The organism is Pseudomonas sp. ICMP22404, from assembly GCF_006227205.1.
In the GTDB taxonomy this organism is placed as follows: domain Bacteria; phylum Pseudomonadota; class Gammaproteobacteria; order Pseudomonadales; family Pseudomonadaceae; genus Aquipseudomonas.
In genome coordinates, this window is sequence record NZ_VCNG01000005.1 from 287741 (window position 1) to 345411 (window position 57671).

Consider the following 57671-nt stretch of genomic DNA (forward strand, 5'->3'; position numbering starts at 1 on the left):
CGGCCGCGTTGCAGAGCGTCGGTCGTGAACTGCGGGCCCGGCACTGGCAATTGCAGAAAGACGCCGGGATCGACCTGCTGCCGGTGGGGGACTTCGCCTGGTACGACCAGGTGCTTGGCCACACCCTGACCCTGGGCGCGGTTCCGGCGCGATTCCGCAACACGTTGAACCCGCAGGGCCGGCCGACCCTCGACACCCTGTTCGCCATGGCTCGTGGCGCCACGCCGGCCTGCTGCGATGCCAACCACGGCCAGACACAACATGCCCAGGAACTGACCAAGTGGTTCGACACCAACTACCACTACCTGGTCCCGGAGTTTTCCGTCGACCAGACTTTTGCCCTGAGCTGGGAGCAACTGTTCGATGAAGTGGACGAGGCCCATGCCTTGGGGCATCGGGTCAAACCGGTGATCATCGGCCCGCTGACTTATCTGTGGCTGGGCAAGGCCAAAGGGCAGGATTTCGACAAGCTCGACCTGTTGGAACGCCTGCTGCCGGTCTACGGTGAAATCCTCAATCGCCTGAAGGCCCAGGGCGTGGAGTGGGTGCAGATCGACGAGCCGATCCTCACCCTTGACCTGCCCCTGGCCTGGCGGAGCGCCTTCGAGCGGGCCTACCACATCCTCCAGTATTCGCCGCTGAAGAAACTGGTGGCGACTTATTTCAGTGGCCTGGAAGACAACCTCGGCCTGGCCGTGAGCCTGCCGGTGGACGGTTTGCACATCGACGCGGTACGCGCGCCGGAGCAACTGGGCCAGGTGTTGGACCGCTTGCCGACCTACAAGATTCTCTCGGTGGGCCTGGTCAATGGCCGTAACGTCTGGCGTTGCGAGCTGGAACAGGCTCTGGCGCAGTTGCAACCGGCCCAGGAGCGCTTTGGCGACAACCTCTGGGTCAGCACGTCGTGCTCGTTGCTGCACAGCCCGGTGGACCTGGAGCGTGAAGACCGGCTCGACCCCGAGCTCAAGCACTGGCTGGCCTTCGCGGTGCAGAAGTGCGGTGAAGTGGCGGTGCTGCGTGACGCATTGAACGATCCGCAAGCCCCCGGTGTGCAACAGGCGCTGGCCGCCAGCCGCGAGGTGCAGGCGAGCCGCGCGGCCTCGACGCGTATTCACAAGCCCGATGTCCAGGCCCGTCTGGCGGCCATCAAGCCCCAGGACAGCCAGCGGCGTTCGCCGTTTGCCCTGCGCATCGAACAGCAGCGGGCCCGTCTGAAGTTGCCGGCCTTTCCCACGACCACCATCGGCTCTTTCCCGCAGACCCCGGCGATTCGCCTGGCGCGTCAGGCCTACAAGCAGGGCAAGCTGTCGGCCAACGACTATCAGGACGCCATGCACACCGAAATTCGCCACGCCGTGCAGATTCAGGAGCGCCTGGGGCTGGATGTACTGGTCCATGGCGAAGCCGAGCGCAACGACATGGTGGAATACTTCGCCGAGCAACTGGACGGCTATGCCTTCAGCCGTTTCGGCTGGGTGCAGAGCTACGGTTCGCGATGCGTGAAACCGGCAATCATCTACGGCGACATCAGCCGGCCGAAGCCCATGACCGTCGACTGGATCCGCTACGCGCAAAACCTGACCGACAAGACCATGAAGGGCATGCTCACCGGCCCTGTGACCATGCTGATGTGGTCGTTCCCCCGCGAAGACCTGCCGCGTCGGGTCCAGGCACAGCAACTGGCCCTGGCCCTGCGTGACGAAGTGGTGGATCTGGAAGCGGCCGGGATCAGCATCGTACAGATCGACGAGGCCGCCTTCCGCGAAGGCCTGCCGCTGCGACGCGGGCAATGGCAGGAGTACCTGGACTGGGCGGTGGAAGCCTTCCGCTTGAGTGCGTCGGGTGTGCGTGACGAAACCCAGATCCATACCCACATGTGCTACAGCGAATTCAATGACGTGATCCAGGCCATCGCAGCCATGGATGCCGACGTCATCACCGTTGAAACCTCACGCTCGGACATGGAACTGCTGGAGGCTTTCGAAGCGTTCGACTACCCGAACGACATCGGCCCGGGCGTCTACGACATCCACTCGCCGCGGGTGCCGGACACGGCCGAGATCGTCGGGTTGATGAGCAAGGCCCTGAAGCGGATTCCCGCCGGGCACCTGTGGATCAACCCCGACTGCGGCCTGAAGACCCGGGCATGGCCGGAAACCGAAGCGGCGCTGGTGAACATGGTGGCGGCGGCGCGACAGTTGCGTGGGCAGTGGGCCTGAGTAACTGCGGAGCTTGGCTGTACCTGTGAGTGCTGAGGAAACTTGTGGGAGCAAAGCTTGCTCGCGATGGCGGCGGACCAGCCAATATCATTGTTGGCTGACTTGGCCCCATCGCGAGCAAGCTTTGCTCCCACAGAAAACTCACACCGCAGGAACCACTCGGCAATCTTCATCAAACTGTCACGCAACTGTGGCAGCGCGCTTGAACGAATTTCATCAGACTCGCGCTCTACTGGGGTTCTGCGTTTTGGTGTTTCTTCATGCGTGTGTTCATTTTCCTGGCCGTCCTGTTGTTCGGCCTGCCGTCGATTGCGGCGTCTCGTTGTGATGTCAACGTCCCGACCCAACGGGTCGATCTGGATCAGGTAAGCCTGGCGTACCAGAGCATTGGCCGTGCCTCCGATCCGGCCTTGTTGCTGGTGATGGGGCTGGGCGGGCAATTGATCCATTGGCCGGATGAAGTGGTGGTTGCCCTGTGCGAGCAAGGCTTTCGGGTGATCCGCTACGACAACCGGGACGTGGGCTTATCCACCTGGCGGCAGGCACCGGGTAGCGCCAACCTGACTTTTGAAGCGCTTCGCTACAAACTGGGCTTGACGGTCGACGCGCCCTATACCCTCACTGACATGGCCAATGACGGGCTGGGACTGATGGATGCGTTGCGCGTGCAGCACTTTCACCTGCTGGGGGCGAGCATGGGGGGCATGATTGCCCAGCACATGGCCGCCATGGCGCCGCAGCGGGTCGAAAGCCTGACCCTGATCATGACCAGCTCCAGTGCGGCCGGCTTGCCGGCGCCCAGCGAAACGCTGGTGCGATTGCTGTCACGCCGCAGTGCGCCGAATCGCGAGGTGGCGCTGGAACAGCAGGCTGACCTGCTGGCTGCCCTGGGCAGTCCCCTGGTGATCGATGATCGCCAGGCGCTGCTGCATCAGGCTGCTGTCGCCTATGATCGGGCGTTCAACCCCGAAGGTGTGAAACGCCAGATCATGGCGATCATGGCCGAGCCGAGCCGGGTCGAACTGCTCAATCAATTGCAAGTGCCGACCCTGGTGGTCCATGGCACCGCCGACCCGTTATTGCCAGTGATGCACGGCGTCCATCTGGCGGCGCATATCCGCGGCAGCCAGTTGAAATTGATCCCGGGCCTGGCCCATCGTTTCCAGGAGGCGTTCAAGGAGCCGTTGCTGGGGGCGGTGCTGCCCTATTTGCAACAGCATCGCGAAGACACCTCGCATTGGGCGCAGGTCGAACCGACGCAGGCGCCGAATCTGCTCTGATAGAGGTCGAAGGTTGTAGAGATCCCTGTGGCGAGGGGATTCATCCCCGCTGGGCTGCGAAGCAGCCCTAAAGCCAAGCGACTCGGTGCATCAGATAGATTGAGTCGACTGCCTTGGGGCCGCTTCGCGCCCCAGCGGGGATAAATCCCCTCGCCACAAAGGAGTATCTGCAGGACTTCACCGGGCCCGGGCCTGCTCCACCAACCACCCCATCAACTCCTGCAACGGCCCCGACGCCTGGGTCTTGCGCGGGAACACCAGGTGATAACCCAACCCGGTTCTGACCTTCAGTTCGAACGGCATCACCAGCCGCCCGGCGCTCAGGTCATCGCCGATCAGCGACCAGTCACCTATCGCCACGCCCGTGCCCTGTGAGGCCATGGACATCGCCAGATCCAGGGTTTCGAAATGCTGGCCCTTGCTGACATTGCTCAAGTGCACATCGGCGGCATCCAGCCAGGCCGTCCAATCGCGCTCGTCGCGGGTCGGGTGCAACAGCAGGTGTTGCTGCAGGTCGGCAGGTTCACGCAGCGGCACGGGGCCGTCCAGCACCGGGCGGGAGCAGACGGGCGTCAGTTGCTCATCGAACAGATGCAGGCACGCCAATGAGGTGTCGGGTGGCGGGCCATAGACCACGGCCGCGTCGAAGCCCTCGCGCTGGAAGTCCACACCGTGCCTGACGGTGGTTGTCAGCTCCACCGGCACATCCGGCCGTTCCTTCTGCCATTGCAATAAGCGTGGCAGCAGCCAGCGCATCACACAGGTCGGTGCCTTGAGTTGCAGGGTCTGGCGCTTCTCGCCAATCTGCTCCACCGCATCGCCGATCAAGCGGAACACCTGCTGCACCCGGGGCAACCACGCCGTCCCTTCAGGTGTGAGGGTCAGGCCGCGGGCCTGGCGCTGGAACAGCGCGTAGCCCAGATGATCCTCCAGCCCGGCGATCTGCCGACTCACCGCGCCCTGGGTAATGTGCAACTGTTCGGCGGCCCGGGTGAAGTTGCAGCATTGGGCCGTGATCAGAAACGTGTGCAGCGCTGGAAGCGGAGGGAGTCGTTTCATTTGGATCCAAGCCATGACGTGAGGACATGGCTAGTATGACTTTTTATCCATTGTTGCCGCTATGGCCTGACCGTTCAATGAGCCCATTCCAAGACAAGAAAGAAGGGCAGTGGCAATGGCAACGTGCGGCGAAGTATTGGTCAAGTTACTCGAAGGCTATGGCGTGGAGCAGGTGTTCGGCATTCCCGGCGTGCACACCGTCGAGCTGTATCGCGGGCTGGCCCGGTCAAGCATTCGCCACGTGACGCCGCGCCATGAACAGGGCGCAGGCTTCATGGCCGACGGTTACGCCCGCGTCAGCGGCAAACCCGGCGTGTGTTTCATCATCACCGGCCCTGGCATGACCAATATCACCACTGCCATGGGCCAGGCCTACGCCGATTCGATCCCGATGCTGGTGATCTCCAGCGTCCAGTCGCGCAGCCAGCTGGGTGGCGGGCGCGGCAAGTTGCATGAGTTGCCGAATCAGGCTGCGCTGGTGGGCGGGGTCGCGGCGTTTTCCCACACGCTGATGTCCGCGGCTGAATTGCCCAGCGTATTGGCCCGGGCCTTCGCCGTGTTCCAGGCCGGGCGGCCGCGGCCGGTGCACATCGAAATCCCCTTGGACGTGCTGGTCGAAGACGCCGATGCCTTGCTCGCCAGTATGCCTGTGAGCGTCGATCGCGCCGGCGCCGCGCCGGGCGCGGTGAAACAGATGACGGCGATGCTGGCCTCGGCCAGACGGCCACTGATCCTGGCCGGCGGTGGCGCCATCGACGCCGCCGCCGAATTGACCGAACTGGCCGAACGCCTGGGCGCACCGGTGGCGTTGACCATCAATGCCAAGGGCTTGCTGCCGTCCCGTCATCCCTTGTTGATCGGCTCTACCCAGAGCCTGGTGGCCACCCGCACATTGGTGGCCGAAGCGGATGTGGTGCTGGCCATCGGCACCGAACTGGCCGAAACCGACTACGACATCACTTTTGCCGGGGGCTTCGAGCTCCCTGGTGCGCTGCTGCGCATCGACATCGACCCGGACCAGACCGTGCGCAACTATCCGCCGCGCCTGGCGCTGGTGGCCGATGCCCGCACCGCCGCCCGGGCCTTGCTCGACGAGTTGAACCGGCAACCTTTGGCCGAGCGCAGCAACGATTGGGGCGCTGTTCGTGCTACCCGGTTGCGTGCCGAGCTGGAAGGCAGTTGGGACGCTGCGGTCCGCGCCCAGAGCGCTTTTCTCGACAGCGTTCTGCAAACGCTGCCTGAGGCGGTCTTCGTCGGCGACTCCACCCAACCGGTGTACACCGGCAACCTGACGTTCAACCCGGAGCGTCCGCGGCGCTGGTTCAACTCGTCCACCGGCTACGGCACCCTCGGCTATGCGTTGCCGGCGGCGATTGGCGCCTGGCTTGGCGGCAAGAACCAGGGCCATGGTCGCCCCCCGGTGGTGTGCCTGATCGGTGACGGTGGCCTGCAATTCACCCTGCCGGAGCTGGCCAGCGCCGTGGAAGCGCGGGTGCCGGTGATTGTGCTGCTGTGGAATAACCAAGGCTACGAAGAGATCAAGAAATACATGGTCAACCGCGCCATCGAACCGGTGGGGGTGGACATCTATACCCCGGACTTCATCGGTGTCGCCAAGGCCTTGGGCTGCGCTGCCGAAGCCGTCGATGATGTGGCGCAACTGCATACCGCACTGCTCGCGGCCAGCGACCGACAAGGTCCGACGCTGATCGAAATCGATCAGGCGCGTTGGATGAGCGGGGTGTCGCAATGACTCTTCCCACAGCATTGGAAGGGCTGTACATCAACGGCCAGTGGTTTCGCGGTGAGCAGTATTTACGGGTGATCAACCCGGCGACCGAGGCATTGCTGACCACTGTTCATGGCGGTGATGAACGCGCGGTCGATCAAGCCCTGGACGCCGCGACCCAGGCCTTTGGCCCATGGTCGAAAACCACGGGGGCCGAGCGCGGCGCGATCCTGCGTCGTATCGCCGCTGGCGTGCAGGCCGGTCGCGCGCAGTTGATGCAATTGCAATCGCGCAACAACGGCAAGCCGCTGTTCGAGGCAGCCATCGATGTCGATGATGTGGTGGCGACCTTCGAATATTACGCCGAGCTGGCCGAAGGCTTGGACATCCGGCAGGACAGTTCGCTGGCCTTGCCCAGCGATGATTTCAGCGCGCGCCTGCGTCGCGAACCTTGCGGTGTGGTCGGCTTGATCGTGCCGTGGAATTTCCCGATGGTCACCACCGCCTGGAAACTCGCACCGGCCCTGGCCGCCGGCTGCTGCGTGGTGCTCAAACCCTCTGAGGTCACGCCGTTGCCGGAGCTGGAGCTGGCCTCGATCATCGCTGACTGCGGCTTGCCCGATGGGGTCTTCAACCTGATCTGTGGGACTGGCCTGGCCGTGGGGGCGCCGTTGGCCGCCGATCCGCGGGTGGCGAAGATTTCCTTCACCGGCAGCAACGCGGTGGGTGTGCAGGTGATGCAACGGGCGGCGGAAACGGTGAAGGGCGTGAGCCTGGAGCTGGGCGGCAAATCGTCTCTGCTGGTGTTGGCCGATGCTGATCTGGAACTGGCCGTGGAGTTGGCCTGTGGTGGCGGCTTCTTCAATGCCGGACAGATGTGCTCGGCCACCAGTCGGGTGCTGGTCGCTGATGAGCTGGCCGACGACTTCCTGCAGCGGCTCAGGATCCGCGCCGAGGCGATTCGCGTGGCCTATCCGTTCGATCCCGACGTGGAAATGGGCGCGTTGGTCAATCAGGCGCAATACCAACGGGTGCTGGGGCATATCGACCGGGGCGTGAGCGCGGGTGCGACGCTGGTGTGCGGCGGCCAGCGCCCGACGCATCTGTCGCGAGGCTTTTTTCTTCAGCCGACGATCTTCACCGACGTGCCCCCAGACAGTGCGCTGTGGTGCGAGGAGATTTTTGGACCGGTGCTGTGCGTGCGCCGTTTCAGCGGCGTGGAACAGGCCATTGCGCTTGCCAATGACAGCCGTTTCGGCCTGGTGGCCAGCGTGGTCAGCCGTGATCTCGACGCTGCCGAGCAGGTCGCCAACGCTTTGCAGGCGGGCCTGGTGTGGATCAACGCGCCCCAGGTGATCTTTCCCCAGGCGGCGTGGGGTGGCTACAAGCAGAGCAGTCTGGGCCGCGAGTTGGGACCCTGGGGATTGGCGGCATTCCAGGAAATCAAGCATGTGATCCGGGCGGTCTGACAGCACGTTATCGGGTCGCGCATGCCTCGAAAAAAGGCATGCGCCAGGGACATGGCTTCAATGAGTTTTTTTCGATAGTCAGGGATTTTGTGCAACCCCAGGATGGCCTTCGACGACGACAAAGTCCTTGCGGCACGGGGCTTTGGTCGATCTCGAACGGCTAGGGCGCAATGGTTACAGCCACCTCATACCTAGAAGAACAAAGGGAGTCCTCCATGGGCAAGCATGATCTGAACAGACGTCAATTCATCAAGACCGCCAGCGTAGTGTCGGTCGCGGCCGCCGCCATGAGCGTGCCCTTCATCAGCGCCCGGGCCAGCGATACGCGGTTCGTCGGCAAGACCCTGCGTCTGCTGACCTGGTCCGACGACACCGGGCTGGCGGCGCTGCGTAACATCGCCGCGACCTTCGAGGCCAAGACCGGGGCCAAGGTCATCGCCGACCGCACCGGCAGCACCTCGGAAATGGTCGCCAAGCTCAAGGCCGGTGGCGACCGGCCGCAGTACGACATCATCACCCTGGCCGGCGTCGGCGCCGAGGGACTGGCTGCGGCGGGCCTGTTGGAAAAGCCGGACCTGAACCGCATCCCCAACCTGGTGGACGTGCCGGAGCATTACCGCACCGGTGCCGGTGGTCATGGCATCGGCTATCTGTTGTGGTGCAACAGCCTGGTCTACAGCACCCGCACCTTGCAACAGGCACCGGACAGTTACGCCGCGCTTTGGGACGCGAACCTGGCGCCGAATATCTTCTTGCCGCCGCCGAACTGGACCGAGGCCATGGACCTGATCATCATCGCCGCCAAGCTGGCCGGCGGTGACGAACACAACATCGAACCGGGCTTCAAGAAACTCGCCGAGCTCAAGGAACGGGTGGTGACCCTGGGCGAAAACCCGAACCAGATCGCCGAACTGTTCCGTACCGGTTCCCTGGACATGGGCGGTTTGTATGCGCCGGCGTTTTTCCCCAAGCAGATCCGCGACCCGGCCTATGGTCTGGGAGCAACGTTCGGTATGAAGGAAGGCTTCTACACCGACCTGATGCTCTCGGTCATGCCCAAGAACCGCCCGGGCGACACCGACCTGGCCTACGCCTTCATCGACCACTCCCTCGACCCGCTGGTGCAGGGCAAGATGGCCGAAGACATCTTCAACGGCCCGGTCAACGCCAAGGCCATCATCTCCGCCGAAGCGCGCAAGAGCCCGTACATCCTCACCCCGGAGCAAATCGCCGACAAAGCGATCATGCACGACAACGCCTTCCTGGCGACGGTGCACGACCAGTGGATCCGCCGGTACACGGAAATTTTCTCTTCCTGAACTGGATGCCGGGCCCGCTCGACATCCAAGTGTGGGAGCGAGCCTGCTCGCGATAGCGGTGGGTCAGTTGAGGGAGATGTGGGCTGTGCCGGCGTCATCGCGAGCAGGCTCGCTCCCACAGGGGAATAGGGGTGATGCGGGATTTGTGGGCTACCCGCGATCCAGTGTGGGAGCGAGCCTGCTCGCGATAGCGGTGGGTCAGTTGAGGGAGATGTGGGCTGTGCCGGCGTCATCGCGAGCAGGCTCGCTCCCACAGCGGAATAGGGGGGATGCGGGATCTGTGAGCCACCCGAGAACCAGTGTGGGAGCGAGCCTGCTCGCGATAGCGGTGGGTCAGTTGAGGGAGATGCTGGCTGTGCAAGCATCTTCGCGAGCAGGCCCGCTCCCACCGAAAAGTTGTGTTTGTGCTGTCGTTTGCCACTGACGAGACCTTGCCATGGAACACCAACCGTTAACTCATCCGCAGAGCGTTGCGCCAATGCGTTCCAGCCGGAGTATTTCGCCCACGACGCGGGCGTGGTTTTTCCTGTCGCCGTCGATGCTGTTTCTGGGCGTGTTGATTGCCGCCAGTCTGTTGGTACTGCGCATGAGCGTCGGCACCAAGGGCGCGGAGTGGAGTGGGTTCAGCCTTGCCAGTTATGGGCAATTGCTGGAGCCCTATTACCTCAAGTCCCTGTTGCTGACCTTACGCCTGGCACTGATCAGCGCGGTGATCACCGTGCTGTTGGCGATCCCTGTGGCTTACACCATGTCGCGCCTGACCTCGCCATTGCTGCGGCGGGTGTTCCTGGCGGCGGTGCTGTTGCCGCTGCTGGTCAACCTGCTGCTGCAAAGCTACGGCTGGCTGGTGATCCTCGGCCCGGCCGGCATGCTCAACCAGGCGCTCATGGGCCTGGGCCTGATCAAGCGACCGATCATGTTGCTGTACAACCAGAACGGCGTGCTGATGGGCTTGGTCCAGACCGCATTCCCCCTGGCCGTGTTGCCCATCGCCAGCGCCATGCGCGGGGTGGCCCGCAGCTACGAGGAGGCGGCCGCCACCCTCGGCGCCAGCCGCTTCCAGGTGTTTCGCCAAGTGGTGTTGCCCATGAGCCTGCCCGGCATCATCACCGGCGCGACCCTGGTGTTCGCCTACAACGCCAGCAGCTTCGTCGTACCGCTGTTGTTGGGCGGGAGGCGAGTGCCGATGCTGGCAGTGATGGTCCATGACCAGATTGCCCCGTTGATGAACTGGCCGGCCGCGTCCGCCGCGGGGGTGGTGTTGATCGTCACCACGCTGCTGATCATGACCCTGTCCGAATATTTCACCGGCCGCCGTCGGCGGATGCTGGAGGCTTCTCAATGAGCGCGTTGAGTAAAAAACGCCAGTCGCTGTTGCCCGGTGAGACCGGTCGGATCGCGGGGCTGCTGTCGGGTCTCATTCTGTTGCTGGCGGTATTGCCGATCCTGACCATGATCGTCATGTCCTTCAGCGGCGCGGCGAACCTGGACTTCCCGCCAAGCAGCTACAGCCTGCAATGGTATCGGGCCGCCTGGCAGACCTTCGTCTCCCCGGATACCAGCGATGTACTGAGCCTGGGCCAGGCCATGGGCACCAGCTTGCTGGTGGCGTGCCTGACCATGATCTTCGCCACGCTGATCGCGGTGCCGGCGGCCTATGCACTGACCCGTTGTGAGTTCCGGGGCAAGGCCGTGGCGCTGCAATTGATGTCGCTGCCGTTGGTGTTCCCCATGGTGGTGCTGGGTCTGGCTTTGCTGTTGGTGTTCGACAGCCTGCCGTTTCAGATGACCACCTCAAGGCTGGTCATTGCCCACGTCATCCTTGCCTTGCCGTTCGTGGTGAAGAACTGCACCGCCGCCATGCTCGGCATCGGCAGCGAAGTCGAGGAAGCCGCGCGGATGCTCGGGGCCTCACCGCAGCGGGCCATCGTCGATGTGGTGGTGCCGTTGATGAAGTCGGGCATCCTCGCCGGAATGCTTCTGGCATTCATTGTCTCGTTCAACGAATTCACCGTGACCTATTTTCTCTACACCGTCGACGTCATGACCGTGCCGATCTGGATGTACAGCCGCACCGTGTCGTCGCTTGACCCCACCGTTTTTTCGTTTGCCGTGCTCATCGTGCTGATCGACTTCGTGCTGATCTGGGCGTTGGAGAAGCTGGTGGGCGAGGGCGGCGTTTCCTTTTGATTTCGAGGTGAAGACATGACTGGACTGATACTGGAAAACGTCGAGAAACATTACAGCTCGGCTTGCGCGGTAAAGGATGTGAACCTGCATTTGCCGGAAGGCAAGCTGGTCTGTTTTCTCGGGCCTTCGGGCTGCGGCAAGACCACGCTGCTGCGGATGATCGCCGGCCTGGAAAGCCTTAGCGGCGGTGAGATCCGCCTGGATGGCGATGACATCGGTCATACCCCGGCGCACCTGCGCAACTTCGGCATGGTCTTTCAATCGCTGGCGTTGTTTCCCCACATGACCGTCGGCGAGAACATTGCCTATCCACTGAAACTGCGCGGCGTGGGCAAGGCCGAGCAGCAGGCGCGGGTGGTGGAGCTGCTGGAGCTGATTCAGCTCCAGGCCATGATCGACCGGCCCGTGGCGAAACTGTCTGGTGGCCAGCGTCAGCGCGTGGCAATTGCCCGGGCGATTGCCGCACGGCCAAAAATCCTGCTGTTGGACGAACCGCTGTCGGCCCTCGACGCCAAGCTGCGTGAGTCGATGCAGGTGGAAATCCGCCAGCTGCAACAGCGGCTGAACATCACCACCATCCTGGTGACCCACGACCAGCGCGAGGCCATGACCATGGCCGATATCGTGGTGGTGCTGGGCGAGCACCGGGTGCAGCAGGTGGGGACGCCGATCGAGATCTATCGGCATCCAGCCAATGAGTTCGTCGCCGACTTCATCGGCTCGGGTAATATTTTCCCTGCGACCACGCTGGGCAGCGGGCGTGTCGGCCTGCCGGGCGGGGATGTGCTGGACGTACCGGCCAGCCGTAGCCCGATTGTTGGCGAGAAGATCAAGTTGCTGGTGCGCCCGGAAGACGTGCAACTGTCTACCCCCCAGGCCACGGCGGGTAACCGCTTGCTGGGCAAGGTGACATTCGTGCGTGACATTGGCGCGACCATCGAGACCACGGTGGAGTGTTCCGGGGTTTCATTCACTGCGCTGAGTACGCCTTGCCAGGGAATGGACCTGGGCATCGGGCACGCGGTGTCGGTGACCCTGCCGGCAGATGCGTGTCGGTTGCTGGAGGCTTGATCTGGAAAAGTGGGGGCTTGGTCTGGCCCCATCGCGAGCAGGCTCGCTCCCACATTGGAATGCGTCCCCCCTGTGGGAGCGAGCCTGCTCGCGATGAGGCCGGCACAGCCAACGCAAAAGGCCAATCAAACCGTCAACCGCAACCGCGCCAGATCCCGCAACGGCGGTGCGCCAAACAGCCGGCTGTACTCGCGGCTGAACTGCGAAGGGCTTTCATAACCCACCCGATACCCCGCCGCCGAAGCTTCCAGCCCTTCGGCCAGCATCAGCCGCCGGGCTTCCTGCAAGCGCAATTGTTTCTGATATTGCAGCGGGCTCATGGCGGTCATGGCTTTGAAACGGTGATGCAGGGTCGAGACGCTGAGGTTCACTTCCCGGGCCAGGTCGTCGATGCGCAAGGGCTGTTCGAAATGACAGTTGAGCCATTTGATCGCCTGGCCGATGCGATGGCTCTGGCTGTTGGCGACGGCGATTTCGTATAGCCGGTAGCCCTGGGGACTGCGCAGCAGGCGGTACAGAATCTCCCGTCGCACCAGGGGCGCGAGCATGGCGATGTCCTTGGGGTGGTCCAGCAGGCGCACCAGGCGCAGCACCGCGTCGAGCATCGACGTGTCCAGGCGTTCGACATACAGGCCACGACCGGCGGGGCGTGTCGGCACGCCCAGCGGGCCGGCATCGGCGATCAGCGCGGTGATTTCCGCAGGGTCGATGTCCAGGCGCAGGGCCAGGATCGGGTGTTCGGGCGAAACGTCGGCGATGCACCCGCTCAACGGCATCGACACCGAGACCACCAGGTAATGGAGTGGGTCGTAGTTGAACAGTTCGTCCGCCAGCCGCACCTGTTTGCTGCCCTGGGCCATGATGCACAGCGCCGGTTGCGCCAGCACCGGGGAAAATTTATGGGGCTTGCTGTGGCGAGATAGATTCAATGAGCCGATGGCCGTGACGTAACTGCCGTCTTCGCGGGTATTACGGTCGATGATCGACGCCAGTTCGGCGCGTTGTTGTTCCAGATGTGGGTCCAGGGGGACGTGGGCGTGGTCGAGCGGCGACATGCCAGGATCCTCGGAAATAGGAGCGATGGACAAAGCTTATGTTTGTGCAAGGCACGGTGGTAGTCACATCCTGTTGAAAGCTTGCCTGATCCTGCATGGCTGCCGCGCCAGAACGTTGCAATGCCGTCGAAACTTGCTTGAAATCTTTCGTCTCAAATTAGCCGGTTCCTGCCGGGGCGTCGCAGTGTTGCCACCCTCTTTTACGCAGGATTGTGCAAGGCGTCGGCAGAAATCGACTAACGGACCTGGCGTCGCGGCGCTTAACCTTCAACCCTGTCGCAGCTGTCCCCGGCTGCACAATGGATGACCTGGGAGGGTTGAACATGTCTACACAGATCCCCGTCAGTCACATGGCTTTTGTGCGGGCCCGCGCCGGAAGCTCCAAATCATTGGGCGCGCGCCTGAGTAAACTCATCGCGCCTTCGCGCCAAGCCCCCGGCTGCGTGCACTTCGCGCTGCAGCAATCGCAATGCGATGCCGACTTGTGGTTGATGTCCGGGCTCTGGGTCGATCAGCAGGCGATGGATGCGTACTTCAACTCCCCGGCCATGGGGATTTTCGCTGAGCTGGTGCAGGATCTGGTGGTGAGCAGCCTGGATTTTCATACCTTCAGGGATGTGTCCGCCCCCCAGGCGACTCTGGCAACGGTACACAAACTGGCCGGATGAAGGTTTAATGGCTGCCATTTCTCATTGCCAGGATGCGCAATATGGCACGTAAAGTCTTTGGACCCTTTGAAGCTGTTTCCGCCGTCATGCCCCGGGAAGGTGGCGGTTATCATGCGGCTATCGCCACTAAAGCCATCGGCGGCTCGGGTGCGCCGCGTTTCAACAAGGTACTTGAGAAGCAGCGTTTCGAGACGGCTACCAAGGCGGATGAAGCTGCCGCTGTGCAGCTGACCCATCTCAAGGGCGTCGACGAGGAGGGTGGGTTGCTCTGGTGACCCTCAACCAATAGAGCTTTTCTGTGGCGAGGGGATAAATCCCCTCACCACAGGAGCTTGTGCACATGCTTACTTTGGGCGATGCATCTTGAACAGTGCCTCAGGCCCCAACTGGAAGTAATCCGCCGGTCCGCCACCGCGCAAGATCGGTTCGGCGGCGGCTGTGTCGTAGACCCCGTCCTTCAATAGCCACTTGGCAATATGCACCGCAACCACTTCGCCGAGGATCAGCCAGCTCGGCACCAACCCCTTGTCCGCTCGTTGCAACTGAATGATCTGGGTGACCTTGCATTCGAAGGACACTGGGCTTTCGGCCACCCGTGGTACCTGGATCACCTGTGACGGCGCTGGCGTCAAGCCCGCCAGTTCGAATTCGTTGACCTCGGGCGCGACCATCGCGCAGCTCTGGTTCATCTGTTCGGCCAGCGGGCGTGTGGCCAGGTTCCAGGCAAATTCGCCAGTCTGTTCGATGTTGTTCAGGCTGTCTTTGCGCCCGACACTGGAAAAACCGATGATCGGCGGGATGTAATTGAAAGCATTGAAGAAACTGTAGGGTGCCAGGTTCAGGCGGCCTTCGGCGTCCTGGGAAGAGATCCAGCCGATAGGACGTGGGCCGACAATGGCGTTGAATGGATCGTGAGGCAGGCCATGGCCGTTGGCGGGTTCGTAATAGTAGATATCGTCGGGCATGGAAGTGCTCAAATCCTGAGTTTGGGTGGGACTCGAAGAATAGTGCCGAGCTGTATCGGTTTTGTCAGTACCGCAGGGCTTAGAAGGAGGTCTTTTGCACAGAGATGGCGATTGCCAGGGGGCTTTAATGACTAAGCCCGGCCGAAGCCGGGCTGTGAGGATGCCTTTGGGGATCAGCCGATGAAGGCACCACCGGTACGATCGAAGCCATCTTCAGCAACAGTGGCGCCGTTGGTACGGTCGAAGCCATCTTCAGCGACAGTGGCGCCGTTGGTACGGTCGAAGCCATCTTCAGCGACAGTGGCGCCATTGGTACGGTCGAAGCCATCTTCAGCAACGGTGGCGCCGTTGGTACGGTCGAAGCCATCTTCAGCGACAGTGGCGCCGTTGGTACGGTCGAAGCCATCTTCAGCGACAGTGGCGCCGTTGGTACGGTCGAAGCCATCTGCAGCAACGGTGGCGCCGTTGGTACGGTCGAAGCCATCTTCAGCGACAGTGGCGCCGTTGGTACGGTCGAAGCCATCTGCAGCAACGGTGGCAGCGCCGGTGCGATCGTAACCATCAGCGGCAATAGCTGAACCGGTACGGTCGAAACCGTCGGCGGCGAAGGTGTTGGCAGCCAGTACGGACAGGGTCAAGGCAAGGATCAGTTTGGTTTTCATCGTCGTAGCTCCAAAATCGTTGAGAGGAGGTGTCTTGCATGGGTTTAATTCTACGCATGCAAATTTGATTAAAAAGCGCAAAATAATGCTAAAAATAATCGATTAAATCGATATTAAGGCCTGTGCATTCCACGGCTTTACAAACCTTGGCAGCAGGGCGTGAACGTATCGATTCAAGTGAGATGAGGATGCCCGGCCAACATTAATCGGCGATTAATTCCGTGTCGGACGGGATGTGACAGATTTTTCAGGTATTCCCGACCTGTTTTTCACCGCCGCAACGCCAGTCTTCCCCGGGCCTGTAATCAAGGCCGGTCGCCTCACACTGGAGCTTTCCCTGCGATGAATAAACTGCCTCAAATCACCCTGGCCTTCTGGGTCATGAAAATCTGCGCGACGACCCTGGGCGAAACCGCAGGGGACCTGCTGTCGATGACCCTCAATGTCGGCTATGCCCTCAGCTCGCTGATCCTGATCAGCGTGTTCGTCCTGACGCTGGTGACGCAGTTGATGGCCAAGACCTACAAGCCGCTGCTGTACTGGATCGTGATTCTGTCCACCAGCACCGCGGGCACCACCATGTCCGACTTCATGGATCGCACCCTCGAACTGGGTTACGCCACCGGGTCGATGATCCTGATTGCGATTCTGCTGGCGATCTTCGCGGCCTGGCGCCTGAGCGGCGATTCGCTCAACGTCACCAAGGTGCAGACTTTCCGTGGCGAGATGTTCTATTGGATGGCGATCCTGTTTTCCAACACCCTGGGCACCGCCCTTGGCGACTACCTGGCGGATGATTCGGGCCTGGGGTTTGGTGGCGGTGCGTTGCTGATCGGATCGACCATTGCCCTGGTCGTGCTGCTCAAGTACTTCACCAGGATCTCGACAGTGGTGTTGTTCTGGATTGCATTCGTGCTGACGCGTCCCCTGGGAGCGACCCTGGGTGACCTGATGACCAAGTCCCATGAAAAGGGCGGCCTGGACTTCGGCACCATCGGTTCGTCGGCGGTGCTGGCGGGGATTCTGGTGGTAATGATCGCCGGGGCGGCGTATGCGCAGAATCGTTATGGCAAGCAGGGCGCTGCCGAGTTGGGTTGATACCGAGTTGTCCCTATCGCGAGCAGGCTCGCTCCCACAGGTGCAGCGCAGATCCTGTGGGAGCGGGCTTGCTCGCGAAAGGGCCATGACAGTCACCCAAGCAGTGACGGCCGAACCCCCATCAGTCCGTCACGATCCGCGAGTGTTTGCGGGTGTCTTTCATGGTGATGTACACCAGCAACGAGACCGCGATGCACGCCGTCACGTACCAGTAGTAGCCCGTCTCCATGCCAATGCTCTTGAACCACAGTGCGATGTATTCAGCCGTGCCGCCGAAGATCGACACGGTCAGCGCATACGGCAGGCCGACACCCAAGGCGCGGATTTCGGTGGGAAACAACTCGGCTTTCACCACGGCGTTGATCGAGGTGTAGCCGCTGACGATGATCAGCGCAGCCATGATCAGGAAAAACGCGCCCCACCAGGTCTGGATGGTGTGCAGGGTGGTGAGGATCGGCACGGTGCACAGCGTTCCCAGGATGCCGAAGGCAATCAGGATCGGCCGACGTCCGATCTTGTCCGACAGCCCACCGATCACCGGTTGCAGGCACATGAACAGGAACAGCGTGGCGGCGGAAATCGTGGTGGAGTCGGAAATGCTCATGCCGACGGTGTTCACCAGGTATTTCTGCATGTAGGTGGTGTAGGTATAGAACGCCAGGGTGCCGCCCATGGTCAGGCCAACCACGGTCATCAGTTCCTTCGGGTGACGCAGCAAGGTGCGCATGGCGCTTTCCTTGGCCTTCTCCTTCTTGGTGAACGACTCGGTTTCTTCCATGCCGCGACGCAGGTACAGCGCCACGATCGCACACAAGGCGCCGATGGCGAACGGAATGCGCCAGCCCCAGGCGTACAGCTGGTCGCTGGTGAGGAACTGCTGCAACACGATCAGCACGCCGAGGGCGATGAGCTGGCCGGAGATCAGGGTCACGTACTGGAAGCTGGAGAAGAAGCCGCGACGTTCCTTGGTCGCCATTTCGCTCAGGTAGGTCGCCGACGTGCCGTACTCGCCGCCCACCGACAGGCCCTGGAGCAAGCGGGCGAAGACCAGCAGAATCGGGGCGCCGACGCCGATGGTTTCATAACTGGGGCTCAGGGCGATGATCAGCGAGCCGAAGCACATCAAGTAGACCGAGGCCATCAGCGCCCGCTTGCGACCGGCGCGGTCGGCATAGAGGCCCATCAACCATCCGCCGATCGGACGCATCAGGAAGCCCACGGCGAAAATCGCGGCGGTGTTGAGCAACTGGGCGGTGGTGTCGCCCTTGGGGAAGAAGACTTTGGCGAAGTACAACGAGAAAGCGGCGTAGACGTACCAGTCATACCACTCGACCATGTTGCCGACCGAACCGCTGAAGATCGATTTGATCCGGCTGGCGGTGGTTCTTTCACGAGCGGGCACGGCCGCCGACCCGAGGGGCAGGGTGTTGGAGTTATCCATTGAAGGATCCTTCGTTTAATTGTTTTTGTGGAGCGCGTAGGAACGCAGCCTGACAGGGCTATAGCAGGAGCTGTGCCATATGGCGGAAGGCCGATCCAGAGGGGTTTGGCTCATGGGGTGAGCGGAAATCCGCCTATCCTGGACGCAGGGTGAGCGAGAATCCGCTGATTCGGCAGTGCCTGGACAGGCCTCTTCGCGGGCAAGCCCGGCTCCCACACTGGGTCTTCAGTGGACGCTCAGACGGCTGCGGTCGGCCCCAATCTCTTGTGGGAGCGGGCTTGCTCGCGAAAGCGGTGGGTCAGTTTGAGTGATGGTGAATGCGAAGCCGCCATCGCGAGCAGGCTCGCTCCCACACTGGGTCTTCAGTGGGCGCTCAGGCTGCGGTCGGCCCCAATCCCCTGTGGGAGCGAGCCTGCTCGCGATGGGGCCTGTACTGCCAGCACAGCACTCAGCCGCCCTGCAAAAACATCTCCCGACTCAACCCATGCCGCTGCATCTTTTCGTTGAAGGTGCGGCGTGGCAGTTGCAGTTCTTCGAGCACGGCTTTCACATCGCCTTTGTGCCGCATCAGGGCGGCACGCAGGCATTGGGCTTCGAAGGCTTCCTGCTGGGCGGCGAGGGATTGGCCGGGGTCCGTCTCCAGCGCATGGGAATGATCCAGCCCCAGCAACTGGCGCTCGGCGACGTTCGCCAGTTCGCGCACGTTGCCCGGCCAGTCGTGGCTCAGCAGATGACTCAACTGCGGGCCGCTCAACGGGGCGGCCGGGCGGCCCAGGCGTTCGGCGGCGTTGTGGGTGAAGTGCTCGAACAGCAAGGGGATGTCCTCGCGCCGTTCACGCAACGGCGGCAGGCGCAGTTCGGCGATGTTCAGGCGATACGCCAGGTCTTCGCGAAAGCGCCCGGCCCGGGCTTCGTCGAGCAGGTCGGGTTTGGTGGCGGCGATGATGCGCAGGTCCACGGTGATGCTCTGGTTGGAGCCCAGGCGTTCGAGTTTCTGTTCCTGCAAGACCCGCAGCAGCTTGACCTGCTGGGCCAGGGGCATGCTCTCGATTTCATCGAGAAACAGCGTACCGCCGTGGGCGTACTCAAGCTTGCCGATGCGCTTGCCCTGGGCGCCGGTGAAGGCCCCGCTTTCATGGCCGAACAGTTCCGCCTCGAACAGCGATTCGGGGATGGCCGCGCAATTCAATGCCACGAACGGTTTGTCCGCCCGGGGGCCGAAGTCGTGCAAGCAGCGGGCAACCAGCTCCTTGCCGCTGCCGGTCTCGCCACGGATCAACACATTGACCGGCAGGGTCGCCAGGTCCAGCACCTGGCGTCGCAGGTTTTGCAGCGCCCGGGAAACCCCCAATAAGGTTCCGTCGAGTCGGGCCCTGGCGTCAGCCTGCTCATGCAGGCGGCGGTTTTCCAGCACCAGGGAGCGCTTGTCCAGGGCACGGCGCAAGCTGCCCAGCAAGGCTTCGGGGCTGAAGGGTTTCTCCAGGAAGTCGTAGGCCCCATCGCGCATGGCCTCCACGGCCATCGGCACGTCGCCGTGGCCGGTCAGCAGGATCACCGGCAGATCCGCGTCGCGCCGGCGCACTTCGGCCAGCAGATCCAGGCCGCTGAGCCCAGGCATGCGCACGTCGCTGAGGATCACCCCCGGAAAATGCGCCGGCAGCGTTGCGAGGCACTCCTCGGCGCGGCTGAACAACTGCACCTGGAAACCCGACAGGCTCAGCCATTGTTCGACAGCGCTGCGGATACTGCCTTCGTCATCGACGACCATGACAGAGTCAAGCATGTAACCGGGCCTCCTGATCGATGGGTAACGTCACGCAGAATACGGCGCCGCCTTCATGGTTGTCCGCCGTCAGCCGCCCGCCGGACTCATGGATGATGGCAAACGATACCGCCAGTCCCAGGCCCAGGCCATCACCCACCGCCTTGGTGGTAAAGAACGGATCGAAGACCTGGCCCAGGTGTTCCTCGGCAATCCCGGTGCCGCTGTCACTGACCGTCAGGCGCCACAGTTGCTCATCGGCTTCCAGGCGCACTTCCAGGCGTTTCAAGGGTTGGTCGGCCATGGCGTCGAGGGCGTTGCGCAACAGATTGATCAGCACCTGTTCGAGGCGGATCGCATCGCCACGCACCCACGCCGGACGGGTCAGATGCAACACGGTGCTGACCTGTTCGTCCCGCAGGCGGGTATCGAGCAGTTGCAGGGCCTGATCCACCACTGCCGCCAGGTCCAGACGTTCGCGCAGGCCGCTGGGGCTCTTGCGGGCAAACGTTTTCAGGTGACCGGTGAGGGCGGCCATGCGGGTCAGCATGTCATCCACCGGTTTGAGTGCCTTGTAGGCATCGTCGACCCGGCCGTGATCCAGCAGCAGGCGCAGGGTCGCCAATTGCATGCGCTGGGCCGTCAGCGGTTGGTTGATTTCATGGGCCAGGGCCGCTGACATCTGCCCCAGCGCTGCCAGTTTGGCCGACTGCACCAGCCCTTCCTGGGCGGTACGCAACTCCTGGGTCCGCTCTTCCACCAGGCGTTCGAGCTCGGCGCGGCTGCGTTGACGCAGCTTCGCCAGGCGCCAGCGTTGGTTGAGAAACAGCAGCAGAAAGACCAACGCCAACCACGATCCGGCGGCAGCGAGCCCGGCGTTGCGACGGTCTTCGAAAGCGATCTGCGGGCGACGCAGCAAATGCAGCGTCCAACCCTCGGCCGTCAGCGGCAGGGATTCCCACAGGTAGTCCGCCGTGCCGTCGGGAGCATCGACCCGGGTCAGCAGACTGTTGTCGTCAAAACGCCGCAACCCTTCGTAGTTCAACGGTTGCAGGGGTTGCTTGTCGTATTGGCGGGTGGCCTTGAGCTCGGCACGGTCGCTGTCGGTCAGAGGCTGCAGATGGCGATAACGCCAGCCCGGCCGGTTGGCGATGAACACGATGCCCCGGGCGTCGCTGACCAACAGGGTGTCGCTGCCCTGGCGCCATTCACGTTCAAGCTCCGGAAATTCGAGCTTCACCACCATCGCTCCGAGGAACTCGCCGCTGTCGCCGGTTACTGCGCTGGACAGGAAGTAACCCGGAATGCCGCTGGTCACGCCCACCGCGTAGAAGCGTCCGGTGCCCTGGGTACGGGTCTGGAGGAAATAGGGGCGGAAGCCATAGTTGTGGCCGACGTAACTGCTGGGCAGGCGCCAGTTGCTGGCCGCCACGGCCAGGCCGGTGCGGTCGAGCAACTCCAGGGTCGAGGACTGCGCGGTGTCGTTGATTTTCTCCAGCTTGCGATTCAACGCGTCCTGTTGTGCCGCACTGACCGGTCCCATCAGGGCCGAGCGCAACTCCGGGTCCAGCGCCAGCACGGCGGGCAGGGCGCGGTAGCGGTCGATCAGGGTATGCAAGGAGTTGGCGTACAGCGCCAGTTGCTGGTTCGCACGGCTGGCGTCTTCCTCCAGCGCCTGGCGTTCGGCGTGGCGTATGGCCAGGGCAGCGGCGCCAACGGCGCCGGCGAGGATCAGCACAATGGCAAGGGACAGGCGCAAGGGGCGGGGCATTGCGAGCATGTGAGCGCTTCAAGGGGCGACGGGACTGGCACCATAGCATGCCGCCCGCATGTCGTAATGCGCCTCGTCCCGGGCTATCGGAGCGCTGTTTGTGTCTGTCTTAGTCGGCCGATGACCCTGTTTCAGTCCCCAGGATCCGTATCGTTGTAATCGAAGTCGCACTGGTACCAGGGATGATAGACATGCCAGGCTTCGTGCCCCTTGGCGTTGATGACTTTGACCAGGCGTCCTGGCGGATCGTAGAACTGCTGGTCGTGATAACCGTGCACGCGCAGCGAAGCGTCGTTGATGTAGCGCCAGGCATCCGCGAAATAGGGCCGGTAGACCCGGGTGACCAGCCCTTTGTTGTCGTACTCGACCCGTTCGCTCACGCGCCAGCGCTGTTCGGCCAGGTGCTGGAGCGGCTGCCCGTCCTGCAACACCAGCGAACCGTCTTCGGCCACCGCATAGGCTTGCCCGGGTTCCACCCGCTGTTTGCTTTGCAGGGCACGGCCGAATCCGTCGACGGCATTGATAGTGATGCGGATCTGTTGCAACGGATCGTCCGGGTAACGATCGGCGTTCAGCACGACGCTGTGGACCGGCTCCCGGGGCGCGGCGTGTATCAGCACCCGCAAGAGCTCCTGGGCGGCGCTGCGTTCGCTCAGTTGTGCCAAGCGCGTGCGCGCCGAGGCGCGGATGTGGCCGTCGGGCAGCAGGTAGCGCTCGCTGATCCACGCGTCGCGCTGTGCGGGGAGTACCAGGGTGAGATCGAGCGATCCCATCCAACTGAGCGCGTCGGTGCGCACGGCACTGGCGATCCGGCCCAAGGTGGCTTCCGGGTGGTCGATCGCATGGCCGGGTGTCAGGTCTTCGGGCGGTTGGTAGGTGGCGATATCGTCGAAGCCTGCCGGAGCGCCGTTCTCGGTGCCATGAAAGGTCACGCCCAGCGGAGCGCCCCCCGGGCCATAGAGTGCCTGCTGGATATTGTCATTGGCATCGATGATCTTGCGCGGCAGCAACGCGTGGTAATCGTACTCGACCCGGGTCGTGCAGCCGTCCGGCAGGGTCACGGCGGTGGTCATCAAGCGGTAGGCATCGTGCTCGACGGTAGTCACTCCGTGGCTTTGGGTCTCCTGCAGGGTCGTCAACTGGAAAAAGCCCTCGAGGGGCGCATAGGTCGCAAACCCGACTTTCCTGGACCAGAGGTTTTCGCGGTCGTCCTCATCCGGGTCGTCTGGTAGGAACAGCTTCATGGGCTCGAAGCCGATGCTTTCCAATTGCTCACGGATGTCGAAGGGCGGCGGCAACTCGTCGTAGGCTTGCAGCGCATGCTTGTCGAATTCGGCCATCTCCAGCGGGCCATGCAGGGCCTGGAAGGCAATGTCATCGTGCTCGTCCAGCAGGTAGTTCTGTTCCTGAAGCGCGATCAATTGCCGGGCGGCATCCCACTGCGGGGAGTCCTGATGGTCGATGAAGGTTTCATAGCTGACTTGCCGAGGGTTGAGCCCCAGCGGCAGTTCACCTTTCGGACGTTGCAACCCGTTGGCCCTGGAGCGCCACGGCAGGCTCAACCGCTGGCGCAGTCCGTCGTCATCGATCAGGTGCAGGTGCTCGGCGCGTTTCTCGACGATGTGGAACACCTGTTGCTGGTCGTCATGGGCGTCACGCCACCAGCCATTCTCGACCTCGTCTTCGAAGGGCGGCGGGTCGAGGGCGGTGAGGCGCCGGGCGTAGTGGACGAGGAAGCCGTGGATAAGCTGGCCGAACTGGTTCCACTTCAGGTTGAGCCCATGCTGGATCTGCGGGTCGTCGATGAATCCGTCGTATTGATAGGTGATCGCCTCCAGGTCCAGCACCAGCAGGCTCTTGTGGTGGACATGAGGATGGCGCAACAGATAGCGCTGTTGAGTCACGGTATAAGGCCCGGCCGTGCCGGCCGGTTCGGCGGGATGGGTTTCGGTGCGCAGCACACGACCGCCCAGGGCGTAGGCCATCTCCCGCGCGGTGTCCGGGTCGGGACTGATGATTTCGTTGGCCTCGTCGCTTTCATGAAAGCGGGTCAGCAGTGTCGGGCCCAACGGCACTGCATCGGTGTCGCCAGCGAAGCAGTCCTTGAGGGGTTGGTCGACGGCGCGGCCGGTGTGGAACCAGGTCTTGACCAGTGCCGGCGCGGTGAAACCGGTTGGCGTCTCGCCTTCGGACACTTCGCTGTCGACCTGGTACAGCCGGCCGAAGCCTCGGAACTCGCGATGGTGGCTGTCATAGTCGCCTTCGAAGTAAGTGAAGCGTTGGGTCAGGCAATTACCGGTGATCTCGTCCCGTTGTTGTTGACGCGCCACCAGCGGCAGGGCCAGGGGCAGGTAACAGGTCAGTGGTTCACGGCTGGCCGTGCGTTGCTGTTTTTCATCCAGCCAATACTGCGCACTGCTGCGATAGGTCAGGGTGCTGCTGCAACCCATGTTGTTGTTCATGGCGTTGAGCAGATAAGGGCGGGTCGCGACAAAGTCATAGCGCCAGTGTCCGGGCTTCATATCGGGCGGCATGTGCGGTTTGCTCAGGATCAGGCTGGCACATCCCAGGCCTTGCAGGTCGGCCAGGGTGACCTGGCACAGATTGTCGTACCGCACGCCTTCGGGCCATGGCACCTGCACAGGCGTTTGTTCAAGACCATTGCCGCCGCGGTTGAGGTAGATCTCGAAGCACTCGCTCTTGAGGTAGATCAGTGCCGGTGCCCCGGACCCGTCCAGGTCGGCGATGCGGACCCGATCGGCTTCGAACTGGCTGTAGCTGAAGGGCAGGGCACTCATGACAAAGCCTTCGCCGAAACGCCCACGGCCCAGGTTCGGCCAGCATTTGATCTCGTTGCAGCGGATGCGGCACAGCTCGGTACTGTCGCTGCCCAGCAAGTTGCCGAACATCACCAGTTCATTGCGCAGGTCACTGAACAAGGGCAGGGTGCTGTCCGGTTCATGGGGCACATTCACGCCGGGGGCAAACCCTTCCTCGCGGCGGTTGGCGTACAACCGCACGCTCTTGGGGCCGATCATGGCCAGGGAGCGCAAACCGTCACCGTTGAGGTCGCCCAGTTGTGCGGACGGGTGCAGTAACTCTGTCGGGAAGCGCTTGAAGTCCGTGAAGGTGGACCAACTGCGGTCCGGGTTGAGGGTGTAGAACCCGCTCATGCCGGGCTGGACGATGAGCCAGTTGAGGCGACCCCTGCCCGTCAGGTCGGTCAGCACCTGCAACACCGTCGGGTTGTCGGTGGCCACCGGCATGCTCGAAAGGCGCGACCACGGACCATAGGCGATGGTGTCGTCGTTCTCGCCGCGTTCCGGTTCACGGTAATACCAGCCATGGGTATAGCGGCACAGAAACCCCGGAACGCCCTCGCCGTACAGGTCGACGCAGTGGTAGCGCTTGCCATCTTCAAGGGCAGGCATCGTCTGCAGCTCAAAGAACGGTTCGGGTGCCAGGTTGAGCTCGAAATCGTTGTAGTGCAGTTCGACGGGGGGACGGTAATCGACGCGGCCCTCGGCGTCCCAGTCTTGATAATGGGCGGTGGTCAGCAGGTTGTAGCCCAGTGCGGTGGCGCTGTATTCCAGCACCATCCGCGCGACCAGCGCAGGTTCGCTGCCCGCTTCGGCGGGGAAGTGGTGGAACATCAGCACCTGCTGGCAGAGGTGGCGCGTGCCGACTTCGAAACCGTACCGGTAGGCATGGATCGGGTCGCTGCGCAATTGCCATGGTACCCCTTTGGGGACGTACCAAGCCGGTTTGCGCGCAAGATCGAGGGCGCGCTGGCCATAGTCGAACAGCAGATGGAAATGCCAGTGCCTGCTGGCTGGGTCGGTCTCTTCGAAGCAATAGAAACTATCGCTGGCCGTGGCGTTGCCATAACACACACGTCGCAGGTAGCGCTGGGCGCGATAGTCATGGGGACCGTCGAACGGGCCGGGATCGGCTTCGTATTCATAAAAGATGTGCTCGCCCGACGGGCCGAGTTCTTCGAGCAACAACCATTCGGCGATGCGGACCGGGCTCTGGGGATCGGTGTCGGCAATGGGGGCGGCGATGCGCGACGCTTCGCTGTTGCCGTAGCAATACAAATGGCCGTTGCTGCCCTGGACTCTCCAGAACGGCGCCTGGCCATCGTCGGGACTCCAGAGTTCATACACGTCGAATGCACTTTCGATCCTGGGGTAATAGCGCACCACCGAACAGGCCCGGCTACCGGGCCCGGCCAATGTGCGAATGACTGGCATGCCTTCGTTGAACTCGGGCCAGCGCTCAACCCCGTCGGCATCGATCATCACGTCGTCATCGCCGTAGTGCGGGACGCCTTCGCTGGTGCGGCGGGCGATGCTGGCGAGGGACAACTGCATGCCGATGCCGAAGGTGCCGTTGCCACTCTGGCTGTTGTAGTGCAGTGCCAGCGCCGGTGTCAGGTGGCGAGCGCTGGAAAGAGGCAGGGGCAATTCGAAAGAGGCCGCCCCTCGCGTGCCGACTGGGCCGATCCGGCTGCCCATCGTGGCAATGGATGCGCTGTTGGCGATGGTGGGGGTCACAATTTGCAGGGGCGTTTGTTCTGCCATCGAGGGAGTCTTCTTGTTAGGCCATGTCAGGGGATACCCGGCTGAACATGAGGATGCCAAGAGATGAACGATGGGTAACCTGTCAGATCCGACAGGTGCGCGAGCAGGCCGATAAGTGGTAGGCATTCCTGCACGCAACAAAAAAGGCCGGTGAGCTTGTCGCCCACCGGCCTTTCTTCGGTGCGAAGGTGCGGGTTACTGCACTTCTACCGCCAGGCTGTCACTGATTTTTTTCTGCCAGATGGCCGGGCCGGTGATGTGCACCGACTCGCCCTGGCTGTCGACCGCAACGGTCACCGGCATGTCCTTGACCTCGAACTCGTAGATCGCTTCCATGCCCAGTTCGGCGAATGCCAGGACCTTGGATTTGCGGATCGCTTGAGCCACCAGGTACGCGGCGCCGCCAACGGCCATCAGGTAGACGGCTTTGTTGTCCTTGATCGCTTCGATCGCGGTCGGGCCACGCTCGGATTTGCCGATCATGCCCAGCAGGCCAGTCTGTTCGAGGATCTGACGGGTGAACTTGTCCATCCGCGTGGCGGTGGTCGGACCGGCCGGGCCAACCACTTCGTCGCCTACCGGGTCGACCGGGCCCACGTAATAGATGAAGCGACCCTTGAGGTCCACCGGCAGGGTTTCACCCTTGTTCAGCATCTCGACCATGCGCTTGTGCGCCGCGTCGCGACCGGTGAGCATTTTGCCGTTGAGCAGCACGGTTTCGCCCGGCTTCCAGCTCTGCACTTCTTCCGGGGTCAGGGTGTCGAGGTTTACGCGACGAGCCGACGGGCCTGCTTCCCAGACGATTTCCGGGTAGGCATCCAGCGGTGGCGCTTCCAGCTCTGCCGGGCCTGTGCCGTCCAGCACGAAGTGGGCGTGACGGGTGGCGGCGCAGTTGGGGATCATGCACACCGGCAGGGAGGCGGCGTGGGTCGGGTAATCCATGATCTTCACGTCGAGCACGGTGGTCAGGCCACCCAGGCCCTGGGCACCGATGCCCAGTTGGTTGACCTTCTCGAACAGCTCCAGGCGCATCTCTTCGATACGGTTCTGCGGACCGCGGGCCTTCAGCTCGTGGATGTCGATGGATTCCATCAACACTTCCTTGGCCATGACCGCGGCCTTCTCGGCGGTGCCGCCGATGCCGATGCCGAGCATGCCCGGTGGGCACCAGCCGGCACCCATGGTCGGAACGGTCTTGAGTACCCAGTCGACGATGGAGTCGGACGGGTTGAGCATGGCCATTTTCGACTTGTTCTCGGAGCCGCCGCCCTTGGCCGCCACGTCCACTTCCACGGTGTTGCCCGGGACGATGGAGTAGTGGATGACCGCCGGGGTGTTGTCCTTGGTGTTTTTGCGCGCACCCGCCGGGTCGGCGAGGATGGAGGCGCGCAGGACGTTTTCCGGCAGGTTGTAGGCGCGACGCACGCCCTCGTTGATCATGTCGTCCAGGCTCATGGTCGCGCCGTCCCAGCGCACGTCCATGCCCACCCGTACGAACACGGTCACGATGCCGGTGTCCTGGCAGATCGGCCGATGGCCGGTGGCGCACATGCGCGAGTTGATCAGGATCTGCGCCATGGAGTCACGGGCCGCTGGCGATTCTTCGCGCAGGTAGGCTTCGTGCATCGCCTGGATGAAGTCCACGGGGTGGTAGTAGGAAATGAACTGCAGGGCGTCGGCAACGCTCTGAATCAGGTCGTCTTGCTTGATCACGGTCATGAGTCGCGCTCCTCTCTAAGACGGGAACATTCAATAAGGTACCGCTCGTTTGGGTGCATCGGTCGACGGGCGGCACCTCTTAAGACACGCCGGGCATGCTGGCGCGACGCTAAAAAGGCGCGGCAGTATATCGCAGGCGGGCATCCTGTGGGAGCAAGCCGCCCCTGTGGCAGTAGGATTTATCTGTGCTGAGGGGATTTTATCTGTGGCGAGGGGATTCATCTGTGGCGAAGGGATTTATCCCCGCTGGGGCGCGAAGCGGCCCTAAATGATAGGTACACATTAACCTGACACACCGCAGCGGCAGCTTTTAGGTCTGCTTCGCAGCCCAGCGGGGATAAATCCCCTCGCCACAGGTAAATCCCTCAGCACAGGTGGGTGTGCGTCGAGCAAGGAACACTGCGTCAAAATGGGCCATTGCTTTGACGCCATTTTTCTGCTCCAGAATTGAATGGTCATTTGTCCTACACGCCACTAAAGTGGCGGCTGGCCTGTAGCGTAGGACGCCTCCTGTCAGTTTCTTTTCCCATGGTGAGTCAACGATTGACCCATAACGCCATTCAACGTCTCCTGCTCAAACGCTTCGCCCTGGCGGCCGCGACTTACGCGCTGGCGCTGGTGTTGCTGTGGCTGGCATTTTTCAGTGGGCATTACCTCGACTCGTTACGCGGCGTCATCATCGGCAGCGCCTTGGTGGTGCTGTGCCAAGGTGCGCTGTTCGCAGTGTTCCTCAGTGGTCGCAACCTGCGGTTCGCCGACCCCAGCCTCACCGAAGTGCAAGTACTGATCGGCCTGGGTTGGCAGACTTGGATGATGGGGCACCTGGACCAGGCTCGGGGCCTGTTCCTGGTCTTCTACGTACTGATCCTGCTGTTCGGACTGTTTCACCTGTCCCGTCGGGCTTTTGTGCGTTGCGCGATGCTGGTGTTCTTCAGCTTCACCGGCCTTACCCTCTGGGACGCCTGGTTCTTCCGGCTTTCCGATCCGACGTTGGCCGGCTTGCAGGTGTGCGTGCTGTTTATCGTGCTGGTGTGGCTGGTGCTGTACGCCCGCTATGTCCAGACGTCGCGCCAGCGCATGCGCCAGCGGCGATTTGCCTTGCAGGCTCACCAGGACACCCTGCGCGGCATGATGCGCCAGCTCGAAGATCTGGTGGCCACCGATGAACTGACCGGCCTGTTCAATCGCCGGCATTTCCTGCGCCTGGCATCCCGTGAACTCAATACCCTCAAGCCGGATATGGCCCATGGCTTGGCCTTGATCGATCTTGACCATTTCAAGCGTATCAACGACCTGCACGGCCATGCTGCCGGCGACCAGGTGCTCCAGGCCTTCGCCAGCGTTGCCACGGCCTGCCTGCGCGAAGGCGACGTGCTGGCGCGCTATGGCGGCGAAGAGTTCGTCATGCTCCTGCCCGCCTGCGACCCCGCGCGCCTGACCGCTTGTTGCGAACGGCTGCGCCTGGCGTTTGCTGCCGTCGAGTTGACTGGTCTGCGGGTGGGACCTCTGAGCCTGTCGGCGGGCATGACACTGCTGGAAATGGACGACGACCTGGACAACGCATTGCAACGTGCCGACCAGGCCTTGTACCGTGCCAAGCGAGACGGCCGTAATCGGTGTGCCGCCGCCTGGGAGAATGTTGATGCCTGAACTGACGGTCGCCGGCCGGCAATGGACCGTCGCGCCCGGCAGTAACCTGTTGGACGCGCTGAATCAGTCCGGGGTGCCGGTGCCCTACAGTTGCCGCGCCGGCAGTTGCCATGCCTGCCTGGTGCAATGCATCGGTGGCGATGTGCGCGATGCTCGGCCCGATGCCTTGAGCCCGACACAGCGCGACCAGGGCTGGCGGCTGGCCTGCCAATGCCAGGTGGTCGAGGATGTGCAGGTCCACACGTTCGATCCGCAACGCGACGGTCAGGCGGCCCAGGTCGTGGCGGCGGACTGGTTGGGGCCCGACGTGCTGCGTTTGCGCGTCGCCCCTGAACGGAGGCTGCGTTACCAGGCCGGGCAACACCTGGTGCTGTGGCTCGGCGACGTCGCCCGACCCTATTCCCTGGCGAGCCTGCCGGAGGAAGACCGCTTCCTGGAGTTTCACCTCGATTGCCGCCAGCCCGGGCAATTTATCGACCGGGCTCGATCCCTGAACGTGGGGGACCCCATCCGCCTGGGTGAATTGCGCGGCGGTGCGCTGCATTATGATCCCGCCTGGCACGACAGACCGTTGTGGCTGCTGGCCGCCGGTACCGGGCTGGGGCCGTTGTTCGGCATTCTGCGCGAAGCCCTGCGCCAGCAACATCGAGGGCCGATTCATCTTGTGCATGTCGCCCATGACGCCAGCGGGCATTACCTGGGCAAACCCCTGGCGGCGCTGGCCGCCAAGTACCCACAACTCAGCGTCCAACTGCTGACCTCGGTCGAGGCGCCTGCAGCGCTGGCGCAACTGCGGCTGCCCTCCCGACACACCCAGGCCCTGGCCTGCGGCCACCCCGAGCGGGTCGAAGCCTTCGCCAAACGCCTCTACCTGGCCGGCTTGCCGCGCAATCAGTTGCTGGCGGATGTCTTCCTTACCCGTGAGGGCGGCGGGGGCTGAGCCACCGCCATCGCGAGCAGGCTCGCTCCCACAGGGTCTGGTGGTGTATGCCAATGCTGCGTACACCGCTGATCCACTGTGGGAGCGGGCTCGCTCGCGAAAGCGGTGGATCTGTCACTGAGAGGTTGAATGTACCGCCGCCTTCGCGGGCAAGCCTGGCTCCCACAGGTTTGGGGGGTATGCCAATGCTGCGTACATCGCTGATCCACTGTGGGAGCGAGCCTGCTCGCGATGGCGTCCGTCCAGGCAAAGCAAAAAAGCCCCGCCATTCACATGGCAGGGCTTTTGTCTTTCAGCGGGGGCACTCAGACCATTGGGTCGCCGACGTGCAGGATTTTCATCCCGTTGGTGCCGCCGATGGTGTGGTAGCTATCGCCCTTGGTCAGGATGACCCAGTCACCGGTCTGCACCACGCCGCGCTTGACCAACTCGTCCACCGCCGCCTGGCTGACTTCGCCCGGTTGCAGGGCGGCCGGGTCGAACGGCACGGTGTAGACGCCACGGAACATGGCGGCACGGGCCTGGGTTTCGCGGTGCGGGGAGAACGCGTAGATCGGCACCGAAGAACGGATGCGCGACATGATCAGCGGCGTGTAGCCACTTTCGGTCAGGGCGATGATCGCCTTTACGCCCGGGAAGTGGTTGGCGGTGTACATCGTCGCCAGGGCGATGCTCTCATCGCAGCGTTCGAAAGTCTTGCCGATGCGATGGCTGGAGGTCTTGCCGGTCGGGTGCTTTTCCGCGCCCATGCAGATGCGGGCCATGGCCTGCACTGCTTCGAGCGGGTATTGGCCGGCGGCGCTTTCGGCCGAGAGCATTACGGCGTCCGTGTAGTCGAGCACGGCGTTGGCTACGTCGGACACTTCGGCGCGGGTCGGCATCGGGTTCTGGATCATCGACTCCATCATCTGGGTCGCGACGATCACCGCTTTATTGTGGCGGCGTGCATGCAGGATGATCTTCTTCTGGATGCCCACCAGCTCAGCGTCGCCGATTTCCACACCGAGGTCGCCACGGGCCACCATCACGGCGTCGGAGGCCTTGATCAGGCCGTCAAGGGTTTCGTCGTCGGCCACGGCTTCGGCGCGTTCGATCTTCGCCACCAGCCAGGCGGTGCCGCCGGCTTCGTCGCGCAGTTGACGGGCGTATTCCATGTCGGCGGCGTCACGGGGGAAGGACACTGCCAGGTAGTCGACTTCCATTTCCGCGGCCAGCTTGATGTCGGCCTTGTCTTTTTCAGTCAGGGCCGGTGCCGTCAGGCCGCCGCCGCGACGGTTGATGCCTTTATGGTCCGACAGCGGACCGCCAATGGTCACGGTGCAGACCAGTTCGGTGGCGGTGGCGGTGTCGACGCGCATCACCACGCGACCATCATCGAGCAGCAGCTCGTCGCCCACGCCGCAGTCCTTGACCAGGTCCGGGTAGTCGATGCCGACCACCTGCTGGTTGCCTTCGGTCAGCGGATGGCTGGTGGAGAAGGTGAAGGTGTCACCGATCTTCAACTCGATGCGCTTGTTGGCGAATTTGGCGATCCGGATCTTGGGGCCTTGCAGGTCACCCAACAGGGCAACGAAGCGGCCGTGCTTGGCGGCGAGGTCGCGCACCAGCTTCGCACGAGCCTTGTGCTCATCGGGAGTACCGTGGGAAAAGTTCAGGCGGGCAACGTCCAGGCCAGCCAGAATCAGCTGTTCGAGAACTTCCGGCGAATTACTGGCCGGGCCAAGGGTAGCGACGATTTTGGTGCGACGGACGGACATGCAAGACTCCTCAAGTTCAAGCGCCAGCGAAGGCTACTATGGTCTTTGGGTGTAGTCATTGTTCATATGCACTACTTATTCGTTTCTTTTTCGAAGTGAACATTCCCGAAGATTTTCACGCCTCTTTGGCCTGGATCACTCTTGTGGCCATGAGAATTCATCTGTGGCGAGGGGATTTATCCCCGCTGGGCTGCGAAGCGGCCCCAAAGCCCTGTTACTCGGTGTCTCAGGCGGATTGAGTCGCCGGTGTTGGGTCTGCTTCGCAGCCCAGCGGGGATAAATCCCCTCGCCACAAGAGCGAGCCCGGCGTCATATAGAGTTGAAGATTTCTAAGGGCAGGCCGATACAGCGCTCAAGACAGGAGAACCTTCCCATGCGATTCGTGCTTTTTATTGCCCTGGCCCTGAGCATCACGGGCTGCACCCGGTGGTCGATGAACCATCACATGAACCTGGCCTACAAGGCCTACGACCGTGGCAATTGCGACCAGGTGATGCTCGAACTGTCCCAGGTCGACCGCGCCAGCCGGGCCCGTCGCTATATGCAGCCGGAAGTCTCGATGCTGCGGGGCCAGTGCCTGGAGCGGCAGAAACTGTTCGTTGACGCGGCGCAGACCTACCAGTTCATCATCGCGCAATACCCCACCAGTGAATATGCCTTCCGCGCCCGTGCCCGGCTCGAAACCCTCGAAAGCCTGGGGCACTACCCGACCCGCAGTGCCTCGGCGATCCGCCCGACTGCATTCTGATCACCACCGCGGCACAGCCGCCGAGGGATATTCCCCGGCGGATGGCCGGCATCGTTGCGGACTGGCTTCTGTCCAAGCTTGAGCTATATTTGTACAACTCGTGGCTAGAGCAAGATCTCTAATGTCGAGGCAACACCTGTGACCGGCAGGAACAGGCTCAAGACGCTTGCAAGCGTCTGGCACCGGGATCGGGGAGAGCGGGCTCGCTTGGGCTCGTTCCGAAGCATTGGGTAGGTCCTCGTTGAGGGCTGGGAAAAGCGATACAAAACATGTACAAAAAACGTCGAATTGATCGGCAGGATTTGCCGTGCTTCTTGAAAGTGTTCAACGGCGTCAACGACAGGCTTATTGGTTATCTGGGAAACGTTTCTGAACATGGTCTGATGCTGATCAGCACGCTGCCGTTGATGGTCGGCGCAGACTTTGAGCTGCACCTGAAAATCCCCGCCGATGAAGGGCCGCAGAGGGATATCAAGTTGAAGGCCACCTGCCTGTGGTGCCATGAAGACGTGACGCCACAGCATTTCGACGCTGGCTTCAGCCTCCATGGGGCGCCGCCGGAGTACGGTCAGCTGGTCGGGGCGCTGCAGCATTACTTCAGTTTCCACTCGTTGCCGGCTTCGGCTTGATGCCCGCCTGACTTTTGCCGGGCATACTTCAAGCCAGTGAGACAGGCGAGGGGCAAGGTCAGGCTGATCCCGACCCCTTGTGGGAGCGAGCCTGCTCGCGATAGCGGTAGGGCAGTCACATCGATGCTGAATGGACCGCCCTCTTCGCGAGCAGGCTCGCTCCCACAGGTCCTGCATCAACCCTTCACCTCACAGGGCATTCGGTCTTCAGCGCTGAATCTTCTCTTCACCGTCCAGCAGCCTCTCCAGCAACAACACCCCCATCTCGCCCATCTGGTGAATCGCCAGGGCCAGGTTGCGCGGGGCACCTTCCAGATCTTCCGATAAATCCAGAATCAGCGTGCTCACCGAGCAGAAGGTTTCGTAAGTGTGCGCGAGCATGCCTTCGGGATCGGCGTCGGGGGCGACGATGAAGTAATCCAGGTGCTTGGCGGTTTTCGGGTCGGGTTGGCCGCTGTCGGGCTTGAGGTAGTAGTCCAGGGCTCGTTGAGCGGCCTGGTCGAGCCTGGCGGGGTCGAGGGTTTCGTGGGGGGACAGTGGGTCGGTGTGCGGGGGATTGGGTGTTGGTTTGATCATGTTTCGTTATCCATTAAATGGGCTACCACCGACTCGCGACTAAACGAGGGTGGCGGCTGAACGCAGGTTAGTCGACCGGGAGGATAACGAAAGAACCGGCGCGCCCGAGGGCGCCCTGCGCACAGCCACCATTAAGCACGGGGACAGGGAACCCGACTGGATGATGCTTATGCACTTCGTTATACCTCCCGGGCGACTAAACCCGACCGCTGGATATCAGCGACGCGAATCAAGTTACGGGGCAAGGCCAAAGCACACAAGCCGGCGGATTCTGGCGGATCTGTAGTCCGTTGCGCAAGGCGTTGTAGTCATCCCGATCCATGTCTGACACCACGTCCCACCACTCGTCGTCACTGTCGAACCTGACAGGTGCCAGCCACGACGGGTTTGTCATTCACTACTTCCCCAGAGCCCGTTCTGCGATTGCTATCCATCGCCATTTTTCTTGGGAGTGAGACATGACCACTGACGACGATTCCGAACAGAACGGCCTCGAACCTGCGGTACAGAAGGAGGGCGTCATTGAAACGGGTGAGTCTCATGGGACAAAGACCATAAGGGCTGCAAAGGATGGTTATTGGGCAGACCTCGAAGTGGAGTACACATGGTTTCCTACCGGTAGGTTATTCACTGTAGAGACACAGCGATTTCGGGCAAGCGGCAACGGCCGAAACGAGGGGAATATTAAACTCAAGCTTGTTTCGGACGGTGCGGGCGATACGGGTTGGGATGAACTAACGAAAAATGCGACCCAAGATGACGAGTGGCATTCGTTTGTCCATTCGCGTTCTGTAGCGGGTAATGCTAAGGATGCGGTTATACACTTCAATTTCATATACGACAGAAAAAATGTGGGCGACGTCAGTATGACGGGGCAAGTAAGGGTGGAGCACATTGTCCCTGCGCCATTTATCGATCCAATCAGAAATGTTAGCGCCCGTAGCGTAGTCGTTACCGGCGGGGGCGCTTTATACGCCCATGGTGCAGCGGTGTTTGTCCGCACCAGTGTCAGCGCCGACCCGTCCGAGGCAAGGGTGACGTTTGGCGGAATATGGAATGCGACTGTCAATCTCACGCCCGATGGACGACACATGACGATTGACGCTTATCAGGTGGTAAGCGGCAAACCGTCCGAAAATTCACTTGGTCAGCATATCTTTCTCGCCTATATCTCTGCACCCGACGCCAATACCGTTATGGTCACCGGTGATAGCTTCCGTGGATTCGGTGCCCCCGGTAGCAAAGTAAAAGTGGTCAAGAGAGACAATCAAAGTTTTCAACTGGCAGCAGAAACGACTATAGGGGCAAACGATAGTTGGGCGTCGCCTTTAAATGTTGCACTACCCAGTGGACCTGTCGCAGTGGTGGCGATATTCGAGTTAACAGGTTTCCCCCGAGTCGTTTCAGCACCCGTTACCTATAACGTATTAGGTGCCCCGGCGATCACAGGTCCCGCCGCCAATAGCATTCAGGCACAAACCTTTAACCTCAGCGGTAACAACGCACTCAAAGGTGCAACGGTGACAGTCTATCGCGATCCGTCGGAAACCAGTGTGGGTCACACGCTGGTCACGCAGGACAATGGTAGTTGGAGTGCAGACGTGACCGTGGCGGCGGGGCCTACCTCGCTGGCTGCCTTGCAAACATTGAACGGGAAGGACTCGGGTCGTAGTTCGCCTAGAGCGTTCAAGATAAAACCGCCGAAATTGTTTGATATCCAAGTCACCTACCCCAGGCCCGGCACGGCGAAATTTTCCGGCGCCGGCCACGCCGGCGCCACGGTGGATGTTCATAAAACCGGCGTTAACGACCCGCAGGTCAGCACTGGCGTCAGTGGCGGCCAGTGGGCGGTGGAATGGTCCGATCAGCCGCCGGGAAGCTACTCGGTGGATATCCGGCAAAAACTCCCCGACGGTTCCGCCTGGATTCATTCGGATTGGAGCGACAGGCTCACGGTCACGATACCTGTGCCGATGCCGACCTTGGAGGTTCAGGTTGGCGGGGACCGCAAACCTGTGTTTTCCGGTATCGGTCACAGTTGGACGGGACAACCTGCGGCGCAGATCAAGGTGCTGCGGGTGGGCGAATCGACGCCTGCCGTGCCGACTGTCGAGGTTGCCAACAACAGGTGGTCAAGCGCTGCGACCGAAGCCTGGAATCCGGGGACTTACTCCGTCGAAGCCCGGCAGTTGTTCAATAACCTCTCTTCCGAGCCCACTTCAAAGCAATTCGTCATCCGGGCCCCGGTCCCCACCGTGGAGGTTCGCCAGGACGGCCTGACCCCACGCTTCTCCGGCACCTGCCTGAATGGTGCGCAGGTGCAGCTTCAGTTCGATGGGGACTCGAACTCCCCCTATGCCGCGCAAGTGAACGGTGCCACTTGGAGCTTCACCCGGCAGGAGCCCTTCATGCCCGGCACTTATACCGCCAGGGTCACGCAGTCCTTCGGCGGCCAGATCTCGGATGAGGTGTCCCAACCGTTCGAGGTCGTCGTGTTGCGACCGGTCATCACCTCACCGGTGAATGATGAAGAGGTGGATCACAACCCGATCATCCAGGGCACGGGTGGTATCCCTGGGGCTTTGATGCGCGTGTTTGATTTTGTATCAGAAACCCTTCTCGGCGAAGCCGAGGTCACCGGCAACGCATGGTCGGTGCCCATTACCGAGGACCTTGCGTTTGACGATCACAAGGTTTACGCGGTCCAGCAATACGGCGAGTTTCCGTCCGAGGCCAGCGAGCCAGTCAGCTTCAAGGTGATCCTGTTTCCCCCCACCATCGACCATCCCCAGCCGGGCGATGCCATTGCCCGGGTTTCGGTCATTGATGGCTATGCCCGCAAAGTGTCCGGGCTGGACACGGCCACCGTCGAGTTGTGGCTCGACGGGGCGGACGAGCCGTTGGCGACGGTCCGGGCCAGAGGCAACGATGGCTACTGGTTCTATGACGCGCACCTGCCGGTGGGCACCTATACGCTGCGTGCCAAGCAGTTCTTCAAGGACAAGGACTCCGATTTCAGCCCCGACCATGCCTTCACCGCCGTGCCGGCCATCCCGGTCATCGAGTCGCCGGCACTGCAGCAGCACCTCGGCGCAACGGTGACGATTTCCGGGCATGGCTTCACCGGCGACTGGGTCGAAGTGGCCTGGAGCGATGCACCCGACACGGTGCTGGGCAGGGTGCAGGTGCAGGCGAACCGGACCTGGTCGATGCCCCTGGCTGTCGAGCGTCCAGCCGGTCCTCATTCATTGATCGTGCAGCAGGAGTGCGACGGGTACAGCTCCGGGTGGAGCGCGCCCCATGAGGTGCTGTTGCTGTCCGGGGCTCCAACCTTCACGACGCCGGAAGCGGGGCAGTGGTTCGCGGGTACGGCGTTCTTCGAAGGTACCGGTGAGAGCGGCAAGCGCGTTGAGGTGTCGCACTGGTTCGATGCCCGGCAGGTGATCGCCCCGGACCTTGCGGTGGCCGACGGCACTTGGGCGGGCTCGCCCCGGGAGCCATTGACGCCTGGCCCGCACTGGGTGAAGGCGCGGCAAGCCGGGTCGGACTGGGGAGAAAGCCCGCGTTTTGACGTGGCCCCGGAGCTGTAGCCACTTCGTCTTCAATACTTGAAACGGAGCACTGCGATGAAAGATTCTCCGGCGCAAATCGCCAGTCGTTTTTGCGAACAGCTCCTGGCGGGGCGACGGTCCGAGCCTCTGTCCGACCTTGGGCAGTATTTCGCGGCGGGTGGCTCGGTGTGTGCCCTGGCACGTAAAGGGGCATCCGGGCTGGTGAACGAGTACGGGCTGGAACCCGAAGATGCCCAGGCGCTTACCTTACGCCTCAACGGCTTGGCAACGTGGGTGCTGCGCGGCTTCATCGAAGATCAACTGACCCGTCAGGAGCCGCTTCCTTCTCACCTGCGCCAAGGCCTGCTGGCGTTGGTCCCGGGGCCCACCTATGAAGAGCTGTTCAAGCCCAACTTCAGTAATAAATGCCCGGCGGACGCGATCGAAGCCATCCATTCGCCCGTGGCCTATGCGGTGTGGCTCAAGCACTGGTCCGAGCGCCGCCTCATCCCTTCCGAAAACGAGAATGCTTACGCGCTCGCCCTGCGCCGCAAGGACTTGGGACTGCTGCGCGTCGACCCGGTGACGACATATCGGGTGGTGTCATCGGTAGAGGTGGTCAGCGCCGTGCTGGAAAAGTCCATCGAAGACTCCCTGAGTGAGGGCGTCGATCTGGATGAGATGCTGAGTCGCCGACGCTATCCCAATGGGCTGCCTTATCACCACCCGTGGGTCACGCTGGATGAGTGGACCCGGGACCTGAAACTGTCCATTGGCCGTATCGTGCAGCTGTGCGATCCAGCGTTTCCCTATTTCCTGCGGGCGCTGCCCTGGGGTGGCAACAGCGGCGCAGCCCTGACCCAGGCGGCCCGGCTCAGCCCGGTGTTGCGGCAGCTCATGGTGGAAGAGTCGCTTTTCCCCGAGGGGGACACCGATGACTGGTTCAAGGAGAACTTCGGGGCGCGAGGCATTGAGCCGCAGAACCTGAACCAGACGGCGTTTTTCAACCAGCGGACCAAACTGACTCAGCGTGGGCTGGAAGCCTTGCTCTCGGTCGAGTCGTTTGCCCCTTCGCTGTCCGACCATGTGCTGATACTCGATACAGTGATTACCCCCGGACATGCGGGCTCGGTGTTCGTCAACAATGGGTTGGCGGATGACTCGATGAGCATCACCTATGGCGGCGATGCCAGCACCAATAGAATCATCGGGCTCATTGAAGACGTGACCTTCAATGACAGAATCGATCGGCTCAACCGCAAGATCCGACTGGACAACGCGTTGCAATTGCCCAGCCATGAAACCGATGCACTGCTGACAGCGATCATCGGTGCCGAGCTGAATCCCGAGGCACGGGTGGGTGGCACGTCAGCCACGGAACCGCCCGATTACTGGATGACGAGCAGCACTGTTCGGGCCCTGGGACTGTTTCAGATGTTGCGGGAAGACTACCGCTGCTCGGCGGAAGAATTCGCAGCGTTCGTTGGCGACATTTCGATTTTCGGACGGGGCACCGAGCTGTCGCAATTCGATCGGGTGTTCAACCGCGACGTGCTGTCCACACCGCCATTGCGGATGGACGACGGTGCGTTCGCGCTGGTGCCGCAGACCGAGGCCGACGCGTTGACTGTCGCGCAGATCTGCGGTGGCCTGAACATCGACCTGGCGACCTATTTCAACCTGGCCCCGTTGATCGCCAGCGCCCAGGGCCTGACGGCGCTCAAGCGGAGCCGGTCGGTACTGTCCGCGTTCTACCGCATGGCCAGGCTGCCGCAGTTGTTGGGGATCGCGCCGAATGTGGCGGTGGAGATCCTCACCCGGTTGAGCGGCGAAGCCGGGCTCGCTGCGCTGCTGGGCTCGCCGGCGATCAACGCCCGCGCTGATTCGGAGTCACCGGACGCCTTGACCCAGATCCAGAGCCTGGAGGGGTGGGTGCGCTGGTGCGCCAATAGTAACCTGGACGTGGCCTGGACCCTGGCGCGCGTCAAGCCCGTGCTTGCGCCCACCGAACCCTCGGAGGCACAGACCCGGCTGTTCGATCAGATCCGTTCGCAGCTCGCGCCCGCGCTGTTTACCGAGGCCGCGTTGCGCATGGGCGGTGTCTCGCCGTTGTCCAACGACCGGCAATGGACCCAACAGTTGCTGGAGCTGGTCGATGAGCAGGGGGTGGTCATTCACCGCAGCGAATCAGCCGACCCGGCTTACGAGGATCATGCTCGGGAAGTGGTCGAGCGCGTGGTGCGGCGAGTGCTCGGTAAAGACGATCCACAGACTGTCGAACAGATCGTCGCGGTGTTGCTGAGCAGCCGTGCCGGCCAGCGTGGCGTGGTTCAGGAGAGCCTGGCGGTGTTTGGCGAACTGGCCCCGCCCCTGGCGTTGCCGGTGCTGACCTGGGCGGGCAGCACGGTGCAAGAGGTGCTGGCCTATGTGGCGGGACGCTCAACGGCGGACGTTCCGTCAGGCGCCGGTGAGGAAGATGAGCCCGGCGATTCGTTCCTTGGCATGCTCAACGGCTTTACCGGCCGCAGCGAGGTCGTGAAGGCGCTGAAACTGAGTGCGGAATTCCTGACGCTTTACCTCGTCATCGGCGATGGCGTTGAAAATGCACCCGCCAGCGCTCCCTTAACGCCCAGCGCTTTGTACTACCTGACAATCTACAACCGCGCCGTCGCGCTCAGCGAGGAGCCCGAATCACAGCTGCTCGATTACCTGCAGCGGGTCAATGAACTGCCCGGTGACCTGTCCAGCGACGGCCTCCGGCTGGTACAAGCCCATGCCGCTGAGCTGCTGGCCGAACTCTTCGGCTGGAGTGCCGAGGAAGTGCTCGCCTGCGCCAAGCGTGTCAACGGCGGGCAGGGTTACATCCGCAGCCTGCAACACCTGGACCTGTTCACACGCCTGCGTGAGTTCTCGCTCCAGAGCACCCTCGATGCGTCGACCACATTGAAAATGGGCACGTTGCTACCCGACGCGTCCTTCAGCGCCTATCGGGACTTGGCCGATCAGGTCACGGCCCGGTTGGCGGACCCCGACCGGACGTCACCCTTGTACGGCCTCCACGCCGCCGGTGATCGGGTCGAGGTCCAAAGCACGGTGGGTACTACCGAACTGGTTGCCAACAGCAATGAAACCACGCAACTGACCGTCACGGTGACCCTTGGGCAGGAGCCCCAGATGAACGTCAATGTGTATTGGGGGGCGACGCTGTGCCGTATCGAACCGCAGAAGTCCACCACCAATGAGCAGGGGCAGGCCACCGTCACGGTGCATGCCGGTCATGCTATGGGGCGCGACGTGATCAGTTACCGGCTCGACGCCCGCGAGCCGCAGCCAGCGGCGACGATCACCCTGGGCAATGATCCGTCCAGTTTCGAACTGGCGCGTCCGCAGGGCGATTTCATCATCCAGGAGGAAAAAGTCGGCGTTGACGTCACGCTGCGGGCGCTCATGTACGACAAACATGGCAACCCGGCTGCCCATGAGGCGGTGACCTGGAATCTCGATCCGCTTCTCCCCGTTGCAGGCAAGACCAATGCCGAGGGGATAACCGAGGTGACGTTCACCAGCGCGACACCGCTGGAGATTGAAGAACCAATAGTCAGGAGGGACAGCATCGATTTGGGCTTCCGCCCCATCAAATTCGTCCCCTGAAACAACGCTCCACCCAGCGCCACGGAGCTTGGCCGGTTGGCGACGACACCCAACTCACAGGAGAGGGCAATGGCTACGCAAGACATCACCCGGGCAACCGCCCTGCGCCGCGACGCGTTGATCGAATGTGCCTTGGGTATCAAGGAAATCGAAGACCATGACGCCGGCAAGGGGTACCCACCGATCAAGACCGCCGACGATCTGCTGGAGTGGCTGCGCACCGACCCCCTGGACAACCATCAGGTCAAGACGACCTGGGTCGCCGAGGCGGTCAGTTGTTTCCAGCAGTACATCCACGCCGTCTACCAGAAGCTGGAGCCCGGCTACACCCAGCGGGAGTTCGACCGCAAGGACCTGAAAGACTGGGACATCGCCAGCCAGTATCCGCTGTGGGCCGCCAGCCAGTTGCTCAAGTGCATGCCCGAAGACTACATCACCCCCTATGCGCGCATCCGCAAGACCAGCCTGTTCAGGACGCTGGAAAACAACCTCAACCAGACCCGGCTGACCACCGACTCGGTGCAGTCGGGCGTGCAGCAATACCTGCGCGCCTTTGAAGAAGTGTGCAACCTGGATGTGCTCAACGGCTATGTCGATGGGCCCGATGCCCGCCGTGCCGACTATTACCTGGTGGGCCGGGAACGGATCGCCCCCTACCGTTACTTCTGGCGCAAGGCCGACGTGCAGCTGGACGCCGACACCCAGACGATCAACCCGGCGGCATGGAGCGAGTGGCAACCGGTCGATATCCCCGCCGATGCGCAGGTGCTCGACAGTCGCCTGGTCTTTTGGGGGGGACGCTTGTGCCTGGTCTGGGCCGAATGGCGCCCGGCCTTGTTCGATGGCGACGGCGGCCTGCAAAAGCCCTACGAGCTTGAGCTGAAGGTGGCCTTCATCACGCTGGACGGAAAGTGGTCGCCGCCGATACGGCTGAATCTGTCGGCGTTCAACGAGGACGTCAGCCCGGGATGTCGGCTGGTGGCGGTGATGCTGCGCGACGACGTGGACCCGTTGTACCCCAAGGGGCGGTTGGCGGTGCATTTGACCAATGCGCGGACACTGGCTTTTCCTGAGATACCTCCCTGGCCGGTGGAGATCTACGAAACACGCGACGCACTGTTTCGCAAGGTGGCCGACGAAAAGCCGCTCATGGATCACCTGGCCATGGTCCGCTTCTCCAAGCCCACGACCCTTCAACAGCGAGTGGCCCCCGAAGGCTTTTCCAAAATGACGGAAACGGTGTCGAGTGGCGCCGATCCCCTGGTGGAAAACTTCACCCTCAAAGTGGTTGTGAGAACGGTAGGGGGTAAGCAGCACTTGTATTACCAGGCGCACTGCGCCCTGTTGATGCCCGGCAAGACAGGCGAGCCAATGGCATTTACCCTGTCGCTGCTATACCACTCGGGAGATGACGAGCCCGACGTTGTCGAGACCCACTCGGACAACGGCGGCTGGTCCTTTGCGTGGCATGGGATCGAACGGGAAAACTTCGCCAACTTGACGGCAACGTTCATCCTCAAAGGTCCGGAGAACATTGGCGAGCCTCCTCGCGACTTTGGCCAGAAGACCTTCACCTTGGACCTGAAGGGCGTTCCCACCGACCCCAGCCTGCCCGCCGTGCACAAGACCGATGCGCGGGGGGGGCAATTCCTGCACCTCAATGACTCGGGGCTGGCGCTCAAGTACGCGCGCCTGAACACCCTGATCGGCGCTGAGCTGGTGACACGCGCCAATGTGTCGATCGATGCCGTCCTCGATTGGGACACCCAGTTTCCCGACGAGCCGCCGTTGCCCGACGATTCGAACGAACCCAACGGCCCGTTCGACGGTGCCAACGGGCTGTTCTTCTGGGAACTTTTTTTTCATCTGCCTCACCTGGTGGCGACCCGGCTCAAGGACGAGGAGCGCTTCGTCGAAGCCCAACAATGGCTGCACTTCATCTTCGATCCCCAGGCGATTGCCGACACACAGGCCGAGCGGGCGGATCCGAAGCCGCGCTATTGGCGTTGCCGGCCGTTGAATGTGTCTGGTAGCGAGGGGGACGTGGGCTGCGAAGCCGACAACCCGACCGACCCTGACGCGATTGCCTATTCCACCCCCCGGCACTACCAGATGCTGATTTTTCTGGACTATGTCGCCAACCTCGTGGCCTGGGGCGACTGGTTGTACAGGCAACTGACACGGGACAGTCTGGCCGCCGCCAAGCTGCAATACCTGCGCGCCAAGAACCTGATGGGCGCCACGCCGGACATGCACACCCTCAGTCAATGGACGCCTGCCACGTTGACGGAACTGGTCGAGGAACTCGAAGACAGTGCCGCGCTCAGGGCGTTCGAGCAGGATCTGCTGCTGGATCCGGGATCGCTGCCGGTCAGGAGCCATTTTTTTGAAGACCCCGGCGTTGTCGGCGTGGAGCGTTTCCGCTTGCCGGTGAGCCAGCGCGTGTTGCAGCTCTATGAGTTACCGGCCCAGCGCATGTACAACCTGCGCCATAACCTGACCATCGACGGCAAACCGCTGTCCATCGAGTTGTTCAGCACCATCAACCCTTCGGATCTGCTCAACAACCTGGCTGCCGGCGGTGCCGGCCCCGTGCGCCCCATGGGCGGGCCTTTGCGGGTTGCGGCGTTTCGCTGGCGCACGCTGTTCGATACGGCCCTGCGGGCGACCCAATATCTGCAGGAGTGCGGCAACCAGGTGATGCGCTTGCTGGAACAACAGGACCGGGGCGAGCAAGAGTTGTTGCAACAGCGCCACCTGACCGAGTTGAGTACCTTCGTCCGGACCGTGCAGGAAGAAAATCTTGAACAACTACGGGACACGCTGGCGGCGTTGAACAGCAGTCGCACCTTGACCGCGGAGCGGCAAGCCCACTACACGAAGCTGTACAGCGAGAATATTTCCAGCAGTGAATACAAGGTTATGGAGGCCCTCGACAGCGTTAAATTGTTGACGGCGCTGAGCACCTCGATGCAAGTGGCGGGCGCTGTCATCGATGCCTTCCCCAATGTGTTCGGCCTGGCCAACGGCGGCCATCAGTTCGGCAGTGCTCCAAGAGCCCTGGCTTACGGGTTCCAGGTCGGGGCAGAGGTCGTGCGCAGCGATGCCGAGAAGGACGCGACCTCCGAAAGCTATCGGCGGCGACGCGAAGACTGGGGGTTGGCGCGGGACCAGGCCACAGCGGAGCTGGCGATGATCGACGAACAGATCAACGCGCAGAAACACGCGATGTTGGCCGCCGAGGCCAATCTGGATCAAATCGTCAAGATGAATGCCCAGGCCCAGGCACTCTATGACTTCCTGCTCACCCGAGCCACCCGCGTCGAGCTGTATCGCTGGCACCTGGGGCAATGCAAGACCTTGCACTACCAGGCCTACGACCAGGTCGTCAGCCTTTGCCTGAGTGCCCAGAGCGCGCTGCAACTGGAAACCGCCGAATTCGGCCTCAGCCACATCCGCACCGATGCGTGGCTGGATAACTATTACGGCCTGACTGCCGGCGACTCGTTGCGCCTCGATCTGCTCCGCATGGAGGCCGATCATTTGCTGCGGTACGAACGGCGCCTGGAAATCGTCAAGACCGTATCCCTGCGTCAATTGTTCGATGACAACAGCGACCGGCAGGCGGATTACTCCAGCTGGGACGAGGCGCGGGAAGGGTTGATCACCAACGGCACGTTGAACTTCAAACTGTCGCAACTGCTGTTCGACCGGGATTACCACGACCATTACTGCCGCCAGATCAACGCCGTGGACGTGACCCTGCCGACGTTGCTCGGCCCCTTTGAAAACGTCTGTGCGACGCTGACGCAGATTGGCAGCGAAACAGCCATCAAGGCGTCCCTTGAGTCGCTGGATTATCTGTATGGCGACAGCAGTCTGGCGCCGGCCGATGTGCTGCTCAATATCAGCAGCGGTGAACAGATGGCCATTTCCATCGGCCTGGATGATTTCGGCGTGGCGGCGTTGAGACCCGAAGAGGGCCTGCGCAATATCTTCGAGAACACCGGCGCCGTGTCTCGCTGGACGCTGTCCTTCCCCTGGTTCCAGGAGTGGGATCGCCAGAAGAACCAACTGGCGGCCTTGAACGACATCATCGTGAAGGTTCGCTACACCGCCAAGGTGGGCGGCCCGGCGTTTTCCCGGTACGTCCAGGGCAAAGTCAGAGCCGCCGAAAGCGCAACGCTCAAGGGGGGGCAAAGATGAACAGAGAACCGGTCAACACCAAGACCAATGTGCTCCCCAACGGACATTTCGATCTGGGCTATAACCACTGGAACAATGCCGGCGTGCCCGGGAGGTTCGATAGGAAATCAGGCGAATGGGAGGGGCAATCCATCTACTACATGTCTCTTTACGGCGGAGGAGGGATTGCCCAGATCGTACCGGCGCCGGCACCGCAATCGGCAGGGGCGCGCTACCGTTTGAGCTTCCTGTACGACAACCGTTCCGCGGACGCCGGGGTTTTCAGCCTGCGTCGGCGCGGCACTGAGGACAGCCTGGAAATCGTGCTGCCACCCTCGGACAACCGGGGGGCCGATCCTGAAACCCAGGCACTGAGCCTGACGCCGGTGACGGCGCCGATCGAGTTCGATATCGAGAGCGATGATCTGTTCGAGTTCGTCATCCTCAGCCCGTCTGAAGCCACCACGCGCCTGGACGTGATTGTCGCCCGGATCGATTTTCACCTCGAACTGGCTCCACTGGTCCTGGCCCAGATTGTCAATGACGGCCAGGTGTTTACCCCGACCGGGGAGCCCCTGCTTTACCTGTGCCATGGGGCAACCGGCGCGAAGAGTCACCAGCTGTCCTTCCGGCCCGCGCCGGACAGCCCCTGGACGGGAACCGAGGCGTTGCTGTGGAGCCAGGACAATCCACTGGACGCGGTGGTGATTACCCCCGGATGGGGCGAAAACCAATTGCTTGAAGACACTTGGCAAGTGGACTGTCCGGTGCCGGTCAGCGATGAAACGCAGCTGTTCAACCTGTCCATCTACAGCAAATACCACGCCGAGACGTATCCGATTGCAGTGTCCCTGGGGCACCATCGGTTGGTCGTCGAGAGCCATCTGAACCCGGCTCATCAACCGGTGATTGAGCATCAACAATCGGTCAAACTGGGCGTTCAGGTGAAGTCGTATTACCTCGACCTGCCCATGCCTCAACGGGAAGTGTCCTGGATGCTGGGGGATACCGTGCTGTTTCGCGGTGAAACCGACGGCGGTGGCTATGCCTGGTTCGACTTTGCCCCCGAGACCGCCGGCACGCTTTCAGTCAAGGCCAGCGTCGAGAGCCCTTTCCATGCCGAAGGCAACGCGCTGCACACCTTCAGTGTGACGGCACACGCCACGGATCCGATGAACGATGTGCGCGTGGCGTTTCCGAACATGGAGGCTGCGCCTTGGGGTGAAAAAACCGGCTATCCCGATCGCGGTGCGTCGTATCAGTTGGAAGTGTTGCTTGCCGACGACAGCCCGCTGCGCAACCGGTCTGTATGGTTGGAATGGGATGGGAAAGCCCCTGAAGAGTTGGGGGTGACGGTTTCTCCGGCGCTATTGCAGCCGGTCTCGGGCAACAGTAACCCGCTGAGATGGCGGCTGGACTGCGATGACCGCATCGACGGCGATTTCAGCTTGCGATTGGGCGCCGCCGGTTTGCTGAAACCTACCGTCAACAACGCCATGTCCCTGGCGCGCCACACTCTCAAGATTGGCCTGGTGCGTGAAGCCAACCGGGTCCCGGTGGTCGATGAGAACGATTATGTCTGGTGCATGGTGCAGGTGCTGAGCCAGGGGGACCAGCCTGTGACCGGCGTGCCCGTGGAGTGGGATAGCGCCCAGGGGCTCCAGCGGACCTGGTCCGGTGTGGACGGCTGGGCCAGCGTGATTGACCGACCTTCGGTGCACGGGCAATACACCCTCAATGCACGGGTCAACCCCCGTGAAACCGGGCAGGTGCCGGAGCATGACTTCATCATCCAGACACTGGCGACCAGCGCGTGGAAAACGGCGAGTTTCAAACTGGGTGACGTCGCGGTCGATCGGGTGGGGGCGGGTGTGGTGTGTCGCATGGGGCAGAATGATCAATTCCATCTCACGGTGACGACCGGCAGCCCGTTGCTCGGCAAGGAGGTTTCCCTGAGGTGGCGCGATCCGGCGAGCGCCCGTGCCATTGTCATCACCGGCATGGATACCCCGACCCCGGTTACCGCCGCCGGGGTGAGCTGGGCCGTGCAAGCGCTGGAGGCCGATTCCAGCGGTGTGTTTGATTTGCAGGTGATATCGGCTGACCTGGAACCGCTCGACCTGGCATTCCGATTGCTGCCCCAGGACCTGGCCCCGACGATGACGCTGGTGTTCGACCAGGCACCAAGAACCTGGGCCGCCGCCATCGATCTGTACCCCTGCATCGGTGCCATCCACGACCTGACCCTCCAGCCCGTGGATGACCTGAGCGGGTTGCATGGGTTGTTGTTTGAAACCACTGTGGCGCCAGGCCTGCCGTCAGGCTGGAATATCACCCCGCCTTTGACCGGGTCGGCGCCGATGACGGCGGGGGGCATTCGCTACCGGTGTGATTTCACCGCTACCACCGAAGTCGCCGCCCGTAGTTGGGCCGCTGAAGTCCTGGGCGTTGGCCCCTTTACGCAGCCGCCGCCCTTCGGACTGAACCTGGCCCATAACAAAGTGGTGATCGGCACGCCTTACGAGGTCGCGACGGACCCGGTCCTGAGCAAGAACGAAAGCGCACGACTGGCCCTGCGGTATGTGTCGGCTTTCACGGGCAGGCCGGCCAACGACGTGTCGGTGGAGTGGCACGATGGCGAAACCTCCCTGAGTGGCGCGGACGGTATCGCCCAGCGCGATTACCGGCCGGCGACGGCCGGTGGCAGTGAGGTCCAGGCGTTGGTCAGCAATCCCTATGACGCGAGCGAAGTCGAACACACCTTCACCGTGCACGCGTATGCAGAAGATCCCTGGCTCGACCTGAACGTACAGGGCGGTACGGGGGGCACGCAGCGTTGGGGCGAACAGACCTTCTTCCCTCGACGGGCGGAGAAGCTCGACTTGACGCTTTCGGTCGCAGAGGGCAGCCCGTTGCTCGATCAGATGCTGACGCTGGGGATCCGCGGTGCTCATGAGCTGGATACGGCCATGAATTTCGGACCGGTAGGGCTAGGGTTTCCCCGGCCATTGACCGTCAATGGTCTGCCGGTGAGTCTTGCGGCCGGTGACCGGACCGATGCGGCGTTCTATTTACAACTGTCGGCCTCGCGGCTGCTGGCACGCTCGCCGCTGAATGCTTTTTCCCTCGGCAGCCATATTCCGGTGGATGTCCTGGCGGCCACGCATCAGGACCCGACGGTGGTCGACTGGGGCGAAACATTGTCCTTTGAAATTACCCTGACCAACGCACTGACCGGTCAACCGGCCCGACATGTACAGGTGTCCTGGCGCGGCACAGACGTGGTCATGGAGGACACGACCACGTTCACCAACTTCTATGGTGTCGCACGCTTCAGTTTCGTGGCGACGGTTGACGGGCCGGGCTCCGTGACGGCCAGCGCAGTCGGTGGGACCGAGGTTGTATCGTTTGAGTATCTCGTCCATGAGGCTTGCGTGATTCAAAGCCTGACCGGTGCTGACCTCGAGGGGCTTCCGGGGGCAGAAGTCAGCGCCGAGGCCACGGTGGTCAGTGCGGCCAGCGGTGAGCCGGTTCAAGGCGTGCGGGTGCACTGGTTCTATAAGGGCGTTGTGCTGGAGCCGGTCGTTACCGATGCGAATGGCAAGGCGCGGATTACCTTTGAGTTACCGCCGAGGATAGGGCGATATTCATTGAGTGCGTCCGTGAGGGGAGAGCTGGGGTGGGAGGCGGAGTGGTTGGAGTCCAGGATATCGGCAACGGAAGATACCTGGGTGCAGGAATTTACGCTTCGGCTAGACGAACGTCCGATCAACATGGACGACCTGGCCAATTGGAGAATGGTGATCAAGGATACAAGTACCAGCATTCTGGAGTTGAGGGTCAGAAAAGATAGCAACTTGATCAACGAGACGAGTGTCACTTTGTATGGGGTTCCACCGGAGGCTCTGGGGTTACGGTTCGATCCAGCGCTGTTCGAACAACTGCCGGTGACGGGCGCTCCCTTGTCCTGGTCCATTATCCCCAAGACAGCGGCTTACGGTGAGTTTGAGTTGGAGTTCCGCAGCCTCGACTCCTATTTGCCACCACGGTGGTTGCCTTTCAAGGTGGAACATTAATTTATAGATTCCCCGCTTTTTTCCACCCCAGGTACAGCGTCACCAGCTCGGCCCCCAGCTCCCCGGGCCGGGCTTGCAGTACCGAAATACCATGGGCGCTCATTCGCTCATGCAGCTCGGCCCGCGCATTCAAATACTCCACCGTCCCGCAATAGGCCAACGCCTCCGGCAAGGTCTGCACCGGTGTCTGGCGCAGCCGATCGAGCGCTTCTTCCCGCAGGCTTGCCACCAGTACTCGATGTTGCTGGCCCAGCCGTTTGACCGCCGTCAGCAGGTCTTCGTCATCCTCATCCCGCAGATTGGTCACCAACACCACCAAGGCCCGGCGTTTCTGGCGGGTCAGCAGCTCGTTGACGGCGGCCTGGTAATCGGCGGGACGTTGGCTGCTGTCGAGGTCGTACACGGTGTTGAGCAACACGTTGAGTTGGCCCTGGCCTTTGGCCGGGGCGAGGTAGCGGGGTGGATCGCTGGCGAAGGTGCTCAGGCCCACGGCGTCACCCTGGCGCAACGCGGTGTAGCTGAGCAGCAGGCAGGCGTTGAGGGCGTGATCGAAATGCGACAGCTCATCGTCCTGGCTGCGCATGCGCCGGCCGCAATCGAGCATGAAGATGATCTGCTGGTCGCGCTCGTCCTCGTACTCCCGGGCGATGGGCGTGCGGTGGCGGGCGGTGGCCTTCCAGTCGATCTGGCGCAGGCTGTCGCCCTCGCGGAATTCGCGCAGTTGATGGAACTCCATCCCCTGGCCCCGCCGTTGGCGCTGGCGCACGCCGAGCTGGTTGAGCCAGTTGTCCACCACCAGCAACTGACCGTCGTAGAGCCTGGCGAAATCGGGATAGACGCGGATCTCATCGACCGCCTCCAGCAGGCGTTTGCCGGTCCACAGCCCCAATGGGCTGGGTAGATTGATTTCGCAGTGTTCGAAGATGAAATGGCCACGCTTGAGGGGCCGCAGGCGGTAGCCGACCTGGCTGTGCTGGCCGGGTTGAAGGTCGACCGACAACGGCAGGTATTCGAAATCCAGGCCATTGGGTATGTGATCGAAGACCTGGACGTTCAGCGGCTGATGAAAGTCGTGAGTGATTGCCAGGTGAACGTCGCTCCAGCGACCCAGCGCCAGGCTTCCGGGCATTTGCCGCTGCACCCGGGGCGACGGCAAGCGCTTGAGGCGCACGGCGTCGAGGATCGCCAGGGCCAGCAGGGCCAGCTGCAAGCCCCAATTGATCGACACGAGCGCCGATGGCACCACGATGCCCAGTGCTTGCAACGTGCCCAGCACCACGCCCAGGACCAGCAGGACTGCCAGCCAGATCAGCAGCAGGCGCGAGGGCTTCATGGGTGCATGCTCTTGAGCAGGTCCATTGTAGCGAGGGGATTTATCCCCGCTGGCTGCGAAGCAGACCCTTGCGGTGTACCAGGCAGAACCAGGGGGCTGCTGTGCAGCCCAGCGGGGATAAATCCCCTCGCCACAGAGTGCGGCGTCATCAGGAGATCCATCATCACAAACGCGGCGCCGGTACTTGGTCCAGCAGTTGTCCCAAGACCTGGTCCACCGAGAGCCCTTCGATGTCCAGCTCGGGCGCCAAGCGTACCCGGTGACGCAACACGGCCAGGGCGCAGCCCTTGATGTCATCCGGCACCACGAACTCGCCGCCACGCAGCAACGCCCGAGCCCGGGCGCAACGCACCAGCGCGATCGAGGCCCGTGGCCCGGCCCCCAGGCTCAGCCCCGGCCAGCTGCGGGTGGTGCGAGCCAATCTCACCGCATAGTCGAGCACCTGGTCGTCCATCGGCAGGTCGCTGGCGATGCGTTGCAGCGCTTGCACGTCCTTGGCCTGCAACACCGTGCGCAAGGGTTGGACATCGAGCATGTCGGCGCGGGTCGAGCGGCTGACCTGGCGCACCATGTTCATCTCCTGTTCGGCATCGGGGTAGTCCATGCGTACCTTGAGCATGAAACGGTCGAGCTCGGCTTCCGGCAGCGGGTAGGTGCCTTCCTGTTCAATGGGGTTCTGGGTGGCCAGCACCATGAAAGGCTGGGCGATGGGCAAGGCACGGCCTTCGAGGGTCACCTGGCGTTCCTGCATGGCTTCGAGCAATGCGGCCTGGGTCTTGGCCGGCGCGCGGTTGATCTCGTCCGCCAACAGAAGGTTGGTAAACACCGGCCCCTTGCGCAAATTGAACTGCTCGGTCTGCAAGTCGTACACCGCATGCCCGGTGACATCGCTGGGCATCAGGTCGGGAGTGAACTGGATGCGCGCGAACTCGCCGCTGAAGCAGCGGGCCAGGGCACGCACCAACAGTGTCTTGCCCAGGCCGGGAACCCCTTCGAGCAGTACGTGACCACCGGCGATCAACGCCGTGAGCACATCGTCGATCACCGCAGCCTGGCCGACCACTGCCTTGTGCAATTCGGTGCGGATGGCCTGGGCCAACTGACTGGCGCGCTGGCGCTGTTGGGCGGCATGGGCCTGGCTGCCGGCAGGTTCGTTCTGTTCAGTCATAAGGCATTCCTGAGGGTTTGCAGATGGGCGACCTGGCGGCAGAACTCGGCGCTGGACATGCGCTGTTTCGGCCGGGGGCTCAAGGCCTGGCTGATGGCCCGCGTGGATTGGCGGCTAAGCCGTGCGAGCACTTGCCACTGTTCGGCGACGGCCAGTTGTTCGAAGCCGGGATGACGATGCCGCGCCCGACGCAGCACGTCCTGTTGCAAGGTCAGCAGCAGATGCTGCCGACCGTTGTGTCGCAGATGGAACCCGGCGCTGGCCTGCACATGTTCTTCCAGCTGGCGCCGGGCCTTGGAGGCCGGTTGTTGCAGCGGGCCGTGGCGGATCGCCGAGCGCCAGAGCCAAAGGGCAATCAGGGCCGCCAGCGCCACCAGAGCCTGGGGAAAGTAACGCAGCAGCAGGGTCAGCAGGCTGTCGTGATCGATATTGAACAGCAACGTGACGGTGCTGTCGGCGCTCAGGTACCAGAGCAGCCAGGCGTTGTCGTACTGCTCGATCTGGTCGTTCTTCCACAGCTCGGCGTCGGTGATCACGGTGATCGAGCCCTGGCCATGGTTCAACTGCATCATGTGGGTCGACTGCGCGCTGTTGGCCCAGGCCTGGGCGAGGTTCTTCGGGTCTTCGAGGTGAAAGTCGGTGTCGAAGCCCACATAGGCGGGGGCCTCTTCATCTTCCAGGTACAACTTGGTCAGCTCGGGGTAGGGATCCTTGATCAGCTCTGGGGGCGGCTCCTTGAGGTCTTTGCTCAGGAGCTGGTGCAGTTGCACCCGGTCCAGCAGCAGGTCGCCGCTGCTACCGGTGCTGTCATCCCACAAGGCTTCGGCCACGAACAGCAGGCGGCCACCGGCCCGGGTCCAGTTCATCAACTGGTCGACCTGCCGCGGCGTCATGTTCGTCCGTTCACCCAGCAGTAACAGGGTGCGCTGGCGAGGTTCCAGGCTCGGCAGGACGTCCAGGTTGTTGGCATGCTCGACCTCCACACCCTGCCGGCGCAGGAAATGTTCGGCGGCCAGATAGGGATTGGCCTGGGCCTCGGGGGACGGGCCGTAATCGACGGTTTCCTGATAGGGCACCGCGTTCCGGTAGAGGTACATGGCCAGCGCCCCCACCAACGCGACGACAATCAGTATCGCGGCCAGCCATCCTGCGCGGCGGTTCATCGGGAGGCTCCCGTATCGAACAAGCCGCGCCAGCCATCGCACAATTCCTGCTGCAGATCCGGGGGCGGTGTGCGATGCCCGTAGGCAATGTTCTGCCAGTGCAAGGTCAGGTTCTTGCTGAATGCCAGCAGGTTTTCGTGCTGGAGCTGTTCGACGCGCAGCAGCACCTGGCCTTCGGTATCGGCCGGTTTCAAGGCAACGCCGAACTGATGGTGCAACCGGCTGAGCAAGGCCCGATACAGCAGGCCCAGGGCATCACGAGGGTCGGTGCTCCATAACTGCTCGACGCGGGTCGCCACGTCGTCGGGCAGGCTCTCTTCGCGTAGATCCAGGCCGAACATCCGCGGCGGTGCCGGTCGTTCCACCGTAGGCCGTTTGATCGGTTGGCGCTGCCCCAGGGCCTGGAAGCTTTCACGATAGCGCCAGACCAGCCAGGCAATCGCCCCCGCCAGTGTGGCCCAAAGCAAGATCTGGATCAGCGCGGCGGCAGCTTCGTAGTGCTGACGGCCCAACCATTGGAGCAGGGCCTTGAACCAGCCCGGCGTTTCCTTGGCTTCGGTGGGTTCGGAGGTGTCCTCGCCGAAACGATAGCGGGTGACCGTTTGCGGGTTCTTGAACGGTGGGGCTTCGAGGATCGCCTTGATGCTGTCCCTGGAGGCCTCGCTGGTGAGGGGTTGGTTGAGCAACCGCGGGCTGTCGGGGGCGATGCTGTCTTCGTCGGCCCAGGCCGGGGGCGCCGGCGGCAGCAGGAGCAGCGCCAGCAGCATCAGCACAGGGGCTGCGCTGCTCAGGCGCTGGCGCAGTCTCCGGAACACCAGTTCGATGTCCCAGGCCTCGAGGATCGTGCGCCGGTTCAGGTAGAGGCTGAAACCGCAGGCGACGTACACCGGCTCCCAGACGATCAGCAGCAGGGGATACAGGACGTTGACCAGGTGCTCGAACCACAACCAGTCGTGCTCGGTCGTCGTGACCAGCTTCTGCCAATCCCAGTCCAGTTCGACCTGTTGCGGTACGAACATATAGAACAGGGCCATCAGGCCGAACCACAAGACGGTCTCCAGGTGCACGCCGATCACGGTCAGCCATCGCGCCGCGCGGCCGTTGCGTTGCAGCAACACTTGCAAGCGTAGCGCTCGCGCATTACCGGCGAGGCCTTCGAGTTGCACCACCGGCATCAGGAAACTACGGCTCAGGCTCAACCGCCGCCAGGTCAGGCTGGCGAACAACTGCGGTTTGAGCACTGCAGGCCACTGTCGCAAGGCCTGCTTCAGGGTCGGTGTTTCGCCAAACAGTGCCTTGGACAGGATGTACAGCGGCAAGCGGTCGAAGGCCGGTTTCAACCACCAGAACACCAGCACCACCAGGGACGGTGAGTCCCACAGCAACAGGCACAGCAGGGCGTAGACCGGCAGCGTGACCATGGCCCAGCTGGTCATCAACAGGCGTCGGTGCTGCTGGCTCATCAGCACGCCCAGGTCCATGGCTTCCCAGGTGGTACGGGGACGGATGGCGACGGTGGCATCACTCAGCCGCATGGTGTATCCGTCCGGCAAACAGCAGGTAACTGACCACCAGCAGCCACAGCAAGGCGCCGACCGTGTATTTGACGGTCGGCGTCACGGTGCTGGAGGACCAATACGCTTCGATGAACGCGGCGAGGAACAGGAACAGCATGACCCCGCCGATCATCGACACGCTTTTACCTGCGGCGAGCCGCAGGGCTTCGCCCCGGGTTAGGCGTCCCGGCGCGATCAATGCCCAGCCTAGTTGCAGGCCCGCGGCGCCGGCCAGGGTGATGGCGGTGAGTTCGAAGGCGCCATGCCCGATCACGAACGACCAGAACGTGCCTCCGGAACCAATCTGGGTCAGGTACCCGGCGACTGCGCCGATGGTCAGACCGTTGAAGAACAGGAAGAACGCACTGCCCAGGCCAAACATCATGCCGCTGGCAAACGTCTGAAAAGCGATGCCGATGTTATGCATGATGTAGTAGCCGAACATGGCCCAGTCTTCGCTGGCCGCCCGTTCGATCGAGCGCCCCAGGTGGCCGGCGGTGGGGTCGTACATGCTGCGGATCTGGCTGACCTCTTCGGCGTCCAGCACGCTGTAGACAAGGTCTGGAACCAGGTAAACCAGCAGCCCGATGCCGACCAGGCTGCCGAGGAACATCAGGCTGGCAGCCAGTACGAACCGCCACTGTTCACGGACCAGCCGGGGGAAACCGGCCAGGATGAACGCCGAAAGGCTGGCCGACGGCCGGCTGCGGTCACGGTAGAGCTGCTGGTGACCGCGCAGCGCAAGTTGTTGCAGGGTATCGACCAGCAGGCTGCTGTAGCCCCGCGCCTGGGCCAGCGCCAGATGCTGGCAGAGCCGGCGGTAGGCTTGGGGGAAATCGCTGCTCTGGGGCACATTGCGGCTGCGCTCCAGTTGATCGAGCTGCCGGGACAGCTGTTCCCACGCTTCCTGATGACGGTTCTCGAACAGGCTTTGCTTCATGTCGGCCCCAGCAGGCCGCGGGCGATACCATTGAGCTCGGCCACGGCTCGCGGTGGCTGGACATTCAGTGGTGCCGCCAGGATGGCCGCCAGTTCGTTGACCCTGGCCTCGGAAAGTTCGGCCTGACGCTCGGCGAAACCCAGCACCGCGCGTTGCTCGTTCAGGCTCAGGACAAAGGGCGGGCGTACCGGCAGTGCCGATGGCAAGGCAGGGCGCTTGATCGGTTGCTCGCGATACACCACCAGCGTGCCGGCCGCCAGGTCGCCCAGGCGTTTGAACGCCGGATGCTGCAGGCAACTGATCGCCCCGAAGGTGTAGCCGAAGGGCAGCATGTCGACGAAACGCAGCAGGTTGCGGATCAGCGAGGCGGACCAGCCGATGGGACGACCGTCGTCCTGGACCACCCGCAACCCCATCATTTGTTTGCCGGGAGAGCAGCCCTGGCGCAGTACCTCGAACAGCACCATGTACCACCAGCTGACCACGAACAGCAGGATGGAACCGAGGCCGATACCCAGGTCACCGAAAAATGCGAGGATGCCGAACAGAAAACCCAGGATCAGCCCCCGTATCCCCAGGTCGATGGCAAAAGCCAGCGCGCGGGGCATCAACCCTGCCGGGCGCAGTGGCAGGTCGATGCCTTCGGGCGTCTCGACCTGATACCGCGTGTCCAGTGGCGGGGGCAGCGTCGCGGTCCTTTGCAGTGCTGGTGTCTCGAGCATGGGCAACCTGAGTGATGGGCCGGTTCGAACATTCAATCCCGGCAGATGCTAGCAGCCTTCGTGCGGGCAAACGATACAACTGTGTATGTCATTTTATGGATCGTGACGTGATTCAATCCGTCGCCCCCTGGCCGAAGCCGGGTGGGACCCCTAGACTTCGCCAGTCTTTTGCTCAGGAACAGCCCGTGACCTCCATCTTCTGGTACGACTACGAAACCACCGGCATCGATCCCCGTTGCGACCGGCCCTTGCAGGTGGCGGGCATCCGTACCGATTTCGAGCTCAACGAAATCGACGAACCGGTGAACCTGTATTGCCGGCCGAGCGATGACATCCTGCCCCATCCGGCGGCTTGTGCGATCACCGGCATCACCCCGACATGCCTGGCTGAAAAAGGCTTGAGCGAAGCCGATTTCATGACCCGTGTCCACCAGCAACTGGCCGCGCCCGGTACCTGTGGCGCCGGCTATAACACCCTGCGTTTCGACGATGAAATGACCCGCTACAGCCTCTATCGGAATTTTTTCGACCCGTATGCGCGGGAATGGCAGGGTGGCAACAGCCGTTGGGACTTGATCGATCTGGTACGCGCGGCCTATGCGCTGCGCCCCGATGGTATTGCCTGGCCGCAAGAAGATGGCCGGGTCACCCTCAAGCTCGAGCGCCTGACCGCCGCCAATGGCATCGACCATGGCCAGGCCCATGATGCGTTGTCGGACGTGCGCGCAACGATTGCCCTGGCCCGCCTGATCCGCCAGAAGCAGCCACGGCTCTACGACTGGCTGTTCCAGTTGCGCAGCAAGCAGAAGGTGATGGACCAGATCCGCCTGTTGCAGCCCATGGTGCATGTTTCCGGGCGTTTCTCGGCCGCTCGAAATTATATCGGTGTGGTTTTGCCGCTGGCCTGGCATCCGAAGAACCGCAATGCCCTGATTGTCTGCGACCTGCACCTGGATCCCCAAGGCT

Annotated in this window: 37 protein-coding genes (2 of these 37 running past the window's edge); 20 read left to right on the plus strand and 17 right to left on the minus strand. The window is 62.4% G+C overall.

The window, feature by feature from the left end; translation table 11 throughout:
* Both metE and FGE05_RS12000 read left to right on the plus strand, forming a co-directional pair.
* Positions 1–2219 carry the 3' portion of a 5-methyltetrahydropteroyltriglutamate--homocysteine S-methyltransferase gene (gene metE, locus FGE05_RS11995; protein WP_139645133.1) on the plus strand. The gene continues 94 nt to the left of window position 1, outside the view, so 2219 of the gene's 2313 nt are visible here — the last part of the coding sequence; its start codon lies beyond the left edge, outside the window; it ends in the stop codon at positions 2217–2219.
* Between the two features lie 260 nt (positions 2220–2479).
* On the plus strand, positions 2480–3499 hold the full coding sequence (locus tag FGE05_RS12000; protein ID WP_139645135.1) for an alpha/beta fold hydrolase: 1020 nt from the start codon (positions 2480–2482) through the stop codon (positions 3497–3499).
* Between the two features lie 177 nt (positions 3500–3676).
* On the opposite strand, the gene FGE05_RS12005 is transcribed toward FGE05_RS12000, so the two are convergent.
* Positions 3677–4558, minus strand: coding sequence for a LysR substrate-binding domain-containing protein (locus FGE05_RS12005; protein ID WP_139645137.1), 882 nt, complete (start codon positions 4556–4558; stop codon positions 3677–3679).
* Between the two features lie 115 nt (positions 4559–4673).
* Between FGE05_RS12005 and FGE05_RS12010 the strand changes: the two genes are divergently transcribed.
* The 6 genes from FGE05_RS12010 (at position 4674) to FGE05_RS12045 (ending at position 12336) form a co-directional block, all read left to right on the plus strand.
* Positions 4674–6311 carry a 5-guanidino-2-oxopentanoate decarboxylase gene (locus FGE05_RS12010; protein ID WP_139645267.1) on the plus strand — a complete coding sequence of 546 codons (1638 nt, stop codon included), beginning with the start codon at positions 4674–4676 and terminating at the stop codon, positions 6309–6311.
* On the plus strand, positions 6308–7756 hold the full coding sequence (locus tag FGE05_RS12015) for an aldehyde dehydrogenase family protein (RefSeq protein WP_139645139.1): 1449 nt from the start codon (positions 6308–6310) through the stop codon (positions 7754–7756). The genes FGE05_RS12010 and FGE05_RS12015 overlap by 4 nt, the downstream gene beginning before the upstream one ends.
* A gap of 215 nt (positions 7757–7971) precedes the next feature.
* The gene (locus FGE05_RS12020) at positions 7972–9075 is read left to right on the plus strand and encodes an extracellular solute-binding protein (RefSeq protein WP_139645141.1); all 1104 of its coding nucleotides are present in this window, start codon (positions 7972–7974) and stop codon (positions 9073–9075) included.
* A gap of 436 nt (positions 9076–9511) precedes the next feature.
* Positions 9512–10420 carry an ABC transporter permease gene (locus FGE05_RS12035; protein WP_139645145.1) on the plus strand — a complete coding sequence of 303 codons (909 nt, stop codon included), beginning with the start codon at positions 9512–9514 and terminating at the stop codon, positions 10418–10420.
* On the plus strand, positions 10417–11265 hold the full coding sequence (locus tag FGE05_RS12040; protein ID WP_024780938.1) for an ABC transporter permease: 849 nt from the start codon (positions 10417–10419) through the stop codon (positions 11263–11265). The genes FGE05_RS12035 and FGE05_RS12040 overlap by 4 nt, the downstream gene beginning before the upstream one ends.
* Positions 11266–11280: 15 nt before the next feature.
* A complete protein-coding gene (locus FGE05_RS12045) occupies positions 11281–12336 on the plus strand; it encodes an ABC transporter ATP-binding protein (RefSeq protein WP_139645147.1) in 1056 nt (351 codons plus the stop codon).
* A 125-nt stretch (positions 12337–12461) separates the two neighbouring features.
* On the opposite strand, the gene FGE05_RS12050 is transcribed toward FGE05_RS12045, so the two are convergent.
* A complete protein-coding gene (locus FGE05_RS12050; protein ID WP_139645149.1) occupies positions 12462–13391 on the minus strand; it encodes an AraC family transcriptional regulator in 930 nt (309 codons plus the stop codon).
* A 323-nt stretch (positions 13392–13714) separates the two neighbouring features.
* On the opposite strand from FGE05_RS12050, the gene FGE05_RS12055 reads away from it, so the two are divergent.
* Together FGE05_RS12055 and FGE05_RS12060 are read left to right on the plus strand one after the other, a co-directional pair.
* On the plus strand, positions 13715–14059 hold the full coding sequence (locus FGE05_RS12055; protein WP_139645151.1) for a putative quinol monooxygenase: 345 nt from the start codon (positions 13715–13717) through the stop codon (positions 14057–14059).
* A 41-nt stretch (positions 14060–14100) separates the two neighbouring features.
* The gene (locus tag FGE05_RS12060; protein ID WP_139645153.1) at positions 14101–14334 is read left to right on the plus strand and encodes a hypothetical protein; all 234 of its coding nucleotides are present in this window, start codon (positions 14101–14103) and stop codon (positions 14332–14334) included.
* A gap of 69 nt (positions 14335–14403) precedes the next feature.
* Here the strand turns inward: FGE05_RS12060 and FGE05_RS12065 are convergent, their stop codons facing one another.
* Both FGE05_RS12065 and FGE05_RS12070 read right to left on the minus strand, forming a co-directional pair.
* Positions 14404–15024: a flavin reductase family protein gene (locus tag FGE05_RS12065; RefSeq protein WP_139645156.1), complete on the minus strand. Its 621-nt coding sequence runs from the start codon at positions 15022–15024 to the stop codon at positions 14404–14406.
* Positions 15025–15197: 173 nt separating this feature from the next.
* Complete coding sequence (locus FGE05_RS12070; RefSeq protein WP_139645158.1) at positions 15198–15686, minus strand: heme utilization protein; 489 nt, start codon at positions 15684–15686, stop codon at positions 15198–15200.
* A 342-nt stretch (positions 15687–16028) separates the two neighbouring features.
* Here FGE05_RS12070 and FGE05_RS12075 point away from each other — a divergent pair, with 342 nt between their 5' ends.
* Entirely contained in the window at positions 16029–16784 is a 756-nt protein-coding gene (locus tag FGE05_RS12075) for a hypothetical protein (protein WP_139645159.1), read from the plus strand.
* A gap of 121 nt (positions 16785–16905) precedes the next feature.
* Here the strand turns inward: FGE05_RS12075 and FGE05_RS12080 are convergent, their stop codons facing one another.
* The 5 genes from FGE05_RS12080 to FGE05_RS12100 form a co-directional block, all read right to left on the minus strand.
* Positions 16906–18225: an MFS transporter gene (locus tag FGE05_RS12080; RefSeq protein WP_139645160.1), complete on the minus strand. Its 1320-nt coding sequence runs from the start codon at positions 18223–18225 to the stop codon at positions 16906–16908.
* Positions 18226–18673: 448 nt separating this feature from the next.
* A complete protein-coding gene (locus FGE05_RS12085; protein WP_139645162.1) occupies positions 18674–20008 on the minus strand; it encodes a sigma-54 dependent transcriptional regulator in 1335 nt (444 codons plus the stop codon).
* On the minus strand, positions 20001–21767 hold the full coding sequence (locus FGE05_RS12090) for an ATP-binding protein (protein ID WP_139645164.1): 1767 nt from the start codon (positions 21765–21767) through the stop codon (positions 20001–20003). Before FGE05_RS12090 ends, FGE05_RS12085 begins: the two co-directional genes overlap by 8 nt.
* Before the next feature lie 122 nt (positions 21768–21889).
* Positions 21890–26341, minus strand: coding sequence for a SpvB/TcaC N-terminal domain-containing protein (locus FGE05_RS12095; protein ID WP_139645166.1), 4452 nt, complete (start codon positions 26339–26341; stop codon positions 21890–21892).
* 195 nt (positions 26342–26536) lie between these two features.
* Positions 26537–28060 (minus strand): fumarate hydratase, encoded by a 1524-nt coding sequence (locus tag FGE05_RS12100; RefSeq protein WP_041020308.1) that lies wholly within the window; start codon positions 28058–28060, stop codon positions 26537–26539.
* A 543-nt stretch (positions 28061–28603) separates the two neighbouring features.
* Between FGE05_RS12100 and FGE05_RS12105 the strand changes: the two genes are divergently transcribed.
* Both FGE05_RS12105 and FGE05_RS12110 read left to right on the plus strand, forming a co-directional pair.
* Positions 28604–29710 (plus strand): diguanylate cyclase, encoded by a 1107-nt coding sequence (locus FGE05_RS12105; protein WP_139645168.1) that lies wholly within the window; start codon positions 28604–28606, stop codon positions 29708–29710.
* Positions 29703–30650: an iron-sulfur-binding ferredoxin reductase gene (locus FGE05_RS12110; protein WP_139645170.1), complete on the plus strand. Its 948-nt coding sequence runs from the start codon at positions 29703–29705 to the stop codon at positions 30648–30650. The genes FGE05_RS12105 and FGE05_RS12110 overlap by 8 nt, the downstream gene beginning before the upstream one ends.
* A gap of 305 nt (positions 30651–30955) precedes the next feature.
* Here FGE05_RS12110 and pyk read toward each other — a convergent pair whose 3' ends face one another.
* Complete coding sequence (pyk, locus tag FGE05_RS12115; protein WP_041020478.1) at positions 30956–32407, minus strand: pyruvate kinase; 1452 nt, start codon at positions 32405–32407, stop codon at positions 30956–30958.
* A 373-nt stretch (positions 32408–32780) separates the two neighbouring features.
* On the opposite strand from pyk, the gene FGE05_RS12120 reads away from it, so the two are divergent.
* A complete protein-coding gene (locus FGE05_RS12120) occupies positions 32781–33155 on the plus strand; it encodes a tol-pal system YbgF family protein (RefSeq protein WP_024781023.1) in 375 nt (124 codons plus the stop codon).
* A 269-nt stretch (positions 33156–33424) separates the two neighbouring features.
* Positions 33425–33784 (plus strand): PilZ domain-containing protein, encoded by a 360-nt coding sequence (locus FGE05_RS12125; protein WP_139645172.1) that lies wholly within the window; start codon positions 33425–33427, stop codon positions 33782–33784.
* A gap of 207 nt (positions 33785–33991) precedes the next feature.
* On the opposite strand, the gene FGE05_RS12130 is transcribed toward FGE05_RS12125, so the two are convergent.
* Entirely contained in the window at positions 33992–34360 is a 369-nt protein-coding gene (locus FGE05_RS12130; protein WP_139645174.1) for a DUF6124 family protein, read from the minus strand.
* Between the two features lie 458 nt (positions 34361–34818).
* On the opposite strand from FGE05_RS12130, the gene FGE05_RS12135 reads away from it, so the two are divergent.
* The 4 genes from FGE05_RS12135 (at position 34819) to FGE05_RS12150 (ending at position 49823) form a co-directional block, all read left to right on the plus strand.
* Positions 34819–37950 carry a hypothetical protein gene (locus FGE05_RS12135; protein ID WP_139645176.1) on the plus strand — a complete coding sequence of 1044 codons (3132 nt, stop codon included), beginning with the start codon at positions 34819–34821 and terminating at the stop codon, positions 37948–37950.
* Between the two features lie 36 nt (positions 37951–37986).
* The gene (locus FGE05_RS12140) at positions 37987–41562 is read left to right on the plus strand and encodes a Tc toxin subunit A (protein WP_139645179.1); all 3576 of its coding nucleotides are present in this window, start codon (positions 37987–37989) and stop codon (positions 41560–41562) included.
* 69 nt (positions 41563–41631) lie between these two features.
* Complete coding sequence (locus tag FGE05_RS12145; protein ID WP_139645181.1) at positions 41632–45768, plus strand: neuraminidase-like domain-containing protein; 4137 nt, start codon at positions 41632–41634, stop codon at positions 45766–45768.
* On the plus strand, positions 45765–49823 hold the full coding sequence (locus FGE05_RS12150) for a hypothetical protein (RefSeq protein WP_139645182.1): 4059 nt from the start codon (positions 45765–45767) through the stop codon (positions 49821–49823). The genes FGE05_RS12145 and FGE05_RS12150 overlap by 4 nt, the downstream gene beginning before the upstream one ends.
* Before the next feature lies 1 nt (position 49824).
* Here FGE05_RS12150 and FGE05_RS12155 read toward each other — a convergent pair whose 3' ends face one another.
* From FGE05_RS12155 to FGE05_RS12180, 6 genes are all read right to left on the minus strand, one after another.
* The gene (locus FGE05_RS12155) at positions 49825–51156 is read right to left on the minus strand and encodes a DUF58 domain-containing protein (protein WP_139645185.1); all 1332 of its coding nucleotides are present in this window, start codon (positions 51154–51156) and stop codon (positions 49825–49827) included.
* A gap of 163 nt (positions 51157–51319) precedes the next feature.
* Positions 51320–52324: a MoxR family ATPase gene (locus FGE05_RS12160; RefSeq protein ID WP_041022935.1), complete on the minus strand. Its 1005-nt coding sequence runs from the start codon at positions 52322–52324 to the stop codon at positions 51320–51322.
* Positions 52321–53487: a DUF4350 domain-containing protein gene (locus tag FGE05_RS12165; protein WP_139645187.1), complete on the minus strand. Its 1167-nt coding sequence runs from the start codon at positions 53485–53487 to the stop codon at positions 52321–52323. The genes FGE05_RS12160 and FGE05_RS12165 overlap by 4 nt, the downstream gene beginning before the upstream one ends.
* Positions 53484–55022 (minus strand): DUF4129 domain-containing protein, encoded by a 1539-nt coding sequence (locus FGE05_RS12170; RefSeq protein ID WP_139645189.1) that lies wholly within the window; start codon positions 55020–55022, stop codon positions 53484–53486. The genes FGE05_RS12165 and FGE05_RS12170 overlap by 4 nt, the downstream gene beginning before the upstream one ends.
* Complete coding sequence (locus FGE05_RS12175) at positions 55009–55983, minus strand: stage II sporulation protein M (protein ID WP_139645191.1); 975 nt, start codon at positions 55981–55983, stop codon at positions 55009–55011. The genes FGE05_RS12170 and FGE05_RS12175 overlap by 14 nt, the downstream gene beginning before the upstream one ends.
* Positions 55980–56705 carry an RDD family protein gene (locus FGE05_RS12180; protein WP_139645193.1) on the minus strand — a complete coding sequence of 242 codons (726 nt, stop codon included), beginning with the start codon at positions 56703–56705 and terminating at the stop codon, positions 55980–55982. The genes FGE05_RS12175 and FGE05_RS12180 overlap by 4 nt, the downstream gene beginning before the upstream one ends.
* 185 nt (positions 56706–56890) lie before the next feature.
* On the opposite strand from FGE05_RS12180, the gene sbcB reads away from it, so the two are divergent.
* Positions 56891–57671 carry the 5' portion of an exodeoxyribonuclease I gene (sbcB, locus tag FGE05_RS12185; RefSeq protein ID WP_139645195.1) on the plus strand. The gene runs 647 nt beyond the window's last position, so only the first 781 of its 1428 coding nucleotides appear in the window; its start codon is at positions 56891–56893; its stop codon lies off the right edge, out of view.

Coding starts and splice junctions, on each gene's coding strand:
- FGE05_RS12000 (WP_139645135.1), top strand. CDS start 2,480: ATGCGTGTGTTCATTTTCCTGGCCGTCCTGTTGTTCGGCCTGCCGTCG.
- FGE05_RS12005 (WP_139645137.1), bottom strand. CDS start 4,558: ATGAAACGACTCCCTCCGCTTCCAGCGCTGCACACGTTTCTGATCACG.
- FGE05_RS12010 (WP_139645267.1), top strand. CDS start 4,674: ATGGCAACGTGCGGCGAAGTATTGGTCAAGTTACTCGAAGGCTATGGC.
- FGE05_RS12015 (WP_139645139.1), top strand. CDS start 6,308: ATGACTCTTCCCACAGCATTGGAAGGGCTGTACATCAACGGCCAGTGG.
- FGE05_RS12020 (WP_139645141.1), top strand. CDS start 7,972: ATGGGCAAGCATGATCTGAACAGACGTCAATTCATCAAGACCGCCAGC.
- FGE05_RS12035 (WP_139645145.1), top strand. CDS start 9,512: ATGGAACACCAACCGTTAACTCATCCGCAGAGCGTTGCGCCAATGCGT.
- FGE05_RS12040 (WP_024780938.1), top strand. CDS start 10,417: ATGAGCGCGTTGAGTAAAAAACGCCAGTCGCTGTTGCCCGGTGAGACC.
- FGE05_RS12045 (WP_139645147.1), top strand. CDS start 11,281: ATGACTGGACTGATACTGGAAAACGTCGAGAAACATTACAGCTCGGCT.
- FGE05_RS12050 (WP_139645149.1), bottom strand. CDS start 13,391: ATGTCGCCGCTCGACCACGCCCACGTCCCCCTGGACCCACATCTGGAA.
- FGE05_RS12055 (WP_139645151.1), top strand. CDS start 13,715: ATGTCTACACAGATCCCCGTCAGTCACATGGCTTTTGTGCGGGCCCGC.
- FGE05_RS12060 (WP_139645153.1), top strand. CDS start 14,101: ATGGCACGTAAAGTCTTTGGACCCTTTGAAGCTGTTTCCGCCGTCATG.
- FGE05_RS12065 (WP_139645156.1), bottom strand. CDS start 15,024: ATGCCCGACGATATCTACTATTACGAACCCGCCAACGGCCATGGCCTG.
- FGE05_RS12070 (WP_139645158.1), bottom strand. CDS start 15,686: ATGAAAACCAAACTGATCCTTGCCTTGACCCTGTCCGTACTGGCTGCC.
- FGE05_RS12075 (WP_139645159.1), top strand. CDS start 16,029: ATGAATAAACTGCCTCAAATCACCCTGGCCTTCTGGGTCATGAAAATC.
- FGE05_RS12080 (WP_139645160.1), bottom strand. CDS start 18,225: ATGGATAACTCCAACACCCTGCCCCTCGGGTCGGCGGCCGTGCCCGCT.
- FGE05_RS12085 (WP_139645162.1), bottom strand. CDS start 20,008: ATGCTTGACTCTGTCATGGTCGTCGATGACGAAGGCAGTATCCGCAGC.
- FGE05_RS12090 (WP_139645164.1), bottom strand. CDS start 21,767: ATGCTCGCAATGCCCCGCCCCTTGCGCCTGTCCCTTGCCATTGTGCTG.
- FGE05_RS12095 (WP_139645166.1), bottom strand. CDS start 26,341: ATGGCAGAACAAACGCCCCTGCAAATTGTGACCCCCACCATCGCCAAC.
- FGE05_RS12100 (WP_041020308.1), bottom strand. CDS start 28,060: ATGACCGTGATCAAGCAAGACGACCTGATTCAGAGCGTTGCCGACGCC.
- FGE05_RS12110 (WP_139645170.1), top strand. CDS start 29,703: ATGCCTGAACTGACGGTCGCCGGCCGGCAATGGACCGTCGCGCCCGGC.
- pyk (WP_041020478.1), bottom strand. CDS start 32,407: ATGTCCGTCCGTCGCACCAAAATCGTCGCTACCCTTGGCCCGGCCAGT.
- FGE05_RS12120 (WP_024781023.1), top strand. CDS start 32,781: ATGCGATTCGTGCTTTTTATTGCCCTGGCCCTGAGCATCACGGGCTGC.
- FGE05_RS12125 (WP_139645172.1), top strand. CDS start 33,425: ATGTACAAAAAACGTCGAATTGATCGGCAGGATTTGCCGTGCTTCTTG.
- FGE05_RS12130 (WP_139645174.1), bottom strand. CDS start 34,360: ATGATCAAACCAACACCCAATCCCCCGCACACCGACCCACTGTCCCCC.
- FGE05_RS12135 (WP_139645176.1), top strand. CDS start 34,819: ATGACCACTGACGACGATTCCGAACAGAACGGCCTCGAACCTGCGGTA.
- FGE05_RS12140 (WP_139645179.1), top strand. CDS start 37,987: ATGAAAGATTCTCCGGCGCAAATCGCCAGTCGTTTTTGCGAACAGCTC.
- FGE05_RS12145 (WP_139645181.1), top strand. CDS start 41,632: ATGGCTACGCAAGACATCACCCGGGCAACCGCCCTGCGCCGCGACGCG.
- FGE05_RS12150 (WP_139645182.1), top strand. CDS start 45,765: ATGAACAGAGAACCGGTCAACACCAAGACCAATGTGCTCCCCAACGGA.
- FGE05_RS12155 (WP_139645185.1), bottom strand. CDS start 51,156: ATGAAGCCCTCGCGCCTGCTGCTGATCTGGCTGGCAGTCCTGCTGGTC.
- FGE05_RS12160 (WP_041022935.1), bottom strand. CDS start 52,324: ATGACTGAACAGAACGAACCTGCCGGCAGCCAGGCCCATGCCGCCCAA.
- FGE05_RS12165 (WP_139645187.1), bottom strand. CDS start 53,487: ATGAACCGCCGCGCAGGATGGCTGGCCGCGATACTGATTGTCGTCGCG.
- FGE05_RS12170 (WP_139645189.1), bottom strand. CDS start 55,022: ATGCGGCTGAGTGATGCCACCGTCGCCATCCGTCCCCGTACCACCTGG.
- FGE05_RS12175 (WP_139645191.1), bottom strand. CDS start 55,983: ATGAAGCAAAGCCTGTTCGAGAACCGTCATCAGGAAGCGTGGGAACAG.
- FGE05_RS12180 (WP_139645193.1), bottom strand. CDS start 56,705: ATGCTCGAGACACCAGCACTGCAAAGGACCGCGACGCTGCCCCCGCCA.